This window comes from Cyanobium sp. ATX-6F1 (genome assembly GCF_047395825.1).
Lineage (GTDB): Bacteria > Cyanobacteriota > Cyanobacteriia > PCC-6307 > Cyanobiaceae > ATX-6F1.
In genome coordinates this window covers 768,714-822,086 of sequence record NZ_JBCEBF010000003.1, presented here as the reverse complement: position 1 = coordinate 822,086, position 53,373 = coordinate 768,714, and the positions used below count along the sequence as shown (strand labels likewise).

Genomic DNA, 53,373 nt, shown 5'->3' with positions numbered 1-53,373 from the left:
CCCGTCCACCTTCTGCTCCGGGCCGTAGCTCCGGCAGGGCAGCCGCGGGCAGGGGGTCGCCGCCGCTTCGATCGCCACCACCCGCTCCCCAGCCACGAACAGCATGTCGAGCGGCTCGGGGGTGCGGTGCATCCAGAAGCTCACGGGCTGGGCGGGCTGGAAGCGGAACCACATGCCGCGCAGGGGCGCCAGGGGTGGCCGCTGCATCAGCCCCCAGGCGTACTGACGGGGGGCACGGGGCACCTCGAGCTGAAGGCAGCGGGGGGCGCCAGGACGCCCGTGGCGCTGGCGAGCGGCGGCAGGCACCATTCGGCCTCGATGGGCAGGTACTGGGGCGGGCCCAGCGGTTCAACCGCTTTGGACTGGGCGGCTTTCGGGGCCGAGGGGGTGGCGGCGATCAGGGCCGCGAGGACGAGGCTGAGGCTCATGCTTCGGGGGGCTCCTGGTGGGGGATCCCCTGGTCGGGGAGCCCGTCACTGAGGCTGTACCCGCGCCCCCGCAACGTGTGCAGCAAACGCCGCTCGCCTCCTTCTTCGAGCTTCTGGCGCAGGTAACGCACGTAGACCTCCACCACATTGCTGGCCACTCCCTGTTGCCCCTTCCACGCCGCCGCCAGGATCTGCTCGCGGCTCAGAATCTGACCGGAGTGCTCCAGCAGGTGCACCAGCAGGCCGTACTCCCGGGCGGTGAGGGCCACCAGGCGCTGCCCGCGCCGCACCGTGCGGTTGCCGGGGTCGAGGCTCAGGTCCGCCAGCTGCAGCAGCGGTGAGCGGCCGCTGCTGCGGTCCATCACCCGAGCATGCAGCCGCAGCCGCAGCAGCAGATCGCTGGGGGGGAACCCGAGAGCCAGAAATCATCGGCCCCGGCGCTGAGGCAGCTGGAGCGGGCGTCGACGCCGTCGCTGCCGATGTCCAGCAGCAGCGGCACCCCGGGCAGGTCCTGGCGCAGCAGGGCGATGGCCGACTGGGTCTCCGCCGCCAGCACCACCACGGCCGGGGGCGGATCCACCAGCAGGGCGCGTTGCTGGGGCAGGGCCAGGTCCTCCAGGCTCAGGCAGAGGGGCTCATAGCCCGAGGCGCTCAGGCGCGAGGCCAGGGGATGGGAGGTGCGTCCCAGCAGGAGCACCCGGGTCATGGGGCCTGCTGGTGGGCGCCCGGTTTGGCCACGTGGGGCAGCCCCCAGCCCAGCTTGTTGCGCAGCACCTGGAAGAACTCATGGTCCTGCAGGCGGATGAAACGGGCGGAATGGTCGCTGCGGCGGATCAGCACGCGATCCTCCGGCCAGACGTAGCAACCGGCGCTGCCGTCCACCACCATCATCAGCCGCTCGGGAGTGGCCGGAAACACCGTCACCGGCTCCCGATCGCTGAACACCAGGGCGCGGGAGGCCAGGGAGTGGGGGGCGATCGGTGTGAGCTGCAGCACGGGGCAGTCGGGGGTGATCACCGGTCCGCCGGCGCTGAGGGCGTAGGCGGTGGAGCCGGTGGGGGTGGAGAGGATCACCCCGTCGGCGGCGATGTCCACCGGAGCGTGGCGGCCGATGGCGATCTCGAAGTGGCACATGCTCGTGAGCGGCTCGCGGTGCAGGGCCATCTCGTTGAGGCAGAGCACTTCCCAGCGACGCTGCTCGCCCCGCATCACGCTCACCACCAGCATGCTGCGCTCCTCAACCGTCCAGCGGCCGGCGATCAGCTGCTCGAGCACCGTGTCGAGTTCGTTGAGGTAGGCCTCCGCCAGAAAGCCCAGGTGGCCCGTGTTGATGGTCAGGATCGGCAGGCCGATCGGGGCGGTCTGGCGGGCGGCCGAGAGCACGGTGCCGTCCCCCCAGCACCACCGCCAGGGCCATCTCGGCGTGGAAATCGCTGGGCACGCAGGCGCTGTAGCCCAGGTTGCGCAGGTGCTGGTCGGGGTTGGCGAAGCCCACCATGCCGCCGGAGCTGCTGGCCCGCAGCACCCCATAGCCGGCCCCCACCAGCCGGCGCTCGATCGCATCGGCGGTGTTGACGGCCAGATCCTTGCCGTCGTTCACGATCAGTCCGACGCAGGGCACCGATCGGGAGCGTGGGTGAGCTGAGTTTATGGAATCACCTGGGCAGGAGACCTTCAGAACTGTTCGAGGAAGCGCAGGTCGCTGCTGAACAACCGGCGGATGTCGTCGATGCCGTGGCGCACCATGGCGAACCGCTCCACCCCCAGGCCGGCGGCGAAGCCGCTCCAGCGCTCCGGATCGAGCCCCAGGCCTTCGAGCACCGCCGGATCGACCATGCCGCAGCCCATCACCTCCAGCCAGCGGCCCCGCCACTGCACATCCACCTCGGCCGACGGCTCGGTGAAGGGGAAATAGCTGGCCCGGAAGCGCACCGGCAGGTCGCCGAAGAAGGCCTGCAGGAAGGCGGTCACCGTGCCGCGCAGGTGGCTGAAATCCAGCCCCTCGTCGATTGCCAGCAGCTCCACCTGGTGGAACACCGGCGAATGGGTGGCATCGACCGCATCACGGCGGTAGACGCGCCCGGGCGCCACGATCCGCACCGGGGGTGGGTTCTTCTCCAGGTGGCGGATCTGCACCGGCGAGGTGTGGGTGCGCAGCAGTTCGTGCTCCGAGAGGTAAAAGGTGTCCTGCATGTCCCGCGCCGGGTGGTGGGGCGGGATGTTGAGGGCGGTGAAGTTGTAGTGGTCGGTTTCGATCTCCGGGCCCTCCTCCACCCGGTAGCCCAGGCCGCAAAAGATGTCGACGATCTCCTCGGTGGTGGTGATCAGGGGGTGGCGGTGGCCCACCGGGGTGTAGGTGCTCGGGGCGGTCACATCCAGCCGCTCGCGCTCCAGCTTCTCGGCCAGGGCCGTTGCCTTCATCCCCGCCAGGCGCTCCCCCAGCTGCGCCTGCACCAGTTCCTTGAGCACGTTGGCCCGTTGGCCCACCAGCGGGCGCTCGTCGGCGGGCAGCCGCCCCATGGCGCCAAGCACCCCGGAGAGGCGGCCTTTCTTGCCCAGCAGGGACACCCGTAGGGCTTCAAGCGCGGCCGGACTGTCCGCGGCGGCGATCTCAGCGCTGGCCTGGGCTTCAAGCTGCTCCAACTGGTCGGTGAGCGCCTGCAGGCTCAATGGGGCGCTCACGGCGTGGCAACGGGGGCCATTAACTGTAGGTAGCGACGTCTGGCGCACCCGGACGCGCCCAAGGGGCGACCTAGTTTGCGCTTCTCACGGACGCGCCCATGGGCCCCCTGCGGATCCTGATCAGCAACGACGACGGGGTCTTCGCCGATGGCCTCCGTGTCCTGGCGGCCGAGGCGGCGTCCCGGGGGCATCAGGTCACGGTGGTCTGCCCCGACCAGGAACGCTCCGCCACCGGCCATGGGCTCACCCTGCAGACGCCCTTGCGGGCGGAGCGGGCCGATGAGCTGTTCGCCGCTGGGGTGCGGGCCTGGGCCTGCAGCGGCACTCCTCCGACTGCGTCAAGCTCGCCCTCTCCAGCCTGCTGGAGGAACCCCCGGAGCTGGTGCTCTCGGGCATCAACCACGGCCCCAACCTGGGCACCGACGTGTTTTATTCCGGCACGGTCTCGGCGGCCATGGAGGGCACCCTCGACGGGCTGCCCGCCCTGGCGGTGAGCAGCGCCTGTTTCCAGTGGCGCCAGTTCGAGCCCGCCGCACGCCTGGCCCTCGACGTGGCCGAGCAGGTGTTGGCGGCGGGCTGGCCCGAGGGTTTGCTGCTCAACCTCAACGTTCCCGCCCTGCCCGACGGCTCGATCGCGCCGCTGCGCTGGTGCCGGCCGGGGGTGCGCCGTTACGTCGACCAGTTCGACCGCCGCAGTGACCCGCGGGGCCGCACCTATTACTGGCTGGCGGGGGAGGTGGTGAATGATCTGGAGTCGGCCGGCGCCGGCCCCAGGACTGGCCCACGGATGTGGCCCAGGTCCATGCCGGTGGTGCCGCCCTCACGCCCCTGCAGCCGGAACTGTTCTGGAGAGGAGGCCTGGAGGCCCTGGGCGGACTGCTCCGGGTCGATCTTCAGCGCGGTCGGTAGATCCGCTGCAGCAGCCACAGGCTGATGATCAGCCCGAGCAGGTGGGCGAACAGCACCTGGGTGTTGCTGAGCACCGCGAGCATTTCGATCGAGGTGATCGGCAGCCCCACCACGCGGCCGCCGGCGCCAGGCACCCCCTGCATCTGGGCGCCGAAGAAGCCCGGCACCTGCTGGGAGGCCTGCACGAACAGGCTGCCGGCCAGGGCCTGGTAGCCCACCGCCGCCAGGGTGAGGCCGACCAGATCCGCCAGCAGCCCGCGCTTGACCAACCGCGCCGTTTCGCCTTTCGAGGGGTGGGCGGGGCTGGCCAGGGCGCGGCCGCAGAGCACCACCAGCCAGCCCTGCCAGAGGCTCCAGAGCAGCACGAAGAACGAGAGCGTGGTGAGCGAGAGGCCCGGGCCCAGCCCCAGGGCCCGGGAGGAATTGGCCGCCATCTGGCCGCCGATGTTGTTGAAGATCAGCACCCCCACCACCACGATCCCCAGGGCCAGCTGAAACCAGAAGCGCACCCAGCCCACGCGCCGCAGGGCGGCGGAGATCTGAAGCAGATCGAGGCGATCGGCCATGGGGAAGGGGCGGGGGCGGAAGGGAGTGTGCGCCTCAAACTTGCCATGGGAGGATCGATCGGGCGAGGCACACTCCCCTGATTTGATTCCGCTGCGATCGCCCCAGGAGGCCCGTCGGCCCACGGCGGTGGCCCTCGGCAGCTTCGACGGACTGCACCGGGGCCACCGGCGGGTGATCGAGGCGGTCACGGGTTGGCGGCCGGCCGCGCTTGGCACCGCTCCTGGGCCAGCTCCCGTGCCAACGGTGTTGAGCTTTTGGCCCCACCCCCGGGAAGTGCTCTTTGGCGACACCCGCCTGCGGCTGGACCTGCCGGTGGAGAAGCTCAGCCTGTTGGAACCGCTGGGCATCGAGCAGCTGGTGCTGGTGCCGTTTGATCGCGCCCTGGCGGCCCTGAGTCCGGCCGCCTTCGTGGAGCAGGTGCTGGTGGGCCAGCTGCAGGCCCGGGTGGTGGCCGTGGGGGAGAACTTCCGCTTCGGTGTCGGCCGCTGCGGCGATACCGCTGAGCTGGTGGCCCTCGGTGCCCGCCATGGGATTGACGTGCAGGTGCTGCCGATGCTCCAGGACAACGGTGAACGTTTCAGCAGCAGCCGCATCCGCAAGGCCCTGGCCATGGGTGATCTGGAGGAGGCCGCGCGGCTGCTGGAGCGGCCCTACCGCTTCAGTGGCCGGGTGGTGCGGGGCCGCGGCCTGGGTCGGGAGATCGGTTGGCCCACGGCCAACCTGCAGGTGGACGGCCGCAAGTTTCTGCCCCTGGAAGGGGTCTATGCCGCCTTCGCGCAGCTTGATGGCGGGCCGCCGCTGGCGGCGGTGATGAACCTCGGTCCCCAGCCCACGGTGGACCCCATGGCCCCCTCGGCGGTGGAGGTGCACCTGCTGGACCGGCAGCTGGAGCTGGAGGGCCGTGAGCTGGTGGTTGAACCGGTGGCGTTGCTGCGCCGTCAGCAGCGCTTTTCCGACCTGGAGGAGCTCAGTGCCCAGATCGCCCGTGACGCCCAGCAGGCCCGTGAGCTCACCGGCGCCCGTGGCGCCCCAGCGGCCATGGCTGGCCTGGGCTCAGGCGGCGGGGTAGGCGTTGGTGAGGCCCCAGACGATGAAGGCACCGATGCCCCCCAGCAGCAGAATCCCTGAAATCAGCACCAGCATCGGGTTTTCCGCTTCTCCCTGCGCCATGGCTGCTGGACCGCTCACACTCCCGCCACCCTAGGCAGCCCCTTTCGCCCGCTTCGCCATCTCCAACACCAAGTCGATGGAGTCTTCGCCCCAGGATCCCCCCAACACCGGCCAGCCGGTCGATCGGCCAGCGGAGGCGGGCCGAGAGGCAATCGCCCGGCTGCTGGATGCCAATTTGGACCGGGCCCGCGAGGGCCTGCGGGTGATCGAAGACTGGTGCCGCTTCGGCCTGGACCGCGATGATCTGGTGGCCCGCACCAAGGACCTGCGCCAGCGGCTTGGGTTGCTGCACGAGGACCGCTTCAAGCAGGCGCGCCACACCGCCTCCGACCCGGCCGCCGGCCTGGGCCATCCCGCCCAGGAGTCGCGGCGGACCCCTTCCCAGGTGGTGGCGGCCAACTGTGCCCGGGTGCAGGAGGCCCTGCGGGTGCTGGAGGAATTCGCCCGCAGCGAGGCTCCGGAGCTGGCCCGCCAGGCCGCCGCCGGGCGCTATGCCCTCTACGACCTGGAGCTGGCCGTGCTCAGGGCCCGCCAGGGCGGCCATGAACGCCGCGCCCAACTGGCCCAGTGCCGGCTCTACCTGATCACCAGCCCCTCGCCCCAGCTGGAGGCCGCCGTGGCCGCCGCCTTGGAGGCGGGGGTGCGCCTGGTGCAGTACCGCAGCAAGGACGCGGCCGATGGCGAGCGTTGGCGGGAGGCGCGCGCCCTGCGCCAGCTCTGCGCCCGCCACGGGGCCCTGTTCATCGTCAATGACCGCCTTGATCTGGCCCTGGCGCTCGACGCCGATGGGGTGCATCTGGGCCAGGGGGACCTCCCCCGCCGTGGCCCGCCGCCTGCTCGGGCCGGAGCGCCTGATCGGCCGCAGCACCGGCGAGCTGGCTCAGCTGCACCAGGCGGTGGCCGACGGCTGCGACTACGTGGGGGTGGGGCCCGTGAACGCCACCCCCACCAAGCCGGGCCGGGCGCCCATCGGGCTCGCCTACGTGCGCCAGGCGGCGAGCGAATCGCCGATTCCCTTCTTCGCCATCGGTGGCATCGAGCTCGCCACCCTGGCGGCGGTGCGGGCGGCGGGGGCCAGCGGGTGGCGGTGGTGCGGGCGATCACCGGGGCCGCTGACCCCGGCCAGGCCAGCCGAGACCTGCTGGCGGCCCTGGCATGAGCGCAGCGGAGATGATCGCGGTGCTGCTCAATGGTGAACAGCGTTCCTGCCCCGCGGGCCTGGATCTGGAGGCGGCCCTGCGCCACTTCGGCTACGAGCCGCGCCTGGTGGTGGTCGAGTTCAACGGAGCGATCCTCCCGCGCGCCCACTGGCCGGATCAGCTGGTACGGGAAGCCGATGGGCTCGAGGTGGTCACCATCGTGGGAGGGGGTTTCTAGAGTCATAAGCATCTATCAGGTGACAGCGTTGTCCCCTTCACGGCGTTTCCTGATCCTCCGTCGACTCTGCGGCACCCTCCTCGTGCCGGTGTTTCTGGTCGGCCTGCTGTTGGCGGCACCGGCGCCCTCCCAGGCGGCCAGCGGTGGCCGCATCGGCGGCGGCAGCTTCCGCTCGGCCCCCTCGATGCCCCGCAGCTACGGCGGTGGCGGCGGTGGTTACCGCGGTGGCTACGGCGGCGGTTACGGCGGGGGTATGGGGGTGGCATCGGCTTTCCCTTCCTGATCCCGATCTTCGGCTTCGGCGGTGGCGGCCTGTTCGGATTTCTGATCCTGATGGCGATCGTGGGTGTGATCGCCAACGCCCTGCGCGGTGGCTCCGGCGCCCTGATGGGAGGCGAGGGCGGTGCGATCGAAGCCCCGCGCCGCGATGGTCCGGTGGCGATCGCCCAGCTGCAGGTAGGCCTGCTGGCCTCGGCCCGGGAGCTTCAGGAGGATCTGCGCCGCCTCGCGGGCAGCTCCGACACCAGCTCCAACACTGGTCTCCAGAGGGTGCTTCAGGACACCACCCTGGCCATGCTGCGCCAGCCCGATCTCTGGGTCTACGCCAATGGCGAACTGGGCCAGGTGGCCTTCGCCGCGGCCGAGTCCACCTTCAACCGCCTCTCGATGACCGAGCGCAGCAAGCTGCGCAGCGAGGTCACCTCTAACGTGGCCGGCCAGCGGCAGAACTCACCCACCACGGCCGTCGGCAATGCCGATGCCACCAGTGATTTCATCGCCATCACGCTGCTGGTGGCCAGCCGCGGGCGCATTCCGCTCAAGGCGGTGACCACGGCCGATGAGCTGCGCGAGGCCCTGCGGGTGCTCGGTTCGGTGCCCTCTGCCGAATTGCTGGCACTGGAAGTGATCTGGCAGCCGGAGGGCGCCGGTGAGGTGCTCAGCACCGAGGAACTGCTCACCGCCTACCCCCAGCTCCAGCACCTCTGAGCCCCTTGCGGAAGGGTGCGGCGGGCTGCACACTGCGATCCAGTTCCAGCCCCCACGGATGGCACCAAGGCCGGTTGAATGGGTGAACACACCGGTGCTGGTTGAGGCTCTGCAGCGCTACGAACTGGGCCTGCTGCCCCTGTCGATGCGCCGCTGGGTGGAGACGCTGCTGGAGCTTCCCCCAGCCGATCGGTCTCCTCAGAGCGCCTGCTCTGAAGCCCCCTGAGGCGACCCCCTGAGCATGCGCAGGGCCGCCATGGCGGCCCCATAGCCGTTGTCGATGTTCACCACCAGGAGCCCCGGGGCGCAGCTGGCCAGCATCCCCTGCAGGGCCGCGTGGCCCCCTTCACTCACCCCATAGCCCACCGACACCGGCACGGCGATCACCGGCTGGGGCACCAGCCCCGCCAGCACCGTGGGCAAGGCTCCCTCCATGCCGGCGCAGGCGATCAGCACCCGGGAGTGCCGCAACTGCTCCAAGCGGCCCAGCAGCCGGTGCAACCCGGCCACGCCCACATCCACCAGCAGCGTGCTGGCCACCCCGGAGCAGCTCAGGGCCAGGGCGGCCTCCTGGGCCACCACCAGGTCGCTGGTGCCGCCGGTCAGGATCGTGACGGCAGCAGGCCCCGCCGGTTCTTCCAGGGGCCCCTGGGTGAGGCAGCGGCTCTGGGGGTGGTGGCGGCTGGCGGGGGCCAGCTCCAGCACCGCGGCCGCCTTGGCCGGATCCACCCGGGTCACCAGGGCCGGCTGACCCAGCTGGGCCAGGCGCTCGAGGATGGCGGCGATCTGTTCGGCGCTCTTGTGGGCGCCCCAGATCGCCTCGGCCATGCCCAGCCGCTGACGGCGCTCCAGATCCAGGTGCACCAGGCCCTCGATCATGCCGTCGAGGCCCTCAGGGGCCCTGGGTCCTTCTTGGCGCTGTCCTTTATGGCCGTGCCCTGGGGCGAGCGTCATGGCAACTCGCTGGTGGCTGGCTCCGGGGGGCGCTCGGGCACCAACTCAGCGGTCTCAACGATCGGGAAGGGGTTCACCGGCCGCTCACCGCTGGCGGCCTTACCGGTGCCGGGATCGTTTGCGGCCAGGCAACGGCGAGCGGCGGCTTCGAAGCGCTCCTGCACCTGGTCGAGTGTGGCGGCGGGGATCGATTTCCAGTCGCTGCGGCTGGCCCAGCCGATCAGGATCAGCCCCTCCTGCCGCGCCGCATCCCAGAGCAGCTGGCGGCCGCGGTAGCCACGCTGCTGGTCCAGCCAGGGTCCCCAGCTGGAGGCTTCCGCCTGGAGCCAGCAGGCCCGCGCCGAGGCGGGCACGCTCAGGCGCAGCAGTTCCACCACCTCGGCCTGATCGGCCAGCGGCGTCGGAGCTGCGCCGCTGGCGGCCGCTGATTGGGGTTGAAGAAGCGCCAAGAGAGCGATCACAAGCCAACCAAGAACCATAGACAGCCACTGCCCCCGGCGGGATGGCGATGACGGTCGGGGCCGGGCGCTCGCCATGGGGATCAGGGTTTGTGCAAGAGCGCCACGGCGTGGCAGGCGATGCCCTCTTCGCGGCCCGTGGGACCGAGCCCTTCGTTGGTGGTGGCTTTGACCCCCACCTGCTCGGGCTCCAGCCCAAGGCGGGCGGCGATGGCGCTGCGCATGGCCGTGATGTGGGGCTTGAGCTTGGGGCGCTCCGCCACGACCACCGTATCGAGATTCAGCACCTGCCAGCCGCGCTCCCGCACCAGGGCCATCACCTGCTCCAGCAGCACCAGGCTGTCGGCCCCCTTCCAGCGCGGGTCGTCGGGGGAAGTGCAGGCCGATGTCCCCCAGGCTGAGGGCCCCCAGCAGGGCATCGATCAGGGCGTGCACCAGCACATCGGCGTCGCTGTGGCCATCGAGCCCGAGGCCATCGGGGTGCTCCAGCCGCACCCCCAGGATCAGCGGCCGACCCGGCACCAACCGGTGGATGTCGTAGCCGTTGCCGATGCGCAGTTGCATGGGGCTGCTCGCGGTTCGCTCCAGCTCAGTCTTTCAGCCCCTGTTGCTCCAGCCAGCGGGCATGGAGATCGGGCCGCCGCTCGGCGGTGCGTTGCTGTTGCTGCTCGAAGCGCCAGCGGGCGATGGCGCCGTGGTCGCCGCTGCGCAGCACTTCGGGCACCTCCTGGCCCCGGAAGTTGGCGGGGCGCGTGTAGTGGGGGTGCTCCAGGAGCAGGGTGCTGTGGCTTTCCGACTCGAGGGACTCTGCCGTGCCCACGGTGCCCGGCAGCAGCCGCACCACCCCGTTGATCACCACCATCGCCGGCAGCTCGCCGCCGGTGAGCACGAAATCCCCGATCGAGACCTCCTCATCGGCCAGGGAGCGGATGCGCTCATCGAAGCCCTCGTAGTGGCCACAGAGCAGCACCAGCTGGTCGTGGCCCGTGGCCCAGCGTTGTAGGTCGGCCTGCCGCAGGGGCCGGCCCTGGGGGCTCATCAGCAGGATGCGCCGCCGGGCTAGCTGCGGAATCGACTCCACCGCCGCGAACACGGGTTCGGGCTTGAGCACCATGCCGGCGCCGCCGCCATAGGGTTCATCGTCCACCTTGCGGTAGCGGTCGTTCGCGAAATCACGGGGGTTGTGGGTGTGCAGCTCGGCGATGCCGGCGGCAAAGGCCCGGCCGATCACACCGAGGCCCCGCAGGGGGGCGAAGGCCTCGGGGGCCAGGCTGACCACATCGAGCCTGAGGCCGCTCATGCCTCCTGGGCGGGGGGACGAGCGACACGGCGGATTTCGGAGCTGAAGCTGGCGTCGCTCGGGCGGCCATCGGCGAACCGCTCCACGGTGCTGCGCAGGCGCAGGTTGGGCTTGGTGAACCAGATGCGCTCGCGCCGCTCCCGTTCGCCCTGCTGCACCACCAGCTCAAGGCTGCCGTCGGGCCACAATTCCCAGGTGCCGCGCAATGGGGCGTTGTCGTCGGCGCTGCTCCCGGCCTGGAAGCCACCGTCGACCCCGAAGCGCAGATGGCGCGACGGCTGGCCCTTGGGGGTGAACGTCAGAGCGCCGAGATCGCCTTCGCCGCCAGTGGCCTGCCATTCCACCCGCAGCTCGCCGCGCTCGCTGGCATGCCAGCTGTCATCGCCGCCGCTGGTCAGGGCGAAGCGGCTGCGCAGGCTCATCCATTCGCCGGCGCAGAACGCCAGAAAGCCCGCCAGATCCTTGGGCGGAAACGGAGCGCTGCTGTCGGTCAAGGGGAAAGGACGGGGCGGTGCGGTGGTTCCATCCTCTCAGCCGCTGGCCGGGCTGGCCTGGAGCGCTTAACCGTCTCCCCGATAGCCAAGTTCCGCCAGCTTGGAGGGATTGCGGCGCCAGTTCGGCACCACCTTCACGAACAGCTCCAGATAGACCGGCCCGTCAAACACCTTCTGCATCTGCAGCCGGGCGCCGCTGCCGATGGTCTTGAGCATGGTGCCGCCCTTGCCGATCAGGATCCCCTTCTGGCTGGAGCGCTCCACCAGCACCGTGGCCAGCACGGCGGTCCGAGGGCCGTCGTCGACGATGCGATCGATGCTCACCGCCACCGAGTGGGGCACCTCCTCGCGGGTGTGGTGCAGCACCTGCTCGCGGATCAGCTCCGAGAGCAGCAACTGCTCCGGCTGATCGCTGACCGCGCCGGCGGGGTAGAGGTGGGGGCCCAGGGGCAGCCGGGCGGCGAGGGCCTCCACGAGCTCCCCGGTGCCGGCGCCGGTGGTGGCGCTGCAGGCCAGCAGGGGCCAGTCCAGGGGCGCAGGCCGCTCGCCCCAGGGGGACGTGTCCGGGTCAATGCCCAGCAGGGCGCGGTAGCTGGCGGCGAGCTCCTCGGCGCGGGCGGGATCGACCAGGTCGCTCTTGTTGAGGGCCACCAGCACCGGGGCGCGGCTGTGGCGCAGCAGCTCGACGATGAAGCCGTCGCCCCGGCCCGCCGGCTCGCTGCCATCCACCAGCAGCAGCACCACATCCACTTCGCCAATGGCGCCCCGGGCGCTCTGCACCAGGCGCTCGCCCAGCAGGTGGTGGGGTTTGTGGATTCCCGGGGTGTCCAGCAGCACCAGCTGGGCGCTGGGGGTGGTGAGGATGGCCCGGAGGCGGTTGCGGGTGGTCTGAGCCACGGGGAGGTGATCGCCACCTTCTCGCCCACCAGCTGGTTGAGCAGGGTGGATTTGCCCACGTTCGGTCGGCCGATCAGGGCCACGAAGCCGGAGCGGAAGCCCTCTGGGCTGCTGGGGAAGGCTTCCGCCGCGAGCTCAGCGGGCGGTGGATCATGGATCTCCATAGCCTTCACACTGCCAGCCCACCGGCCCGATGCCCGATACCAACGCCGCCGATACTCAAGCCGCCGACACAACAGCCCCCGCCTCCGGCTCCCCCGCCACGCCCAGCTTTCCCCAGGCGATGGAGATCGCCGGCCAGTGGTTGGCGCTCTGGGAGGCGGGGAGCTCAGCGATGAGGTGCTCGCCGATCGGGTGGGGGAGCTGGTGGCCAGCCTCGATGGGGCCCGGGGCTTCTTCGTGGTCGCCCTGGCCGGGGACAGTCCGCTGATGGACCGGCTGCCGGAAACCCTGGTGCTGAGCCTGCGAGGCGCCGGAGACCTGGTGGTGGACCTCACCGCCCGCAACCTGGCGATGAGCACGGCGATGGCGGTGCACCACGGGCGCACGGATGACGGGGACCAGCAGGCGGGATCGAAGCGGGTGCAGATTCGCTGCACGGAGCTGCTGCGGCTGCTGGAGCCTGGGGCGGTGAAGGAGCGACTGGAGCGCCTGCTGGCGGCCACCGCGGGCAGCGGCGACGATGTGGCGTTCCTGGAGCGCTGGGGCTACGACGGCGATCAGAAGGCCGCCATCGCGGCGGCGATCGAAGCGGTGGCCGAGTGATTCCGCGCAGCTTCCAGCCGCCCCCGGCGCCAGCCCATGAAAAAGCGCCCCTGGGGGGCGCCTGGCTTGAGAGCATCTGTGCCTCAGTCGCGGCGGCCGCCGCCGTTGAGGGCGATGATCAGCCGCAGGATGAAGATGAACAGGTTGATGTAGGTCAGGTACATGCCCAGGGCGCCGGCCAGGTACTGGTCGTCGCTGTAGGTGCGGGGCATCGTGTAGAAGTCGACGAAGGCCGCTCCCACAAACAGCACCGTGCCGAAGCCGGCGATCAGCAGCTCCATGCCGCCGCCGCCGAAGCCGGGCACGAAGATGCCGCCCACCACCTGCACCACCATGGCGATCAGCAGGCCGAGAATCCCCAGACCCACCACGGCGCTGAGCGATTGCCCGACGCTGTCGCTCATGCGCCGCCCCAGGAAGGAGGCGATCACGAAGGTGATGCCGGTGGCCAGGGCCGCCACGCCGATGGCGCCGATGCCGGCTGTGCCGATGGCCAGGGCGACGATGCCGCTGAGGGTGAAGCCCGTCAGCAGGCTGTAGAGGGTGAGCAGGGGCAGGGCGGTGGCGCTGTTCCCCTTCATCGCCACGTTCTGGGCCACGAAGAAGAGGATGAAGTTGCCGATCAACGCCACCCAGAACAGGGGCTGAAACAGGGCTGGGCTGGTGGCCAGCAGGGTCAGGCCGCCGGCCACACCGCCGGCGGTGAGCACCATGCCGCCACCCACGTAGGGCAGGGCCTTGTTGACCACATTGGGTCCCACGAGCGCGCTGCTCTGGGCTTCGCGGATCGCTTGCTGAAAATTGCTGCTGGCCGGCATGGCTCACCAGAGGGTTCGAACCTGTCCATCCTGCCAGCGCAGGCCAGGGGGTGGGGTGTGGTTCTCCCTATAGAGCCCGGCTGTGGCGACGGTCCCGTTCGGCGTAGGCCTGCACCAGGCGTTGAACGAGGGGATGGCGCACCACGTCGGCGGCGCTGAGTCGGCAGATCGCCACCCCCTCCACCCCCTTGAGCACCTCGGCCGCCTCGATCAGACCGCAGGGCTGCTGGGGCGGCAGGTCGCTCTGGGTGGGATCGCCGGTGACCACCATGCGCGAGTTCTCCCCCAGGCGGGTGAGCACCATGCGCATCTGGGCCGGCGTGGTGTTCTGGGCCTCATCGAGGATCACGAAGGCATCGGCCAGGGTGCGGCCGCGCATGTAGGCCAGGGGCGCCACCTCGATCACCCCTTTCTCCAGCAGGGCGGCCGTGCGCTCAGTGCCCAGCAGGGTATGGAGGGCGTCATAGAGGGGCCTCAGGTAGGGATCCACTTTCTGCTGCAGATCGCCGGGCAGAAAACCGAGCCGCTCGCCCGCCTCCACCGCCGGCCGGGTGAGCACCAGACGCTCCACCTTGCGCTCCGTGAGCAGCCGCACCGCCTGAACGGTGGCCAGGAAGGTCTTGCCGGTGCCGGCGGGTCCGATCGCCAAGGTGAGGTCGTGGCGTTCCATCGCCTCGACGTAGGCCTTCTGGTTGAGGGTGCGGGGGCGCAGCAGCCGGCCGCTCTGGCTGCGGGCCAGGACCTGTTGGCCCAGCTGTTGGTGCTCCTCGCCGCGGCCGGTGTCCAGGGCGGCGAGGGCGGTCTGCAGGTCGACGGCGCTGACCGCCTGGCCTTCCTGCCAGAGGGGTCGCAGCAACTCCACCAGGGCCGCGGCCCGCTCCAGCTGGGAGGGACGCCCCTGGATCACCAGGTTGAGCCCCCTCAGCACCAGGGTGGCGCCAGTGAGTTCGGCGATGCGGTGCAGGGTGGCGTCCGCCTCACCGGCCAGGGCCAGGGCCGTGCCCCCATCGGGCAGCTCAAGGCAGAAGGAGGAGAGGCCGTCGACCCCAGCCATGGGGGGCTGATCAGGCTTCCGTGGCGGCCGGTTCGGCTTCGCTTGCGGCGGCGGCAGCGGCTTCAGCGGCTTCAGCGGCTTTGGCTTCGGCAGCTTTGGCTTCAGCCGCAGCAACGGCTTCAGCGGCTTTGGCTGCCGCGGCTTCCTTGACGGCGGCCTTGGCGGCGGCGTCGCGGGCTTCAGCCTGCTTCAGCTTTCCGACCGTTTCGCCATGACGGATGGTTTTCTCCACCAGCCCGGCCTTCTCCAGCAGGGTGCGCACGGTGTCGGTGGGTTGGGCGCCCTGGCCCAGACGCACACGGATCGCCTCGGTATCCAGCCGGGTCTCGTCGGTGCGGGGGTTGTAGTAGCCCAGCTCCTCGAGGGGGCGGCCGTCGCGGCGGGAGGTGCTGTTGGTGGCCACCAGGCGGAAGCTCGCTTCCCGCTTCTTGCCAAACCGCTTCAGGCGGAGCTTGATCATCGTGGCCTTGCCTTGTTTGCTGGAGGAGGAAACGGCGGTGAAATCACGCGCCAATCGTCAACGATACCCTGCGGCCTGACCACCTCAGAGCTGCCCGAAACCCTTGCGTTTCTTGGTCGGTTTGGGGGCCGCGGCGCGGCGCCGCCCCGGGCCGCGGCCCCCGGCTGGCCTGGGAATCCCCCATTCCGGGCAGGCCGCCCCCCATGCCGGGGAACCCTCCTGCCATCCCCGGGAAGCCACCGCCCATCCCCGGCAGGCCCCCACCGAGACCGCCACGGCTCATCTGCTGCATGAAGCCGCGCATTTTCTGAAAATCGGCCAGTACCTTGTCCACATCGGCGGGGGTGTGGCCGCTGCCGGCGGCGATGCGGCGCCGCCTGGAGGGCTGGGCCGCCAGCAACTCCGGCTGCTGACGTTCGGCGGCGGTCATCGAGCCGATCATCGCCTCAATCTTCTTGAGCTGGGCCTCCCCCTGCTTGAGCATGCCGTCGTCGATCTTGTTCATGCCGGGGATCATCTTCATCAGGCCCCCGAGTGAGCCCATGCGCTTGATCAGGCGCATCTGTTGAACGAAATCGGAGAAGTCGAAGGTGGCCTCCTGCAGCTTCTGCTGCATCCGCGCCACATCCGCCAGCTCCACCTCCTTGGTGGCCTTCTCCACCAGGGTGAGCACATCGCCCATGCCGAGGATGCGACTGGCCATCCGCTCGGGGTGGAACGGCTGCAGCGCTTCCACCTTCTCGCCGGTGCCGATGAATTTGATCGGCGCGCCGCTCACCTTGCGGATCGAGAGGGCGGCGCCGCCGCGGGAGTCGCCGTCGAGCTTGGTGAGCACCGCCCCGGTGAGCCCCACCTGCTCGTGGAAGGCGCGGGTGAGCTCAGCCGCCTCCTGGCCGATCATCGAATCCACCACCAGCAGCACCTCGTCGGGGGCCACGGCGGTGCGGATCCGCACCATCTCCTCCATCATCGCGGTGTCGATCTGGAGCCGACCGGCGGTGTCCACGATCACCGTGTCGAAGCCCTCCTCGCGGCCCTTGGCCACACCGGCGGCGGCAATCTCCTCGGGCTTGGCGCCCGCGCCGAGGCTGAACACCTCCACGCCGATCTGGCGGCCGAGGCTCTGCAGTTGATCGATGGCGGCGGGCCGGTAGACGTCGGCGGCCACCAGCAGGGCGCGGCGACCCTGTTCCTTGAGGTGAAGGCCCAGTTTGGCGGTGGCGGTGGTCTTGCCAGCCCCCTGGAGGCCCGCCATCAGCACCACCGTGGGGGCCGTCTCAACCTGGGCCAGGGGGCGTTGGCGCCGCCCATCACCTCCACCAGGGCCCCATGGACGAGCTGGATGAATTTCTGGTCGGGGTTGATGCCGCGCACCACTTCGGCCCCCAGGGCCCGGGCGCGCACGTCGGCGATGAAGTCCTTGACCACCGCGAGGCTGACGTCGGCCTCCAGCAGCGCCCGGCGCACCTCCTTGAGGGCCCCATCCACGTTCGATTCGGTGATCGTGGCCTGGCCCCTGAGGCCTTTGACCGCATCCTCGAAACGTTGGGAGAGCTCATCAAACATGGTCGAAGCGTGGCTACGGGCAGGGGGGATGGGAGTCGGATCAGGCCAGGGGGCGGAAGAAGACCAGCTTCCAGGTCTTGCCGTCGCGGCCGAACACATACCTATTCGATCGGCTGCCCTCGGGGGTCCGCTCCAGCACCTTGCCCTGGCTGTTGCGCAGCTCATCGCTGTAGCGCAGTTCCACCTCCGCTTCGATGCGGTTGGCGGAGCGGCTGGTGATCGTGAAGCGACGCACGCTGGAGTCGATCGCCTGGCTGAGACCGGCCGCTTCATCCTCGCGGCGCTGGCGGTTGAGCCGATCCACCTGGGGAGCGCGCGCGAGCTCATCGAGGGGCAGCTCGGCGCGGCCCCCGGCGAGCACGGCGGCCTTGGCCTTCAGCCAGGCCTCCAGCAGTGCTTGCAATTCCTCAGGGGTGGGCTCCTCGCTCACCAGGGGCAGGGCGGCGGGCAAGGGGGGCGGGTTTCGCGCTCGGGGGTGTGGCCAGGGGGGCGGGCTGGCTCAGCGGCGCTGGGCTTGAGCTGGAGGGACTCCTGGTCTCGGGCGTTCCGGCTGCCAGCCGGTGGCGCACCAGGGCCAGGCCACCGGCGGCCACGCCGAGGGCCAGCAGGATCTGGGCGGCGGGGCGGCCCCAGGGGGAAGCTCTGGCCGGCTGAAGGTCGGCCGCTTGAAGGCGGGCCGGGTGAGGGCCGGCCGCTTCAACGCCGGCAGGCGCAGATCTGGCGGGAACCAGGCGCTGATCGCCTGGAGCGGCCTGCCCCACTGGGGCCACTGCCACTGGGGTAGCTGCCACTGGGGCCATGACGGCCAGTCCAGTTCGTCTTCGACCTCGTCCTCCTCGGCCCCTTGCTCCAGACCATGGGGCACCACGGGAACACCGGTGCCGCTGCCGAGCCCTGAGATGGCGGGCGACCAATCCGCCAGGAGGTTGGGGGCCTCAGCGAAGCTGCCTGCGGCTCCGGCCTCTCCGCTGCGTAGGTGTTTGCGGTCCTCACGCTCGACATAGAGCTGCACGTCTCGATCCGCGAACCAGGCCTCCAGATCCACGTCCACTTCGATGTCGCGGTAGCCCGGCAACACCTCGCGATCGAGCCAGTCGATGCAGTAGGCGCAGAGGCCAGCCAGGGGTTCCTCCCCTGTTCGGCCGCCCAGCGGCGCAGCTCCTCGTTGGCCCCCTGGGCAAACAGGGTCTGAGCGGTCTCCACCTGGCCCAGCAGCAGCGACAGGCAAGCCAGATAGGGCTCCATGCCGCTCTGGCCACCGGCGGCCAGGCGCTCGCGGGCGGAGGCGATCCGCTCCGGTTTGCGCTGGCTGAAACCGGAGGCGGTGAGGGCGTAGCTGGCCAGGAAACCGGCGGTGGGAGAGGACGGCACCGCCCAGTGGCTGAACAGATCGACCTGCTCCTGCACCGTCAGGAACTGGCGAATCTGCTTGAAGAAAGCCTGGAACTCCCCGGCGTTGAAGTCGGGGTCCCCCTGGCCGTCCAGTCCACCCCGTTGCTGCACCAGCTGTTCCAGGAGTTGCAGGCCTTCCTGGCGCTCGGCCACGGCGGCCAGATCGCGGCTGAGCAGATCGAGGATCCGGTAGGGCAGCAGGGCTGCCAGGCTGCGTTCGATCGCCTGGCGGGAGGCCGGCAACTGGCCCATGCGCTGCAGCAGCTGCAGCCCCAGCTGCAGGGTCTGGGCGGCGGCCTCGTAGCGGCGCTCCTTGCGGTAATCCTCGGCGCTGGCCTGGCAGGCAAGGGCCGCCAGCAGGGTCAGGTCAGCTTCCCGGCTGCTGCCCAGGGCCGGAGCCTGGGGTGGGTTGAGACCGCGGCGGGCGGCTTCGAAGCTTTCCGCCCCCTGGCCCGCCTCCAGCAGCAACAGCAGGCCCGCCACCTCCCTGGAGGGGGCACCTCCAGTCCCGGCACCAGCGAGGTCTCCGCGACCGACAGGTTGGTGAGTTCGGCCTCGTAGCGGGCGCGTCGCTCCCCATCGCTGAGCAGATCGGCGCTGTTGCGCAGCAGCTCAGCCCTGGCCAGGAGGGTCTCCTGGGTGAAGCCCTGGTCGGGGGGCGATCGAGCCGCAGCTTCAGGGTGTGCAGCACGGTCTGGGCGTCGGCGGCCGGGCTGACACCGAGAAGGCGGAAATGGTCGATCGGCAGTTCCAACCGCGGGACACCGGTGGCACGCGACTGTAGGCAGCGTCAGTGGTTTTGACTGCCGAATGCGGACGGACCCCGTACAGTCAGCCTCACCCGATCAGCCTCCTCCGCCATGACCCAGGAGATCGTTGCCCCGGTTCAGGTCGGCGGAGTCAGCGCTGCGGAGGGTTCCACCGGGGGCCCTGGCAGCCATGCGGAGCGTCTGGCGGCGCTCTATCCCGCCGGTCCCACCACGGTCAGCCGCGACGACGGGCTGATGCTTTACAGCGACATGACCCTGGGTCGGCGCTTTGAGGACAAGTGCGCCGAGATGTATTACCGGGGCAAGATGTTCGGCTTCGTGCACCTCTACAACGGCCAGGAGGCCGTCAGCACGGGCGTGATCAAGGCGATGAAGGCCCAGCACGACTGGTTCTGCAGCACCTACCGCGACCACGTGCACGCCCTCAGCGCCGGCGTGCCCGCCCGGGAGGTGATGAGTGAGCTGTTCGGCAAGGCAACCGGCTGCAGCAAGGGGCGTGGTGGCTCCATGCACCTGTTCTCCAAAGAGCACCATCTGTTGGGGGGCTATGCCTTCATCGGCGAGGGCATTCCGGTGGCCCTCGGGGCGGCCTTCACCAGCCGCTACAAGCGCGACGCCCTCGGGGATGCCTCCAGCGATGCGGTGACGGCCGCTTTCTTCGGTGATGGCACCTGCAACAACGGTCAGTTCTTCGAGTGCCTGAACATGGCGGCCCTCTGGAAACTGCCGATCCTGTTCGTGGTCGAGAACAACAAGTGGGCGATCGGCATGGCCCACGACCGGGCCACCAGCGATCCGGAGATCTGGCGCAAGGCGGCGGCCTTCGGCATGGCCGGTGAGGAGGTGGATGGGATGGACGTGTTGGCGGTGCGGGCCGCGGCCCAGCGGGCGATCGAGCGGGCCCGCGCCGGTGAGGGCCCCACCGTGCTGGAGTGCCTCACCTATCGCTTCCGCGGCCACTCCCTGGCCGACCCCGATGAACTGCGCAGCGAGGCCGAGAAGGCCTTCTGGGCGGAGCGCGATCCGATCAAGGCACTGGCTGCCCACCTCAAGGAGCACGGCCTGGCCAGCGCCGAGGAGCTCAAGGCGATCGAAAAGGAGATCGATGCCGAAGTGGCCGATGCGGTCAGCTTTGCTTTGGCGGCCCCTGAGCCCGATCCCTCCGAGCTCACCCGCTACATCTGGGCGGAAGACTGACCCACCCCAATCGAAGGGCGATCTAGAGATCGACCCAGCTGGCGATCAAAGATCGACGCTCTGACGGCGGGTGAGGTTGCGCAGTTTGCGCAGGGCCTTGAGCTCCACCTGCCTCACCCGCTCGCGGGACACCTCCAACAGCCGGCCGATCTCGGCCAGGGTGTGGCGCTCCTGGCTTTCGAGCCCGAAACGCAACTCCAGCACCTGCCGCTCCTGGTCGGTCAAAGCAGTGAGCCAGCGCCCCAGTTGCTCATGGTGCATGCCGCGCTCCACCAGATCAAGCGGTTCGCCTTGGCTGTTGTCGGCGATCAGATCCCCGAGAAAACTGCGTCCCTCCTCACCGTTGACCGGGGCATCCAGGCTGGAGGTGGTCAGGGATTGGCGCAGCAGGGAATCGAGTTCCTCGATGGGGATCGCCATCGCTTCGGCGATTTCCTGGCGGCTCGGCATCGCCCCCAACTTGTGGGCCAGATCGAGGCTCACCTTGCGGATGGCGCTGAGCCGTTCGCTCAGGTGCACCGGCAGGCGAATCGTGCGCGACTGACAGGCAATCGCCCGGGTCATGCTCTGGCGGATCCACCAGAAGGCATAGGTGGAGAACTTGTAGCCCCGGGTGGGATCGAACTTTTCGACCGCCCGCTCGAGCCCCAGAGATCCCTCCTGGATGAGATCAAGAAGTTCAAGGCCTTTGCCCTGATACTTCTTCGCCACGCTCACCACCAGACGAAGGTTGGCCTTCATCATTCGATCCTTGGAGCGCCGCCCCACCTTGATCGTCTTTTTCTGTTGATCACTGAGCAGCTCGAGGTTCCCCTCTTCGATCAGGCGCATCATCGTTTGCACCTGATTGCCGAGTTCGATTTCTTCGGCCGGGGTCAACAGCGGTACACGGCCGATCGTCGCCAGATACCAGCTGATCGGGTCACTGCCTCTCCGGCGGCTGCCACTGGCCTGGAGGCTGGAGGTTGTCATGAACCCTGGGCCTTTCGATGCAATGAATCTCGTATGAACTTGCGGTTCGCGGCTGTCATGTCAATAACCCTTCAGCTTTATACGTGTAAAACCACACATTTTTTGTGCGGGGCGCCGCGGGCGGCGGCCATGGTGAGACGCCCGTCAGCCGTGGGAGCTTGCCTCGGCACCGATGCGCCCCAGCGCCGCGGCAACGGCCATCGGCGTCGCCGCCCCTGCTCCCCCTCCCGGGCGCTCTGGAGCCCGGCCTGGGCATGGTCGAGGGCCATCGCCGCCAGCAGGGCGCTCAAGGTTTCCACGGCTGTCTGGCCACCGGTGGCTCCGTCGCCTGCGATCGCCATGGCCCCGCGTCCGGCCGCGTAGCCAGCGAGCACATCCCCCAGGCCGGCGCGGGCGCAGGCGGGCTCAGCCTCGATCAACTGCCAGCGCTGCCCCTGGGGGCTGGCCACCACCGTGCGTGCCCCCTTGAGCAACACCGTGGCGCCACTGGCGGCGGCGGCGGCGGCGGCGGCCTCCAGGGGCGGCAGCCCGGCCAGCCCGGGAAACAGCCTGGCGAATTCGCCCCCGTGGGGGTGAGCCAGGTGGGGCCTGAGCGGCCCTGGAGCCAGAGCAGGGCAACCTCGCTGGGCCGGCGGGCCAGCCGATTGAGGCCATCGGCATCGAGTACCAGCAGGCCGGTGAAGCCCTGAAGCGCCCGCCAGGCCCCCTGCTCCGATTCCGCCTCTTCCCCGGGCCTTCCCTCGCCTGCAGCGATCGCTCCGATCCCCGGCCCGAGCAGCACCGCATCGAGCCGCTCCAGAGCACCGGGCTCCCCCAGGGCCCCGATGTGCAGGCTGCCGTCGCGATCGCAGGTCAGGGCGCGTTCCACCACCACATGGGGCTGCACGGCCCAGAGCCCCCTGGCTATCACCTCGGGCAAGGCGGCCCGGAGGCTGCCGCAACCGCTGGCACTGGCCCCCAGCAGGGCCAGTTGGACGGCGCCGCGGTAGCGCTCGCTGCCGCACACCAGCAGCAGTCGTCCGCGGCCGTACTTGGCCCGCTCCGGCCCCAGCTGGGGGGCCGGGGCCCCGTGCCGGTCGGCGGCAGCCAGGCCCAGGGGCTGTTGGGGCGGCAGCGCTTCCAACAGCCTTTGGGGAGCCCCAGATCGAGGCGCCGCAGCTCCCCCACCCAGGCCAGGGCGGTGTCCTGCACCAACCCCTGCTTGATCAGTCCGAGGGTGTAGGTGGTCTGGGCGCAGGCGGCGACGCGGCCCAGGAGCTGGCCGCTGTCGGCGCAGAGGCCACTGGGCCCATCGATCGCCACCAGGCGGCCGGGCCGCCGGCGCTGACGCTGCTCCAGCAGCACCTCGATTGACGGGTCCAACGGCCGGCTCTGGCCGATGCCGAACAGGCCATCAATCCAAAGGTTGTCCTCGGCCGGATCGGGGGCGGCGCTGAGCCGCTCAATCCCCAGCCACAGGGCGTACTCCAGGTGGCGGGCGGTGAGCGGCTTGTGGCGCTCGAACGGGCTCCAGAACCGCACCGGAATACCTGCCTGGTGCAACTCCCGGGCCACCACCAGGGCGTCGCCGCCGTTGTGGCCGGGGCCCACCAGCACCGTCACCCCCTGCTTCAGCCGCGAGGGCGCACTCAACAGCGCCGCCGTGATCGCCAGGGCCGCCTTCTCCATCAGCGCCTCCACCGGCAGCCCATGGGCGAACAGGTCCGCTTCGATCGCCGCCATCTGGGCCGAGCTCGCCAGCAGATGGGCGGCATCCCGCCGGGGCCAGGGGGGTGGGGCGCACGCATGGTGGGGAGACCTTCAGACAGGGGACCAGTCCCGGTTCCATGATGGGAACTCCCAGGCGCTTCGATTTGACCACCGCTTCCCTGCCCTCGGTGTTTTCGAGCCCCGCCGCCACACGGGCCGGGGCGGAGGCCCTGGCGCGCCTGGCCGCCTGGCCCGGGGAGCAGCGGGTGGCGGTGGGCCTCTCCGGCGGTGTGGACAGCTCCCTCACCGCCGCCCTGCTGGTGCAGGCGGGCTGGCAGGTGGAGGGCCTCACCCTCTGGCTGATGAGCGGCAAGGGGGCCTGCTGCGCCGAAGGGCTGGTGGATGCCGCCGGCATCTGTGAGCAGCTGGGGGTGCCCCACCACGTGGTCGATTCCCGCGAGCGCTTCCGCGAGCAGATCGTTGATTTCCTCGTGGCGGGCTACGGCGAAGGGGTGACCCCCTGCCCTGCTCCCGCTGCAACCGGGAGGTGAAATTCGCCCCGATGCTGGGGTGGGCCAGGGCCGAGCTGGGCATCGGTCGCCTCGCCACCGGTCACTACGCCCGCACGCGCCCGGCCGAGCAGGCCGCCAACGGCCGCACCCAGCTGCTGCGCGGCCTCGACGCCCACAAGGACCAGAGCTATTTCCTCTACGGCCTCTCCCAGGAGGTGCTCGCCGCTCTGGTGTTTCCGCTTGGCGAACTCACCAAGGCCGACACCCGCGCCGAGGCGGAGCGCTACGGCCTGCGCACCGCCGCCAAGCCCGAAAGCCAGGACCTCTGCCTGGCGGACCACCACGGCTCGATGAAGGCGTTCCTGGATGCCTACCTGCCGCCGCGCCCAGGGAGATCGTGCTCGCTGACGGCACCGTGCTGGGCAGCCACGACGGCATCGAGCACTTCACCATCGGCCAGCGCAAGGGTCTGGGGGTGGCCTGGAGCCAGCCCCTGCACGTGGTGCGCCTCGACGGGGCCCTCAACCGGGTGGTGGTCGCCCCCGGGCCGAGGCGGCCCGCTCCTCCTGCCAGCTCGACGAACTCAACTGGGTGTCGATCGAGGCTCCGGGCAAGCCCCTGGAGGTGGAGGTGCAGGTGCGCTACCGCAGCGCTCCGGAGCCCGCCCGACTGACCCCCGGCGGAGAGGGCCGCTGGACGCTGGAGTTCAGCGAGCCCCAGTTCTCGATCACCCCGGGCCAGGCGGCGGTGTTCTACGAAGGTGAGTGCCTGCTGGGGGGCGGACTGATCCAGCGCTGAGCCGCTGGCTCCTGGTGCCTCACCAGTGGGGATCGGCGGCCAGCGCCACCTGCAGCCGGCCGCTGCGGGCTGAGGGCACCGTGGCGATGCAGGCCCGCACGACGCGGCCATTGACCTCGATCTCGCAGGCACCGCAGCTGCCCGCCAGGCAACCGGTGGGAATGTTCAGGCCCGCCTCGGCCGCCGCCGGCAGCCAGTCCCGGCCCACCTGCACCGGGCCCCGGACTCCCCCAGGCCAGGTCACCTCGATGGTGGCCTTCTCCCCCATGGCGGTTGGTGCTGCGCAACACAGCTGCATCATCGGCGCTGCTCAGCCTGGGGGCTCAGGGGGACCCAGCAGGGGCCCCAGGTCCACGTGTGCTTCGAAGGCATCCGCCAGTCGATCCAGCAGGGCCTCCAGCTGGCGGCCGTGGTGGGGCTGCCGCTCGCTCAGGGGGAGCCCTCGTCGCTCGCGCAGCCGGTTGAGCCAGCGCCGCCGCCAGGCCCCCGCTTCGAAAAGCCCGTGCAGGTAGGCGCCGGCCACCAGCCCGCCCCGATCGCCGACGGGCAGCCACCAGCCAAGGCCTGTGCTTGCGGCCAGGGGCCTCGGCTGATCCGGGGCACCATCGAGCGGCTCGGTTTGCCCCCGGTGCAGCTCGAACCCCTCCAGCTCCAGGGGCGCCCCCGGCGGCCAGAGGGCCGCTCCGCGCTGCTGACGCAGGGTCTTGGTGGCGCCGAAACGCGTGCGCAGCGGCAGCAGATCCAGGCCCGCCACCGCCCCTGGGCCCGCCGCTCCCCCTCGAGGTCATCGGGGTCGAGCAGTTCACTGCCGAGCATCTGCATCCCGCCGCAGAGGCCGAACACGTGGCCCCCTTCGGCCAGGTAAGCCTTCAGCTGAGCGCCCAGGCCCGCAGCCTTGAGTGCTTCGAGATCCCGCAGGGTCTGCTTGCTGCCGATCAGCAGCACCGCGTCGGGGCGGCCCAGGGGATCGCCAGGGCGGATCCAGCGCAACCGCAGCGACGGCTCGGCCTCGAGGGGATCGAGATCGGAGAAGTTGCTGATCGAGGGCAGCCTCAGCACGGCGATCTCCAGCTCCGCCTCCGGTTTGCGCGCCCGCCGCTCCAGCAGATCGAGGGAGTCTTCTGGTGGGAACAGTTCGTCGAGCCAGGGCATCACCCCCAGCACCGGCAGGCCCGTTTCCCGCTCCAGCCAGCGGCGGCCGTCTTCGAACAGGCTGCTGCGGCCCCGGAAGCGGTTGATCAGCAGGCCCTTGATCAAGGGGCGCTCCACCGGGCGCAGCAGGGCCAGGGTGCCGACGATCTGAGCGAACACCCCGCCGCGTTCGATGTCGGCCACCAGCAGGCAACGCGCCCGCAGGAACTGGGCCAGGCGCAGGTTGGTGAGATCCCTGGGCTGCAGGTTCACCTCCACCGGGCTGCCGGCCCCCTCCAGCACCAGCCGGCCGCCGGGGTGGGCGGCGCGCAGCTGATCGAGGCCCGCTCGGATGGCGTCCCAGCCGGGCCTGAACCAGTCGCGGTAGTAGTCCTCGGCGCGGGTCACCCCCACGGAGCGCCCCAGGTGGATCACCTCGCTGGTGCTGTCGCCCTGGGGCTTGAGCAGCACCGGGTTCATCGCCACCTGGGGCTCCAGCCCGGCGGCCCAGGCCTGCAGGGCCTGGGAGTAGGCCATCTCGCCGCCGCCCTGATCCACCCAGGCGTTGAGGCTCATGTTCTGTCCCTTGAAGGGCAGGGGGTTTCGCCCCGACGCCGCAGCACCCGGCAGAGGGCCGCGGTCATCAGCGATTTGCCGGCGCCGCTGCTGGTGCCCAGCACCATCAGTGGTGTGGTACCGATGGCGGGGGAGTTCGTCGTGGCAGGACTCACAGGGGCCAGTGGCGCCTCAGGGCGTCGCGCAGCCGGGCCAGGGGTCCGGCGCTGGGGATTTCTCCGGGCCATTGACGCAGCAACTGCCGGCCCATGGGGGTGAGCCGCACCCGGTCGGTGAGGCCCTGGCCATCCACCTCCCAGCGGATCAGCCCCAGGCGGATCAGCCAGGCCAGATGCTGCTCCGCCTGGCGACGGCTCAGAGGCCGCTGGAGCCAGTGCGGCACCGCCTCCTGGGCGCTGAGATCCTCGGCGCTTACGCCCCCTTCCGCCAGCCGCTCATAGAGGGCCCGCCGGAAGGGCAGGCAGCCCATGGCCCGCCAGGCCCGTGCCCGGGAGCGCCCATCGCCATCGATCAACTCAGGGAGGGGGCCGCCGTGGGCGGATCGGCTGGCGTGGGGATCTGGCTCAAGCGCGGGAACCGGGAGGGGCCGGCCAACTGCTGCCATTCTCAGGTCCACCCCTGCCCCACCGCTGGCGATGTTGCTGCTGGCCTCCGCCTCCCCCGCCCGCCGCCGCCTGCTGGAGCAGGCCGCCATCCCCCACCGTGTGCGGGTGAGCGGTATCGATGAGGAGGCCATCCAAGCGGCCGAACCGGCCCAACTCGTGCAGTTGTTGGCGCGGGCCAAGGCGGAAGCGGTGGCGGCGCTGGAGGTGGGGTTGGCTGGGGAGGCAGGGCGGCTTCCGGTGCTGGGCTGCGATTCGGTGCTGGAGTTCGAGGGTGAGGTGTTCGGCAAGCCCCGCGACGCCGCCGACGCGGAAGCCCGCTGGAGCCGTATGGCCGGCCACTGGGGGAGCTGCACACGGGGCACTGCCTGCTCCGGCCTGACCTGCTGCGACCTGAGCTGCTGCGTCCCGGCCCGGCCCCGCTGCTGGCCACGGTGACCACCCGGGTGCTGTTCGCCCCGCTGGGGGCAGACGAGATCAGCGCCTACGTGGCCACGGGCGAACCGCTGAACTGCGCCGGTGGCTTTGCGCTCGAGGGCCGCGGTGGACTGCACGTGGAGCGGATCGAGGGCTGCTTCAGCAACGTGATCGGCCTGAGCCTGCCGCTGCTGCGGCGCTGGCTTCTGGCCGAGGGGTCTTGACCCGCGCCGCCCGAGGCGCCTGCTGGGGCCACAACCGTGATCTTCGGAACTCGACGTTTCGCCATAAAAAACCCCCGACAAGGCGGGGGTGAAGGGGCTTCATGGAGCCTGGGTGCCGAACCTAGTCGAGGTCGGGCATAGCAAGAGTGGGCTCGGCCTGACGGTCGATGCCTTTTTCGAAACCGGCAGCGGCGGCGCGGGCGCGGCCGGCATGCCAGAGGTGACCCACAAGGAAGAAGAAGGCAAGGATGAACTGCGTGGCAGCCAGCCATTGGCGGATGTTCACGAAGTTCACTGAGTTGGGCTCAGTGATCACCCCACCCACGGAGTTGATCGAGGCGTTGGGCGCGTGGGTCATGTATTCAGCGGCCCGGCGCACTTGCCAGGGCTGAATGTCGTTCTGGAGCTTGTCGAGGCTCAGACCGTTGGGACCGCGCAGGGGCTCCAGCCAGGGGCCTCGGAAATCCCAGAAGCGCATGGTTTCACCACCGAAGATGATCTCACCGGTGGGAGAGCGCATCAGGTACTTGCCCAGACCCGTGGGGCCCATGGCGGAACCGATGTTGGCCCCCAGGCGCTGGTCACGCACAAGGAAGGTGAAGCTCTGGGCCTGGGAGGACTCGGCATTGGTGGGGCCGTAGAACTCCGAGGGGTAAGCGGTGTTGTTGAACCAGATGTAGGAGCTTGCGATGAAGCTCATGAAGCTCAGGGCTCCAAGGCTGTAGCTCAGATAGGCCTCACCATTCCAGATGAAGGCACGACGCACCCAGCCGAAAGGCTTGGTGATCACGTGCCAGATGCCACCGAAGATGCAGATCAGACCAATCCAGATGTGGCCGCCGATGATGTCTTCCATCGAGTTCACCCCGATGATCCAACCCTCGCCGCCGAAGGGGGCGCGGGTGAGGTAACCGAAGATCACGCCGGGGCTGAGGGTGGGGTTGGTGATCAGACGCACATCACCGCCACCGGGTGCCCATGTGTCGTAGACGCCGCCGAAGAACATCGCCTTGAACACCAGCAGCAGCGCACCGACTCCGAGCAGGATGAGGTGGTAGCCGATGATGTTGGTCATCTGGTTCTTATCGCGCCAGTCCTGGGAGAAGAACGCGGAGTAGTTCTCCAGGATCTCGGGGCCGCGCAGAGCGTGATACAAGCCTCCGACGCCGAGGACGGCGGAGCTGATCAGGTGGAGCACCCCGACGACGAAGAAGGGGAAGAGATCGGTGACCTCGCCGCCTGGGCCAACGCCGTAGCCGAGGGTGGCCACGTGGGGCATGCAGATGAAGCCCTGTTCGTACATGGGCTTGTCAAAAGTGAAGTGACTCACTTCGAAGAGCATCATCGCTCCTGCCCAGAAGACCATCAGGCCAGCGTGGGCCACATGGGCTCCGAGCAGGCGACCGGAGAGGTTGATCAGACGGGCGTTGCCCGCCCACCAGGCATATCCGGTGGAGTCGAGGTCCATGCCCCCGACTGACACCAGATTGGGATTAGAGAGCGTTACCACGGGGCAGAACCTCTTCGGGGAAGATGAAGTTTTCGTGAGGCTGGTCAGCTGGTGCCATCCAGGCACGCAGACCTTCGTTCAGAAGAATGTTCTTCGTGTAGAAGGTTTCGAATTCGGGGTCTTCAGCGGCGCGGATCTCCTGGGACACGAAGTCGTAGGCCCGCAGGTTCAGCGCCAGGCCGATGATGCCGATGCTGCTGGTCCACAGACCCATCACCGGCACGAACAGCATGAAGAAGTGCAGCCAGCGCTTGTTGGAGAAGGCGATCCCGAAGATCTGGCTCCAGAAGCGGTTGGCGGTGACCATTGAATAGGTCTCCTCTTCCTGGGTGGGCTCGAACGCCTTGAAGGTGTTCGCCTGCTCGGAATCCTCAAACAGGGTGTTCTCCACCGTGGCCCCGTGGATGGCGCACAGCAGCGCACCGCCCAGGATGCCGGCCACGCCCATCATGTGGAACGGGTTCAGCGTCCAGTTGTGGAAGCCCTGCAGGAACAGCAGGAAGCGGAAGATCGCCGCCACACCGAAGCTGGGGGCGAAGAACCAGCTGTTCTGACCCAGGGGGTAGATCAGGAACACGCTCACAAACACCGCGATCGGCCCGGAGAAGGCGATCGCGTTGTAGGGCGGATGCCCACCAGTCGGGCGATCTCGAATTGGCGCAGCATGAAGCCGATCAGGGCGAAGGCGCCGTGCAGGGCCACGAAGGGCCAGAGGCCGCCGAGCTGGATCCAGCGCACGAAATCACCCTGGGCCTCGGGGCCCCAGAGCAGGATCAGGCTGTGGCCGAGGGCATCGGCCGGGGAGCTCACCGCAGCGGTAAGGAAGTTGCAGCCCTCCAAGTAGCTGCTGGCAATGCCGTGGGTGTACCAGGAGGTGGCGAAGGTGGTGCCGGTCAGCCAGCCACCCAGGGCCAGATAGGCCGTGGGGAACAGCAGCAGACCCGACCAGCCCACAAAAACGAAGCGGTCGCGCTTGAGCCAGTCATCGAGGACGTCGAACCATCCCCGGGCTGAAGGCGCGCCCCCTAGAGCGATCGTCATGGGTGCGAAGGAGCCGTGCGGGAGAAAACACCCGCGAGCTTTGGGTTACAGGGGGATGGTAACAACCCCATTGGCGATCGCGAGGCAGGTTGCAATGGGCTGACACCGCCCGTCGCGCAGGGTGTTTTAGGTATTTCTTCTGATGTCCATCGGCCCCACAGCGGACGGCGTGCCCCCCGCGGCGCGAAGATGGCCATCTCCAGCCGCCGCACGCCCCACGTCATGCCTTCGGTTTCCCCCTCCGCCTCCCCCGGGGCTCCGGCCTCGGCTCCGCAACTGCTGGAGCAGTCGGTGCTCGGCTCCCGCCGGCTCTCCAACGTGCTGGTGGCGGTCCTGGTCAGCACCGGTGGAGTCGGCTTCCTGCTCACCAGCCTCTCCAGCTACCTGGGTGTGGATCTGCTGCCGGTGGGGCACCCCGCCGAGCTGCTCTGGGTTCCCCAGGGCCTGGTGATGGGGGCCTACAGCCTGGCGGCCGTGCTGCTCGCCACCTATCTCTGGGTTGTGATTGCTCTCGATGTGGGCTCCGGCGTCAACCGCTTTGATCGGGCCGCCGGCCAGTGCACGATCACCCGTCGGGGCTTCCGCCAGTGGATTCAACTGGACATCCCCCTGCGTGAGATCCAGGCCGTGAAGGTGGAGGTGCGCGAGGGTCTCAGCCCACGCCGGCGCCTGTCCCTGCGCGTTCAAGGGCGCCGCGACCTGCCCCTGACCCGGGTGGGTGAGCCCATCGGCCTCAGCGACCTGGAGCAGGGCGGCGCCGAATTGGCCCGCTTCCTCAAGGTGCCTCTGGAGGGGGTTTGAGATGGGCCCCCTGCGTGTTCTGCTGGCCCTGGTGCTGGCGTTTTCTCCCCTGACCCTCTCGGCCTGCGGGGCTGAGCAACGTCACAGTGAACTGGGCTGCGCCACCGGGGCGGTGCCCTGCCTGAGCGGCACCGCCGTGGTGGCCCTCGAGACCAGCAAAGGGGAGGTGCAGGTGCAGCTCGATGGCAAGGCCGCCCCGCTCACGGCTGGCAACTTCGTCGATTTGGTGGGCCGTGGGGCCTACAACAACACCGTGTTCCACCGGGTGGTGCGCGAGCCCGTGCCCTTCGTGGTCCAGGGGGTGATCCCCAGAGCGCCGATCCCAAGGTGAATCCCAGCCAGTACGGCCTGGGCAGCTTCATCGATCCGGCCCAGGGGCAGCCTCGGCTGATCCCCCTGGAGCTCTCCCTCGAGGGGGAAGGGGAGCCCCGCTACGGCCAGGAGGCGGCCGGTCCGGGTGAGAGCAGCAAACTGAAGCTCGTGCACGAGCGCGGTGCCCTGGCCATGGCCCGCTCCCAGGACCCCAACTCCGCCAGCGCGCAGTTCTACATCGCCCTGCGGGGTCTGCCGGAGTTGGATGGCCGCTACGCCGTCTTCGGCCGGGTGATCAAGGGGATGGATGTGGTGGACCGCATCCAGCAGGGGGACAAGATCACCAGGGCACGGCTGCTGGAGGGGGCACTCTGGTCAAGGGCAAGCCCTGAGACCCCTGAGGCTCTCTGTGGATCGCCGGTTCAGGTGGGCACGCGCTTGTCTGAGGCGATCACCTTGAGATAGGCCGTGTTCACGCCGGAGGCCCGCTCCAGGGCCACCTTGCCAGTGCGGGCGATCTCGAGGATGCCGAAGCTTTCGAGCACCTGCTCGAGGGCCACCAGCTTGCCGGGGTCCCCCACCACTTCGAGGGTGAGGGCGTTTTCGGCCACATCGACCACGTTGGCGCGAAAGACCTGCACCAGATCGAGGATCGCGGCCCGGTTCTCCGGCGGGGCGGAGACCTTGAGCAGCATCAGTTCCCTTTCCACGACTGGGATGCGGGAGAGATCCAGCACGCTCAGCACATTGACAAGCTTGTTGAGCTGCTTGGTCATCTGCTCGAGGGTGCGGTCGTCCCCTCGACCACCATGGTCAGCCGGGATTTGCCGGACTGCTCCGCGGGGCCCACGGCCAGGCTCTCGATGTTGAAGCCGCGGCGGGCGAACAGGCCGGAGATGCGGCTGAGGGCTCCGGACTCGTCCTCCACCAGCACCGAAAGGGTGTGCTTCATGCCCAGAGCGGATCGAGCCCCAAACTACGTGCTGACCGGCGAGCTCAGGTTCTCCAGCCAGCCCAGCAGCCTTGGGTTGAAGTGCTGCGGAGCTTCGTCGTGGGGGCAGTGCCCGAGTCCATCGAGCAGCTGCAACTCCAGATCGGGTTTGTGGCGCACCAGCCGATCGGCCATGGCCACGGGCACCAGCTGATCCTTGCGGCCCCAGAGCACCAGCAGCGGCTGGGCCATGCGCTCCAGCAGCGCGGCGGCGGTGGCCCCCCGGGGGCGCAGGGCCATGGCGATGCTCATGCCCCGCAGGGCCCAGGCGGCGGTGGGCCGCAGGGCCGGCCGGGCAATCAGGCGGCGCAGCTCGCCGTCGATGGCGCCGCGGTTGGGGTAGGCGGCCGAGAGGGCCAGATCCAGCAGCGGGGTGCGGGCGATCAGGGGCAGCAGCAGCTCCAGAGGCAGGGCGGTGCAGAGCAGGACCGCCAGGGAACTCCGCAGCCGGCGCCGCCAGGGGGCCGCCGCCTGGGAATCGGCATCAGCAGGGTGGGATCCGGCAGCGGGGCCACCGCCACCGCCCGCACCCAGACCGGAGCGAGCACGGCGGTGGTGACCGCCACAAGGCCGCCGAGGGAATTGCCCACCAGCACCGCCGGCCGGCCCACCACCTGGGCGAGGAAGGCCGCGCATTGGCGCGCCCAGAGGCGGTTGTCGAGGCGCAGGCCGGGCTGATCGGAGGCGCCGAAGCCGATCAGATCAATGGCATAGACGCACCAGCCGGCCGCCACCAGGGGGCCGCCGTGTGGCGCCAGTGGCCGCTGGCGGCCCCGAAGCCGTGGATCAACAGCACCGCAGGGTGACTCTCTTCCCCCAGCACCCGCCAGTGGCAGGCCTGGTCGCGCCAGCGCCAGGTGCCGTGGCGGCCCCAGCCACTTCCCGCGGTGGCGACAGGCTGAGCCAGGCTCGTGGTCACTTGGTCGGCCATCGCGATCGGAAGCTCTCACTATTGCGAAGCCGCCGTGCGGGTGCGTACCGGAGGCGGCTTCTTCCGGCCCGAGTCGCGTCCGTCGCGGGATCTGGGCGTGCTCCTGGCCCGGCAACTGCGGGCCGAGCGGGGGCGCCTCCGGGTGCTCGATCTGATGGCGGGCTGCGGCATTCGCGCCCTGCGCTACGGGATCGAAGCCGGGGCAGAGGTGGTCTGGGCCAACGACGCCGACGGCGATCGCCTGCCGCTGCTGGAGGCCAACCTGGCCCCGTTGGGCAGCGGTGAAGGCGCCGGTGAAGGAGCCGGCGCCACGGCCGATCGGGAGCCGGTCCGCTGCTCGGCCCTCACCGCCCAGCAGCTGCTGGCGGGTTGCCTGCTGGAGCGGCGCCGCTTCGAGCTGGTGGATCTCGATGGGTTCGGCTGCCCCACGGTCCTGTTGCCCCTGGCCCTGGAGGCGGTGGCCTTCGATGGGGCGCTGTATGTGGCCAGCACCGATGGCCGCTCCCCCACCGGCCACGACCGGCCGGCGGCGATCCGTTCGCTCGGGGCGGCGGCCCGGGCCCATCCCGCCAGCTGGGAGCTGGCCCTGCGCCTGCAGCTGGGGGTGATCGCCCGCACCGCCTGGGCCATGGGCCGGGGGTGCGGCCGTTGTTCTCGTTCAGTGAGGGCCGCACCTTTCGCACCGCCGTGCAGCTCAGGCGACGGCCAGCGCCGGGAGAGGAGGCGAACCTGGGCCTGGTGGCCCACTGCCATGGCTGCGGCGATCAACAGGTGCAGAGCCTGCTGAGCCTGCGGGGCTGGGGGGCCTGCGACTGCGGGAGCGCGCAGGCGACCCAGACCCCTTTGGAGCAGACCCGCTGGGCCATCAGTGGACCGCTCTGGATCGGCCCCCTGCAGGATCTCCCCACCCTGGGGGCGATGGAGGCGGGCGAACAGGCGGTGATCGCCGCTGGAGGGGAGGCCAGCCTGGGGAGCGAGGGCGCCCGGTTGCTGCGCGCCCTGAGCGCCGACCCTGGCCTGCCGGCCCGCTGCTGGCCCCTGGCGCTGATCGCCCGGCGGCTGGGCAGCGGCCCCCCGCGGCTGGCGGAGCTGGTGGCGGCCCTCCGGGGCGACGGCTGGGAGGCCCGGGCCAGCGCCGTGATGGCGGCCCAGATCCGCAGCGACGCCCCCTGGCCACGGCTGTTGGAGCTGGCTCGCTCGTTGGAGCTGGCTCGCTCGTTGGAGCTGGCTCGCAAGCCCGTGACAAAGCCCCTTACGGGCGATTCAGGGGCGCCTGGCGAGCCGTCGGGACGCTAGATAGGTAATCCTCACCGGTTCCTTGGCCATGGCCTCTGAAATCTTCGGCATCGTGGCGGTCTTCTTCGTGCTGATTCCCGTTGGGCTGGCGGGCGGCGCCCTGCTGCTCAAGCTCCAGAAGGACTGAGCGCCGGGGTGCCCGGGGCTTCGAACGCGCCCCGGACCCTTGAGCCCTAGGCTCGGCCCCCGTGCGGCGGATCGCCTTCATGAAGGTTCTGGTAGTCGGTGGAACGGGCACCCTCGGCCGCCAGATCGCCCGCCATGCCATTGATCAGGGCCACCAGGTGCGCTGCGTTGTGCGCGCGCCCCGCAAGGCTCACTTCCTGCAGGAGTGGGGCTGCGAACTGACCCGCGGCGACCTGCTCGAACCCGCCAGCCTCGACTACGCCCTCGAGGGCCAGGAGGCGGTGATCGACGCCGCCACGGCCCGCCCCACCGACACCGCCTCGAACCAGACGATCGACTGGGAGGGCAAGCTCAACCTGCTGCGCGCCTGCGACCGGGCCGGCGTCAAGCGCTTTGTGTTCCTTTCGCTGCTGGGGGCCGCGCAGCACCCGGCCGTGCCGCTGATGGAGATCAAGGCCTGCACCGAGCAGCTCCTGGAGCAGTCCGATTTCGACTACACGATCCTGCGCGGCGCCGCCTTCATGCAGGGGGTGATCGGCCAGTTCGCGATCCCGGTGCTCGAAAGCCAGACCGTCTGGGTGAGCGGCACGCCCACACCGATCGCCTACATGAACACCCAGGACGTGGCCCGCTTCGCCGTGGCCGCCCTGGGGCGCAGCGAAACCGTGCGTCGCGCGTTCCCGGTGGTGGGGCCGAAGGCCTGGAACACCGGTGAGATCGTGCAGCTCTGCGAGCAGCTCAGTGGTCGCTCGGCGCGGGTGTTCCGGGTGCGGCCGGTCCTGATCCAGCTGATGCAGGCCCTGGCGTCGTTCTTCGAGCCGGGGGTGAACGTGGCCGAGCGGCTGGCGTTTGCGGAGGTCACCGGCGGCGGGGAGCCCCTCGATGCGCCGATGGAGGAGAGCTATGCCGCCTTCGGCCTCGATGCGGCTGAAACCACCCGGCTGGAGGACTACCTCAAGGAATACTTCGATCGCATCCTCAAACGGCTGAAGGAAATGGACGCCGACCTGGACAAGTCCGCCAAGAAGAAGCTTCCCTTCTGAGCGGCGCGGGCCGCCCATGGCCGCCAGTACATCTGTACGATGGCCGCGGTTGTCCGCCCCGCCGATGTCGATCTCCCAGGTGAAGAATCTGCAGCGCCGTTTGCTCAACCTGGAGCAGGAGGCGATCGATGAGATCAACCGCGCCTGCGGCCATGAGCTCTGGGTGAGCCTGGGCTTCGATGCCCTCGACAGCCTGGAGGATCCGGACCGCCGGGCCCGGGCGAATTACTACTACGGCCAGCTGCAGACCGCCCGCGAGCTGCAGCAGGTGCTGGTCTAGGGCTGCCGCTTCTTTACGGCGCCCGGGAAAGGCGCTCCGCCGCACAGGCGATCCAGCCGCTCGGCCTCTTCCGCCGTCACGTTCCGCCACTGGCCGGGGCCGAGGCCGGTGAGATCCAGCACGGGGCCGCCATCCATCAGATCGAGGCCCACCCGGATCAACCGCAGGGTGGGCAGGCCCACGGCGGCGGTCATGCGCCTCACCTGGCGATTGCGCCCCTCCCGCAGCTCGATCTGCAGCCAGCTCGTGGGCACCTGCAGGCGATGGCGAATCGCTGGGGTGCGTGCTGGCCACTGGGGCTCCTCCAGCCGCTCGGCCCGGGCCGGCAGGGTCCGGCGGCCCTGCACCAGCAGCCCCTGCCGCAGCTGCTCCAGCGCATCGTGATCGGGTGTGCCCTCCACCTGTACCCAGTAGCGGCGCCAGTGGCCCCAGCGGGGGTCGGTGAGCCGCTGCTGTAGCCGCCCCCGGAGGTGAGCAGCAGCAGCCCCTCACTGTCGGCATCGAGGCGGCCGGCGGCATAGACCCCGGCCACTGGGATGTGCTCCGCCAGGGCACCCCAGGCGCTGCCGGGCTCGGGGGTGAACTGGCTGAGCACCCCGTAGGGCTTGTGGAACAGCAGGGTGCTGGCCCGCTGGGCCGAGAAGGCAGGCCGGCAGACGCGGGACATGGAACCAAAGCAGGGTTCAGCCCCGCTTGACCGTGCCGCCCCGTGCCTTCCAGAGGTTCACAGCCCCGATCGAAATCAGCAGCAGGCCCAGATCCATGCTCAGGGGCGGAACGATCACGGGCGTGGAGGTGCGGGTGGCCGGACCCTAGGCCCGCAGGGGCGACAACTAAGCTGAAACCACTCACGAACTTTCCGTCGCACCACCGCATGATCGAGACTTCCGGCGTGATCGAGAAGGAACAGGGGAACGGGTTCTACCTGGTCACGTTGGAGCAGCCGGCAGGTCACCAGTGCCTGTGCCGCGCTGCCGGCAAGCTCACCAAGTTCCGCATCAAGCTGCTGGCCGGCGACAAGGTGCTGGTGGAGATCAGCCCCTACGACCTCACCCGCGGCCGCATCACCTACCGGGAGCGCAATGTCGGCGCCGGTGGGCCCCGTCCGGGCGGTAACCGCCCCGGTGGACCCAGGCGCCGCTGAGCAAGCTCAGGCCGAGCTGAACTTCCGAGCGCTCAGGCCAGGCAGGCCTCGATGGCGCTGCGGAATTCGCTGCGCTGCTTGACCCCTTTCCACTGCTGCTTGAGTTCCTTGCCGGCAAACAGCTGCACCGTGGGGGTGCCGCTGACCCCGGCCTGCTGGGCGATGGCCGGTTCTGCTTCGATGTCGATCTCCACCCCCTGGGCGGCATCGCCCAGCTCTTCGAGCACCCGCTTGAGCTGGGGCTTGAGCACGTGGCAGGGGCCACAGCTCGGGGAGGTGTAGACCACCAGAAGCGGCCTGGCGCTGTCGTGGTAGAGCTTGCGCAGGGCGAAGCTGCCTTTCTGCCAGCGGGCGGCTGGATCGAAGTTCTCGGTGTCGCTGGTGGCGGTGGGTGCCGGCTGATCGGCGGGGGCGGGGTCCACCGCCGCCCGACTCACGGTGACGGCCAGCTCGTGGTGGCTGAGCCAGCGCTCGGCCGCCAGGGCCGCCTGGCAGCCGCTGCCGGCGGCGGTGACGCCCTGGCGCCACTCGGCATCGGCCACGTCTCCGGCGGCATAGACGCCTTCGACACTGGTGGTGGGTTGTCCGGGCTGGACCACCACATAGCCCCGCTCGTCCAGCTCCAGCTGGTCTTGAACCAGGGCGGTGTTGGGGGTGTGGCCGATGGCGTAGAAGAGGCCGCGCACGGCCAGGACGCGGGTTTCGCCGCTCAGGCGGTCCCGCAGGCTGAGACCGGTGAGCCATTGCTCCCCGAGGGCATCCACCGGTTCGCTGTGCCAGTGCACGGTGATCGCCGGGTTGGCCAGCACCCGATCGGCCATGGCGGCGCTGGCCCGCAGCCGATCGGAGCGCACGATCAGATGCACGTGGCTGCCGTATTTGGTGAGGTAGACGGCCTCCTCGCAGGCGGAATCACCGCCCCCACAACCGCCAGTTCAGCGTCGCGGAACTGGGGGTGGCCCCGTCACAGATGGCGCAGGCGCTGATGCCGGCGCTCCAGAGGCGGGCTTCGCTGGGCAGGTGCAGGCGGTTGGCGCTGGCGCCTGTGGCGAGAATCAGGGACTGGGTGCGGATCTCCTGGCCGTCCACCAGCAGGCGGAAGGGGCGCTCGGAGAGGTCGATGGCGTCGGCGTCCGCCTCGATGAGGCGCGAGCCCCAGCGCACGGCCTGGGCCTTGATCCGGTCCATCAGATCGGGCCCAAGGATGCCGTCGGGGAAGCCGGGGAAGTTCTCCACATGGGTGGTGGTCATCAGCTGGCCACCGGCGATGCCGCCGGCCTGGAAGCCGGTGATCACGATCGGGGAAAGGTTGGCCCGGGCGGCATAGATGGCGGCGGTGTAGCCGGCGGGGCCGGAGCCGACGATCACGAGGTTCTCGGTCCCGTTGCTGATCGCGTCGGGGGCCATGGGCTTATGTGAACTGACTATGAGTTGAGCTTAGGGGATCCGTTCGGAGCGCTGTCCTGCTCGCCGCCCCCATGGCCCGATGTCGGGGGTCCCGAGCCACCCATGGCAGCGATCAGATCTCCAGCAGGCCGTCCTGCTGACGCGGGTCGGTTGGGGAAGGGCCGAATTTTCCAGGGTTGCGGGGCACCATCTGCACCGTAGAGGCCAGGTGCTCCGGTTGCTCCTCCAGGCACAGCAGCCATTCGGCGAACTCTTGGGTGATGGCGTAGCTGTCCTCGAACCGCTCGCTGGCGTCGAGGGTGCCGATTCGGGCCATCGCCCAGTTCACCGCCACGGTGAGCCGTCGGTAGGCGGAGCCGTTCATGGATCCCTCTGAGCTGGCACCACGCTGGTCGTCCATGGGGCGATTGAGGCGTTGCTACGCAGAACGTCGCATTTTTTCGCTATTGGAATGTAATCAGGACTGCAGGAACGCCGGTAAGTGGGGCCCCCCAGCCGCAATTCCGCCCCTGCCCGGTCCGCCAGGGCCTGCAGCGGCAGGCCCTGGGCCGAGCTGCCTCCGGCGCAGGGCTCCTCCGGCAGCGGACGGCTGCGCACCAGGTAGGGCTCCACCAGTGACCAGCTGCGGGCGTAGCCGATCAGCAGCGGATCGGCCGGGGCATAAACGAACGAAGGCTGACGCGGAATCGGCTCGAGCGACGAGCGGCTGCCGTCCATGCGCACCGCCCGGGTGATCGCCTGCACGAAGCGGCTGCGGGTCACCACGGTGGTCAGGTAGGCCACCACCCGCAGCCGCGGGGCATCGAAGCCCTCGGCGCACATGTCGATGCTCACCAGCCAATGAGCCTCCCCGCCTGGAAGGCCGCCAGTCGCTGGGGGGCCTCCGGGTCCTGGGAGTGCACCAGCAGCACCCGGTCCCCTTCCTCCTCCAGCAGTCCTGTGATGCGGCGGGCGTGGGCAATGTCGCGGGCGATCACCAGTCCGCCGGCCTGGGGGTGCTCCCGGCGCACGCGTTCCAGACGGCGCCTGGCATTGAGCAGAAGCCGCAGGGCGATGCTGCTGGCGTCTCCAAGGCGGATCGCCCGGCGCAGGTTGCGGGCGCGCCAGCTCTCGCGGGTTTCAACCGAGAGCGGAGAGCCTTCCAGTTCGCCGCTGGCCGCCCCCGCCCGTCCGTGGTCCACCCAGCCGTCCTGGAAGCGGAATTCGAGCGGACGCACGTCGCCGGCCACGATCAGCTGCCGCGGCTCGACGCTCAGGTCGGGCTCGATGCGCCAGGCGGTCTGGCCCTGCTCCAGCACCGGCACCCGGCGGGCGGCGCAGAAGGCCAGGTTGTCGGCGCGAAACGGTGTGCCGGTGAGCCCCAGGCGCAGGGCGGCAGGCTCGCTGAGGCTGGTGAAGGCATGGCCCCAGGCGGCGGCGTCCGGTTCCTCGGGATCGACCCCCAGGTGGTGCACCTCATCGGCGATCGCCAGCAGCCGCCCGATCCCGGCCCCGGCGAGGGCCTGCTTCAGGGCCAGCCGGTGGCGGCCCGCCCCCTGGTAGGTGAGCAGCAGCCCCTGCCAGGGTTCGCGCTCCTCCCTGGGTGCCAGATCCTGGGGTTGGTCGGGATCCCAGTCCCGCAGCCGCAGGCCGAGGCGCTCGGCGGCGCCGCGCCACTGGGAGGCGATCGAGCTGCGGTGGCAGAACACCAGGAAATGGCTCAGGCGCCCCTCGTGGTGCAGGCGCTGGAAACCCAGCAGGGCGCCCAGGGTCTTGCCGGCGCCGGGGCCGGCGTGGATCAGCACATCGTGGCCGCTGGGCTCGGGGCGCTCCAGGCGCCGGCGCAGGAGCCCGATCAGCTGGCTCTGCCACTGGCGGGGCCGCAGGGAAGGCGGGGCCCCGGGGGCGGGCCGCGCCGCGCCCAAGTCAAAGGAGGGGGCCGACATGGCGCCATTGTGTCGGCAGCGCCAACCTCCCTAGAACGGGTGCCGTAAGCCAGGCGTTGCGATGGGTTTGTTGGCGGTGAGCGGGGCTTCCGGCAAGACCGGCTGGCGGGTGGTGCAGGAGGCCCTGGGGCGCGGCTGGAGCGTTCGGGCGATCGTGCGCCCCGACTCCGAGCTGCCCGAGGGTCTCGAGGGGGCCGAGGTGGTGCGGCTGGAGCTGGGCGATGGCCCGGCCCTGCGCGCGGCCCTTGAGGGGGTCGACGCCCTGGTGATCGCCACCGGCGCCCGCCCTTCGATCGACCTCACGGGCCCGCTGCGGGTGGATGCCCTGCTGGTGCGGGCCCAGGCCGAGGCCTGCCAGGCGGCGGGGGTGCGCCGGCTGGTGCTGGTGAGCTCGCTCTGCAGCGGCAGGTGGCTGCACCCGCTGAATCTGTTTGGCCTGATCCTGCTCTGGAAGGGGCTGGGGGAGCGCTGGTTGGCAGGCAGCGGCCTGGATTGGACGGTGATTCGTCCCGGTGGCCTCAACGAGAACGAGGAGAACCTGGAGGCCCAGGGCATCCGCTTCTCCGGTCCGGACCAGCAGGAGAGCAACAGCATCCCCCGGCGCCTGGTGGCCCGGGTGACGCTTGATGCCCTGGACGATCCGGCGGCGATCGGGCGGATCATCGAGATCACCAGCGGTGAGGCGGTGCCGCGGCAGGAGCTGAGCCGCTGGCTCCAGGCCGCCTGAGGCCGCCCGGGCCCAATGGAGGCCGGATTGTGTGCCGGACTGCGCACAAAGCCGACCGGGTCGTGGCACGGGGCGCTGGGATTGTCGATCACTGAGGCAAGACCCATCAGCGAAGCCGCCTTGACGACTGTGTTGGTTCCGCGGGAGCGGCGCTCCGGGGAGACCCGGGTGGCGGCCACCCCTGAGACCGTGAAGCGCCTGCTGGCCCGGGGGGCACGGGTCTGGATCGAAGCCGAAGCCGGCCGGGCGGCCGGCTACAGCGATGCGGCCTTCAACGAAGCGGGGGCGGAGGTGTTCCCCACCTCCGAGAGCCTCGAGCGCTGGCGCCAGGCCGATGTGGTTCTGTCGGTGCAGGCACCGCTGCTGAGCTCGGAGGGGGTGATGGTCGGCTGGAGGCCCTGCCGGCGGGCAGCCTGGTGCTGGGCCTGTTGGATCCCTACCGCAACCAGGCCCTGATCGACCAGCTGGAACTGGGCCGGGTGTCGTCCCTGGCGCTGGAGCTGCTGCCGCGGATCAGCCGGGCCCAGGCGATGGATGTGCTCTCGTCCCAGGCCAACATCGCCGGCTACAAGGCCGTGCTGCTGGCCGCCGCAGCCCTGGATCGCTTCTTCCCGATGCTGATGACAGCGGCAGGCACGGTGCAGCCCGCCAAGGTGGTGGTGCTGGGCGCCGGCGTGGCGGGCCTGCAGGCGGTGGCCACGGCCCGCCGGCTCGGAGCGGTGGTCCGGGTGAGTGATGTGCGCCCCGCCGCCCGCGAACAGGTGGAATCGCTTGGGGCCCGGTTCATCGAGCCACCCCAGCTGGAGGAGGCTCCTGGTGAGGCGGGGGGCTATGCCCGTGAGGCCGGAGCCGTGTTCCAGGAGGCCCAGCGCCAGATCCTCGCCAAGCAGCTCGAGGACGCCGATGTGGTGATCTGCACGGCCCAGGTGCCCGGTCGGCCGGCACCGTTGCTGATCACCGAGGAGATGCTGGCGGGGATGCGCCCGGGGTCGGTGGTGGTCGACCTGGCGGTGGCCCAGGGGGCAACTGCGCCTCCAGCCGGGCCGACGCCGAGGAGTGGGTGGGCGGAGTGCTGGTGATCGGGGCGGGCAATCTGGCGGCCACGGTGCCCCAGCACGCCAGCGCGCTCTACGCCCGCAACCTGGCCGCCCTGCTGGAGGTGGTGCTCAAGGAGGGCACGATCCACATCGATCCGGAGGATCCCTTGCTGGACCCCTGCCTGCTCACCCATGGGGGCCTGCCGGCGCCCCGATCTACGTCCCGCCCGCACGGAGGCCACAGCATGAGCGAAACGTTTTCCCTTTCCGAGGCCCTCTGGGTGCTGCTGCTGGGCAGCCTCCTGGGCTTCGAGCTGATCGGCAAGGTGCCGCCCACCCTGCACACGCCCTTGATGTCGGGGGCCAACGCGATCAGCGGCATCACTCTTTTGGCGGCCCTGGCCCTGATCGGTCAGGCCACGACCCCGGCCCTGCGCCTGGTGGGGGCGGTGGCGCTGGGCTTTGCCCTGTTCAACGTGGTGGGAGGTTTCCTGGTGACCGATCGGATGCTGGCGATGTTCCGCCGTCGGGGGCCGGCCTCATGAGCCACCTCGCGATCGATCTGGGGGCGGTGCTGCTGCTGGCCCTGGGGCTCAAGGGACTCTCGCGGATCCGCACGGCCCGCTGGGCCAATGGCCTGGCGGCGGCGGCGATGGGCCTGGCGGTGGTGGGTCTGTTGCTCGACCAGGGCCTGGCCGGCTGGCCGTGGATGCTGTTGGGGCTGGTGCTGGGCAGCAGCGTGGGTGCCGTGGTGGCCTACAAGGTGCCGATGACCTCGATGCCGGAGGTGGTGGCCCTGTTCAACGGCTGTGGCGGTGTGGCCTCGCTGCTGGTGGCGCTCGGCGCTTCGGCCCTGCCCACGCCCCTGGGCCTGCTGGCGGTGTTGTCGGTGCTGGTGTCGGTTCTGGTGGGCTCGATCACCTTCAGCGGTTCGATCGTGGCGATGGGCAAGTTGCAGGGATGGCTGCCGACCCCCGGCTGGATGCTCCTGCCCCAGCGCCATGGGGTCAACATCACCCTGGCCCTGCTCGCTCTGGCCAGTTCCGTTCTGGTGCTCAACGGTCTGCCGGCTGGTCTGCCGGCGCTCACGGTCTTCTCCCTGCTGCTCGGGGTCGGGCTCACCCTGCCCGTGGGCGGCGCCGACATGCCTGTGGTGATCTCGCTGCTCAACTCCTATTCCGGCGTGGCGGCGGCGGCGGCGGGCTTCGTGGTCGGCAGCCAGCTGCTGATCGTCGCCGGCGCCATGGTCGGGGCGGCCGGGCTGATCCTGACCCAGGTGATGTGCACGGGCATGAACCGCTCGCTCACCTCGGTGCTGTTCGGCGGTGCCCTCGGCGGCGGCGCCACGGCCAGCGGCGACGACGGCCAGGGCTACACCTCGGTCACCTCCTGCAGCGCCGAGGAGTGTGCCCTGACCCTGGAGCAGGCGGAGCGGGTGGTGTTCGTGCCGGGCTACGGCCTGGCGGTGGCCCAGGCCCAGCACGGGCTCAAGGAACTGGCCCGGCTGCTGGAGCAGCACGGGATCGAGGTGAGCTACGCGATCCACCCGGTGGCGGGGCGCATGCCCGGCCACATGAATGTGCTGCTGGCGGAGGCGGATGTGCCCTACGAGCAGCTGATCGAGATGGATGTGATCAACCCCGATTTCCCGCGCACGGATGTGGTGATCGTGCTGGGGGCCAATGACGTGGTGAACCCCCAGGCCAAGAACGATCCCAGCAGCCCCCTTTACGGGATGCCCGTGCTGGAGGTGGATCAGGCCCGTTCGGTGTTCGTCGTCAAGCGCAGCCTGGGCTCGGGCTATTCCGGGATCCGCAATTCTCTGTTCGAGCTGCCCCAGACCTCGATGGTGTTTGGCGATGCCAAGCAGGTTCTGCTAGCTCTGACCCAGGAGCTGCGGGCGTTGGGTGTCGGCAAACAGGCGGTGGGAGCCTCCTCCTGAGGGGATTGCGGCCCGTCTGGGCCTGGGGGAGTTCCGCCAGCGGGCCCCCTGGTGGGGCGCCGATCTGCAGACCCTGCGCGACAGCCTGCGTCAGCCGACCCTGCAGCCCGAGCATGGTGAACCCTTTGAGCTGCCGATCGGCGGCGGCGACCGCCTGCTGGCCCTGCTCGATCGGCCCGCCACGGCACCGCGGGCGCTGGTGCTGCTCACCCCGGGCCTGGGCGGCTGCAGCGAAGGGCAGGGGGTGGGACGGCTGGCCCTGAGCCTGCAGGGGGCGGGTCTGGCGGTGGTGCGGCTCAACCTGCGGGGGGCCGGGCGAGGGCGGCCCCTGGCCCGGGGAACCTACGCCGCCCAGGTCAACCGCGACCTGGCGCCGGTGCTGGTCTGGGCCCGCCAGCTCGCCAGCCGGCTGGGCCCCTCCCCTCCCGTCCGTTGCCGCTGCTGGGGGCGGGTATCTCCATGGGCGGAACCCTGCTGCTCAATGCCGTGCTGGATCCGGAGTTGCGGCCCCAATCCCTTGCCACCGCCCAGCCTGTGCTCGATGGCCTGGTGACGATCAGCAGCCCCCTGGATCTGATCGCCTGCTCCCGGTTCATCGATCGCCCGCGCAACCGCCTCTACATCAACTGGCTGTTGCGCGGCCTGCGCCGCCAGACCCTGGCTGATCCCCATGGGGTGACCGAGCAGGAGCGCTCGGCCCTGGCCCATGTGCGCACGATTCGCCAGTTCGATGCGGCGATCACCGCCCCCGCTGGGGCTACGACTCGGTGGAGCACTACTACGCCGAGGCCAGCCCGTTGCGGCGCCTCACCGAAGAGCTTGAGGCGACCGCAGCGATGGGCTCGGAGGCCGGCGCCGACGCCGGGCGGCTCCCCCGACCCTGGTGATCCACGCCGACGACGACCCCTGGGTGCCGGCGGCCCCAGCCCGGGCCCTGGAGCAGGCGGCCACCGCCCGCCCGGAGGGACCGCTTCAGGTGGTACTCACCCGGGGCGGGGGCACAACGGTTTTCACGCCCCGGGCGGCTGCTGGAGCGACCGGCTGGCGACCCGCTGGTTGGAGCACCTGGCCCTTGGGGACGCCTGAGCTTCCCCTGATGAACGCTCAGTCGCTGGGGGGCTCGAGGCGCCCATCGGCCTCCACCAGCCGCCCGATCAGCAGAGCCCTGGTTTCGGGATGCCCCGACACCGTGAGCTGGCCATTGCTGGCCCACCAGTTGAGCCGCTCGCCGCTGTCGAAGACGAATTCTTCGAAGGGACCCTCGTGCAGCCAGTGGCCCGGTTCCCCGAGCACGGCCACCAGTTCCTTGAGCTCCTGCAGGGTTCCCGGGAAGTTCACGCGCGGAGCTGGATCGAGGCCATGTCGGAGCCTACGGCGATTCGACGGCAGGGAAGGCGGCGAAGGGGTGCGGCGCAGCACCCATTCCTCCACCACCCGGCCGCCGATCAGGTGCTCGCGCACGATGCGCTCCAGCCGCTGGGCGGTCGCTTCGCCGTACCAGATGCCCTCGGGCCAGACCAGCAGGATCGGCCCGCCGCTGCAATGGCGAAGACAATCTGCCTTGGTGCGCAGCACGATCCCCCGGCGCGCGCGGGATTCTCCAGATCCAGCTCGCGCACCAGGGCCTTGAGCCGCTCCCAGCTGGCGGCCCCCACGGCGGGGTCGCAGCAGGTGGGGCGGCTGGGGGTGGCGCAGAGCAGCAGGTGGTGCTGGATGACCATGGGGCCCTTGGCCGTTTCACCGGGCAAGGCCATCAGGCGGTGATCAGCTTGGCGGGGGCAGTTCCGGCGGTCTCGCGCACGGCGGCGCGGGCCCAGGCGTCAACGGCGAGCACCTCCTCCAGGCTGGGGTCGCTGCGCAGATCGGGGCCGTGGCGTTCGCAGGTGTGCTCGATCAGTCGCGGGATGTCGAGGAAATGGATCTGCTCCTCGAGGAACAGGGCCACGGCCTGTTCGTTGGCGGCGTTGAGCACCGCCGGCATCGTGCCGCCGGCGCGGCCGGCGGCGTAGGCGAGCTGCATGCAGGGGTACTTGGCCCGGTCGGGGGCGCGGAAGCTCAGGGTGCCCACTTCCGTGAGGTCAAGGCGACGCCAGGGGGTTTCCAGGCGCTCGGGCCAGCTGAGGCAGTAGAGGAGCGGCAGCTTCATGTCGGGCCAGCCCAGCTGCGCCAGCACCGAGGAATCGCTCAGCTCCACCATCGAGTGAATGATGCTCTGGGGGTGGACCACGATCTCGATCTGGTCGTAGCCGAGGCCGAAGAGGTAATGGGCCTCGATCACCTCCAGCCCCTTGTTCATCAAGGTGGCGGAATCCACGGTGATCTTGCGCCCCATCGACCAGTTGGGGTGGCTGGTGGCGTCGGCCACGGTGGCCTTGGCCAGATCGGCGGCGGGCCAGTCGCGGAAGGCACCGCCGGAGGCGGTGAGCTGGATGCGGCGCAGGCCCGGGGTGGGCACACCCGTGGAGAGGCGGGCCGTGTCGGCCCAGGGGGTGCCCTGCAGGCACTGGAAGATGGCGGAGTGCTCGGAATCGGCCGGTAGTAGGCGGCTGCCGCTCTTTTTGAGTTCGGGCAGCACCACCGGGCCGGCGGCGATCAGGGTTTCCTTGTTGGCCAGGGCCAGATCCTTGCCGGCGCGGATCGCCCCAAGGGTGGGCAGCAGGCCGGCGCAGCCGACGATGCCGGTCACCACCAGATCGGCCGAAGGCCAGGCGGCCGCGGCGCACAGGCCCTCGGGCCCCCGAGCAGCTCCGGCAGCGGCTCGGGGCGCTGGCCGGGCTCGAGATCCTGCAGCCGCTGGCGCAGGGCCGCCACCAGCTCGGCGTCGGCCAGGGCCACCACCTCGGGGCGGTGCTGGAGGATCTGCTCGATCAGGAGATCGAGGTTGCGGCCGGCCGTGAGCGCCACCACCTTGAAGCGCTCGGGAAACTCCGAGGCCAGCTCCAGGGTCTGGGTGCCGATCGAACCGGTGGAGCCCAGCACGCTGATGGCTTTCACGGGATCGAGCGCGCGGTTGGCGCCTAGTGTCCCACCGTTGATGGTGCCCTGGACCATGCTCTGGCTGAAGCGCTGGAACTTCATCGAACGGGCCAAGCTGGAACGGGAGCTCTGGGAGGCCTTTGAGCGGGGGAGTCGATCGAGGCGCTGCTGGAGGCCTGCCCCGCCGACGATCTGTTCCGCCGAGAGGTCTGGAGCACCACGGTGGTGCGCATCCGCCGGATCGAGGCGCTGATGGCTGGGAAAGGGCCCACCTCTGCCGGAGCCGCCGCCGAGGACCCGAACGTTTCTCGATGAGCGATCAGGAGCAGCGACCGTTGCCGGCGGTGTTGTTGCTGGCCTATCGGCGCCCTGACACCACGGCCCTGGTGCTTGAGGCCCTGCGTCAGGTGCGCCCCCGCGCCTTTTCGTGGCCTGCGATGGGCCTCGCCCCGGGGATCCGGCCGAAGCCCAGGCCTGCGCCGCCACCCGAGCTCTGATTGAAAGCGAGGTGGACTGGCCCTGCGCGTGTCATTGGCATCTGCGCAACGAGCACTTGGGCTGCCGCCGCGGGGTGAGCGAAGCGATCAGCTGGTTCTTCGAGCAGGTAGAGGAGGGCATCATCCTGGAGGACGACATCGTGGCTTCACCGCGCTTTTTTCGTTCTGCTCGGAGCTGCTGGAGCACTACCGGAACGACACGCGGATTGGGGTGATCAGCGGCAGCAATTTCCAACCCCAGCGCCCCCGCGACGGGGCCAGTTACTACTTCTCCCTCTACAACCACGGCTGGGGCTGGGCCAGTTGGCGACGGGCCTGGGCGACCTATGACGCCGAGCTGGAGGGCTGGCCTGCCTTCCGCGATCAGGGTTGGCTGGAGGACTTGGGTGGGAAGCGTTTCGCCCGGTACTGGAGCCGCTGCCTGGAGCGGGTGCATGGCGGAGAGTGCGATACCTGGGACTACATCTGGACCTACAGCTGCTGGCGCCAGGGCCTGCTCACCTGTCTGCCGGCCGTGAACCTGGTGACCAATGTGGGCTTCGGCCACCCCCAGGCGACCCACACCAACACGGGATCCACGCCCCATGGGTCGATCGGCGATCTGGAGGCGCCCCTGCGCCATCCCGCCCAGTGCTTGCCAGATGGACGGGCTGATCGTCATACCTTCCTCACCCAATTCCAGCCGCCCCTGGCGCTGCGGGCGCTCGGTCGATTGCGTCGGCTGCTGGCCTGACCTCACCTCAAGGAGCGGTAGAAGCTGCGGTAATCCGCCACCATTCGCTCCAGGCTGAAATGGTGACTTAGCTCAGCGGCCTGGGTGCGGGACAGGCGCTCACTCGGCCGGGGGAGTGGGCCCGCAGAGGAAAGGGCTGATCTCCACTGGTCGGGGTTCTGGGGGTCCAGCAGCTCCACGAAGGACCCGCCGATTTCCCGGTGAACGGCCAGATCCGAGGCCAGCACGGGGGCATCGCAGGCCAGGGCTTCGATCAAAGGCAGGGAGAATCCCTCCGCCAGGCTGGGCACCAGCACCGCCCTGCAGTGGCGGTAGAGCCAGGCCAGCTGGGCATCGTCGGGGTTGAGGGTGCGCACGCGCCCCTGGAGGCCCCGCTGGCGCATCTGGTGCCGCTCCCGCCGGCTCAAGGGGCCGCCGCCCACCAGCACCAGGTGCTGGGGCAATGCGGCCAACACCTCGAACAGCGCCGTGGTGTTCTTGAAGCCGCCCCGACGACCGACGAAAAGGTGGAACGGCTGAGCGGGGACCCCGGGGCAGGGTCGTGGGGTGAGATCGAAAAAGCGGGTCCCGTGGTGGATCACCCGGGTTCTGCCGGCCAGGGCTGGGGCGAGGGTGGCCAGGTCGGCGGCGCTGCTGGCGCTGACGGCAACGATCGCATCGCTGGCTTCGAGCCAGGCCCGCTTCTGCACCCGGTGGCCCCCGCGCCCCAGGGGGGCCAGCTGCGGCAGGCGTTCGGGGGTCATGTCGTGGAGGGTCGACACCAGGGGAAGGGAGCCCCCGCGGAGGGGCCGCACCCAGGTAATAGGTGGCATGGAGCAGGTCCAAGCCGCCCAGGGCCACCGTTGGCGCCCAGGCTTCGCTTGGCGCTGGGTCGAGCCCTAGACGGCCCAGCAGCTGAAAGACCTGGATCGGCAGCCGGAGCAGGCCTGGAGCCCGAAGGTGCTGGTTACCGTGGAGACGAAACGTCAGTCGGACGTCAAGTTCAGCGTTGGGGAGGCCGGCGATCAGATCGGCGAAACAGCGGCTGATCCCTCCCTGCCTCAGGAGTCGGAAGATCTGATGATCGAATCCGATCCGCATCACAATTTCTGTTGGATCAGACCCTTTCTTACTGGTGCTCAATGTCAAATCTATGTTAAGTCCAGCGGGGGTGCTGGAGGGGGCAATGACCTTGAAGCCACAGGTCTTGATGAGTGTTTTGACGATCTGTCGTGACAACTCTGAAGCCTTGAGCGAAACGCTGGATTCGATAGCGAGCCAGCGGTTTCCAGAGTGGAGAGCTTGGGTTGGAGGTGATCGTGGTTGACGGCTCCGAGTCCCTTGGCTGTTTCCATGAGACAGAGCGGCACCGGCCGCAGCTGGCCCAACAGGGGTGGCAGATGCGCTGGATGGAGCGGCCCGCCCGCGGCATTTATGACGCCCTCAATGCGGCTTTAACCCTTGCCAGGGGCCGATGGTTGCAGGTGCTGCCTGCGGGTGATCTTTACGCCGATGATCGGAGTCTTGAACGACTGCTGGCCCATGGCCGGCGGCGGTTGGATGCCGGACGCCCCCCGGCGGCGGTGTTCGGTCAGGCTTGGGTGGAGGTGCCGGGCCGCCCCCTGCGCTGGCTGACGCCCGATTCACGCGTTCGTTCGATGACCGCCTGGTTGGGGCGGATGGTGCCCTGCCATCAAGCTTTTTGTTCGATGGCGACTGGGCCCGGGCCCATCCCTACCCCGCCGACAGTTCGATCTATGGCGATCGGCCGGTGATGCGGGCCGCCCTGGCCGCCAGCGGCTCTGAGGCCTACCTGGCGGAGCCCGTCTGCCGCTTCAGGCTTGGGGGGTCTCCAGTGGACTGCCCGGTGGCCGCGAACTCCTGCGCCGCTGGCGGGATCCAGCTCTGGGGCGTAGCGGCCGTGTCAATGAGGCCATCAAGGCCTTGGTGCGCCCCCTCGCTGGGGGGTATCCCCACCTGATGCGCGCCAGGGCCGCCTGGATGGGGTGGCGCTACTGATGCCACGCCTCTCGATCGTCACCCCGTTCCGCAACGCCGAGGTGTTCCTTCCGGACCTGGTGCGCACCCTTCAGCAGCAGACCTTTCGCGACTGGGAGTGCCTGTTGGTCGATGACGATTCCGAGGACCGCAGCGCCGAGGTGTTGACCCGCTGCATTGCTGGCGATCGCCGCTTTCGGCAACTGCCCATGCCTGCAGACGCTTCCAGGAGAGTTGGCCAACGCTTGCCTGCCCGGCCCCGCAACCATGGGCTGGCGCATGTGGGCAGTCCACTGGTGGCCTTCCTCGACTGTGACGACCTCTGGCACCCCCGCAAGCTGGAGCATCAGTTGGCCTTCCACCAGGCCGGGGGGCTAGATCTTTCTGTGACCGCCTACGGGCGCTTCCGGACTTTGGGACAGCCCCTGCTGGCGGTGCGCTGTCCACCGGAGCGGTTGGTCTTGGAGCAGATGCGCCAGTCCAATCCGATTCCCATGCTCACGGTCCTGGTCCGCGCTGAGCTGCTGGAGGGGGGTTCCCACTGGTCCCCCATGAGGACTACCTGCTCTGGCTGAACCTCCGGCGCGACCATCCGGATCTGCGCTATGGGGTCTTGCCGTCGTTGCTGGCTTTTTACAGGCTCCACGACGCCAACCATTCTCGCCATCTTTTTCAGGTCACCGCCTGGACCTATGGGGTCTTCCGCCACCACGGGCTGGACCACGCCGCCGCCTTGCGTCAGTTGATGCTCTGGGGATCCAGGCATGCCCTGCAGGTGGTGTCTGAGCGCCGTCTGGTGCCTCCCCCTGTCTCGATCACCTCGCCCCTCAATGCCTTGCTGGGGGGCACCCCTGGTGGCCTCTCTGTTTGCCCAGGTCTGATGGGGCTCCCAGACCGCTCCGCAGGCCCGCTCTGGGGGCGGCTCTGGCGTCAGCTGGGCCGCCGCCGCCGGAGGCAGCTGGCCCTGGCCTCCGGCCTGATGCTGTTGAGCGGCGCCCTGGAGATGGTCTCGGTGGCAGCGGTGGCGCCGTTGCTGGTGGGGCTGATGCAGTGGGGCCAGGGGGCGCGGATCTGGGTGGCCTGGCTGTTCTGTGGGGCGGTGGTGGCTGCGGCCCTGGTGCGCCTAGCCAACCTTCAGGTGACGGCCCAGCTGGCGGCAGCCATTGGCGCTGACCTGGGGGAGGCGGCTTTCCGCCGCACCCTCGGGCGGCCCTACGGCGAGCATCTGCTGCTGGATGGAAGCCGGGTGGTGGCGATCCTGGCGCCGCAGCAGCGGCAGCTGATCACCCAGGTGCTCCAGCAGGGCCTGCAGCTGGTGAGCGCCACCCTGTTGGCGGTCGCGATTGTGGGGGTGCTGGCAGCCCTGGCCTGGCAGGTGTTGCTGCCGGTGGCGCTGGTCGTGGCCGTCAGTTACAGCCTTCTCACCCTCGCCAGCCGGGCCCGCTTGCGCCGCCAGGGGCGTGAGGCCGTGGGCTTGCAGCGGCAGCTGATCCGATTGATTCAGGACAACCTGGCGGCGATTCGTTCGCTGCTGCTGCGGGGCGGTGCCGAGACGGTGGCGGCGGGGTATGGGGCGATCGAGCGACGCATGCGCCGTCTTGAGGCTGCCAATTCCGTTCTTACCGCCCTGCCGCGCTACCTGCTGGAGCCTCTGGGGATGGTGGGCATCGCCTTCACCGGTCTGGTGCTGCTGGCGCGGGGCCAGACACCGCTCCAGGTTTTGCCCACCCTGGGGCTACTGGCGTTTGCGGCCCAGCGATTGCTGCCCCTGAGCCAGCAGATCTGGGTGGGCTGGGCCTCGCTCACCTCCGGCACGGCCCTGCTGGAGGATCTCCTGGGCCTGTTGGAACGGCCGGAGATCCTGCCGCGGCCGCCGCTGACAGCGCTGGAGGACTGGCGGCGCGTGGCCCTGGAGGGCGTGAGCTTCGCCTATGCCCCCGAGGCTGGTCCAGTGCTCCTTGGTTTCGAGCTCCAGTTGGATCGTGGGGAGTGGCTGGGGCTGTGGGGTCCGTCGGGGGCGGGCAAGAGCACGGTGCTGGATCTGCTCCTGGGACTGTTGCCCGCTGATCGGGGGCACCTGCGCCTGGATGGGGCGATCCTCGAGCCCGAGTCGCTGCCCCTGCGGCGTTGGCAGGCGGGCCTGGCCCATGTGGGTCAGGCGGTGCCCCTGGTGGCTGGAACGGTGGCGGCCAATGTGGCCCTCGGCGCCGGTGAATCAGGGCTGGAGCTCGCTCAGCTGGCGGCGCTGGCCGAGCTCACGGGTCTGACGGAGCTGCTGGGGCGGGAGGTGGGTGGAAGCGGGGCGGAGCTTGAGCGGGGGCCAGCGCCAGCGGGTGGGTCTGGCCCGAGCCCTGGCGGCACCGTTGTCGCTTCTGGTGCTGGATGAGGCCACCAGCGCCCTCGACCTGGAGGCGGAACGGCAGCTCTTGACCCGCCTGCGGGTGGCGCGCCCCACCTGACACTGTTGCTGGTCAGCCACCGCCGCGCCAGCCTTGAACTCTGCGACAGGGTCCTGGACCTGAGGGCAAGCCATGGCTGAACTGGAGCCGCCCTCCCGGGTTCAGCTGGCGCTGCGGGCAGCCTCGCTGTTGCTTCTGTTCCTGGTGTCGGCGTTCGCAGGAGGTTGGTTCCTCTACGGGATGGTCCAGGTGTTTTCGGGCTCGTTCACGCTCATGCCGTCCCCGCCTTCGCCGGAACGACAGCCGCGTCTCGGGGAGACCCTACGGGCCCCTGAGCGTGGGCGGGCTGACCCCAATCGCTAGCGTTAGGCCTCAGCGGAAGTTAACGCCGGTGTGGATCGAGGTCACGGCCCGCGCCCAGCTCCCGGTCTACGGCTGCTCCACCCCGGTGAGGTTCCGGTTCACCGACGGCCAGATCGATGAGCAGCGGCTGGCCATCTGCGACGTGGTGGCCACCGAGCGTTTCTTCTGGAAACTGGAGGCCAGCCCGAGCGTGATCGAGGCGCCCGAGGCGGCCTCGCCGATGGAGCTGACGTTCCGGGAGGTGGGGGAGCGCACGGCCCGGCTGGGGATGGTGCGCCAGCTCAGCGCCGACGACCCCTTCACCCTCTACGACGATCCGCTGGTGCTGCAGCGTGAGCTGGAGCAAAGCGGCGTGGAGGCCACCGAGCGGATCTGGAACCGCTATCGCCGTTTCCTGCAGGATCGCGAGCGGCCCCTGTTCGCCGCCCATCCGCTCAGCAGCCGCCACTACCCCCAGGGGGTGCGGCCGGAAGGCGAGGCGCTGGAGATGATCCGCTGGTTGGCGCCATTGGCGAACCAAGGGGCCGTGGCCGAGGTGCCTCTGGTGAGCGTGATCGTGCCCTGCTACGGCAAGTTGCCGGTCACCCTGCGCTGCCTGGAGAGCCTGCTGGCGGAGCGCACGTATCAGCGCCACTCGCTCTGCCGGGTGGAGCTGGTGGTGCTCGATGACGCCTCCCCCGACGGCTCAGGTGCCCAGCTGGCCGCCCTCGATGGCCTCGGCCCGATTCGGGTGCTGCGCAATGCCGAAA

55 protein-coding genes and 19 pseudogenes (2 of these 74 running past the window's edge) are annotated in these 53,373 nt (G+C 69.8%); 34 read left to right on the top strand and 40 right to left on the bottom strand.

Annotation, left to right across the window (positions count from 1 at the left end; translation table 11 throughout):
• From AAF143_RS16410 to pheS, 6 genes and pseudogenes are all read right to left on the bottom strand, one after another.
• Positions 1–243: the 5' portion of a DUF192 domain-containing protein gene (locus tag AAF143_RS16410; RefSeq protein ID WP_414027398.1), read on the bottom strand. The gene continues 123 nt to the left of window position 1, outside the view; only the first 243 of its 366 coding nucleotides appear in the window; it begins with the start codon at positions 241–243; its stop codon lies beyond the left edge, outside the window.
• Positions 207–428 (bottom strand): hypothetical protein, encoded by a 222-nt coding sequence (locus tag AAF143_RS16405; protein WP_414027397.1) that lies wholly within the window; start codon positions 426–428, stop codon positions 207–209. Before AAF143_RS16405 ends, AAF143_RS16410 begins: the two co-directional genes overlap by 37 nt.
• The gene (locus tag AAF143_RS16400; protein WP_414027396.1) at positions 425–790 is read right to left on the bottom strand and encodes a winged helix-turn-helix domain-containing protein; all 366 of its coding nucleotides are present in this window, start codon (positions 788–790) and stop codon (positions 425–427) included. Before AAF143_RS16400 ends, AAF143_RS16405 begins: the two co-directional genes overlap by 4 nt.
• Positions 790–1,134, bottom strand: coding sequence for a hypothetical protein (locus AAF143_RS16395; protein ID WP_414027395.1), 345 nt, complete (start codon positions 1,132–1,134; stop codon positions 790–792). The genes AAF143_RS16400 and AAF143_RS16395 overlap by 1 nt, the downstream gene beginning before the upstream one ends.
• Positions 1,131–2,049, bottom strand: a pseudogene (locus AAF143_RS16390) (NAD(+) kinase). Before AAF143_RS16390 ends, AAF143_RS16395 begins: the two are co-directional and overlap by 4 nt.
• Positions 2,050–2,102: 53 nt before the next feature.
• Positions 2,103–3,110, bottom strand: coding sequence for a phenylalanine--tRNA ligase subunit alpha (gene pheS, locus AAF143_RS16385; protein WP_255009053.1), 1,008 nt, complete (start codon positions 3,108–3,110; stop codon positions 2,103–2,105).
• Positions 3,111–3,208: 98 nt separating this feature from the next.
• Here pheS and surE point away from each other — a divergent pair.
• Positions 3,209–4,019: pseudogene (gene surE, locus AAF143_RS16380) on the top strand (5'/3'-nucleotidase SurE).
• Here the strand turns inward: surE and AAF143_RS16375 are convergent.
• Entirely contained in the window at positions 4,004–4,585 is a 582-nt protein-coding gene (locus AAF143_RS16375) for a DUF3611 family protein (protein ID WP_255009057.1), read from the bottom strand. The pseudogene surE and the gene AAF143_RS16375 overlap by 16 nt on opposite strands.
• Positions 4,586–4,667: 82 nt before the next feature.
• On the opposite strand from AAF143_RS16375, the gene AAF143_RS16370 reads away from it, so the two are divergent.
• From AAF143_RS16370 to AAF143_RS16350, 5 genes and pseudogenes are all read left to right on the top strand, one after another.
• Entirely contained in the window at positions 4,668–5,714 is a 1,047-nt protein-coding gene (locus AAF143_RS16370; RefSeq protein WP_315859623.1) for a bifunctional riboflavin kinase/FAD synthetase, read from the top strand.
• Between the two features lie 118 nt (positions 5,715–5,832).
• A pseudogene (locus AAF143_RS16365) lies at positions 5,833–6,915 on the top strand (thiamine phosphate synthase).
• A complete protein-coding gene (thiS, locus tag AAF143_RS16360; RefSeq protein ID WP_414027394.1) occupies positions 6,912–7,133 on the top strand; it encodes a sulfur carrier protein ThiS in 222 nt (73 codons plus the stop codon). Before AAF143_RS16365 ends, thiS begins: the two are co-directional and overlap by 4 nt.
• A 19-nt stretch (positions 7,134–7,152) precedes the next feature.
• Positions 7,153–8,120, top strand: a pseudogene (locus tag AAF143_RS16355) (DUF1517 domain-containing protein).
• An 82-nt stretch (positions 8,121–8,202) separates the two neighbouring features.
• Positions 8,203–8,346, top strand: coding sequence for a hypothetical protein (locus AAF143_RS16350; protein ID WP_414027393.1), 144 nt, complete (start codon positions 8,203–8,205; stop codon positions 8,344–8,346).
• Here the strand turns inward: AAF143_RS16350 and larB are convergent.
• The 6 genes and pseudogenes from larB to era all read right to left on the bottom strand — a co-directional run bounded on the left by larB (position 8,319) and on the right by era (position 12,387).
• On the bottom strand, positions 8,319–8,999 hold the full coding sequence (gene larB, locus AAF143_RS16345) for a nickel pincer cofactor biosynthesis protein LarB (protein WP_255009075.1): 681 nt from the start codon (positions 8,997–8,999) through the stop codon (positions 8,319–8,321). The two genes, AAF143_RS16350 and larB, sit on opposite strands and share 28 nt — an antisense overlap.
• Before the next feature lie 71 nt (positions 9,000–9,070).
• A complete protein-coding gene (locus AAF143_RS16340) occupies positions 9,071–9,523 on the bottom strand; it encodes a TIGR03792 family protein (RefSeq protein ID WP_255009076.1) in 453 nt (150 codons plus the stop codon).
• Positions 9,524–9,615: 92 nt separating this feature from the next.
• Positions 9,616–10,096 (bottom strand): annotated as a pseudogene (gene ispF, locus AAF143_RS16335) (2-C-methyl-D-erythritol 2,4-cyclodiphosphate synthase).
• Between the two features lie 25 nt (positions 10,097–10,121).
• The gene (trmD, locus tag AAF143_RS16330; RefSeq protein WP_255009078.1) at positions 10,122–10,832 is read right to left on the bottom strand and encodes a tRNA (guanosine(37)-N1)-methyltransferase TrmD; all 711 of its coding nucleotides are present in this window, start codon (positions 10,830–10,832) and stop codon (positions 10,122–10,124) included.
• Complete coding sequence (locus AAF143_RS16325; RefSeq protein WP_255009080.1) at positions 10,829–11,326, bottom strand: phycobiliprotein lyase; 498 nt, start codon at positions 11,324–11,326, stop codon at positions 10,829–10,831. Before AAF143_RS16325 ends, trmD begins: the two co-directional genes overlap by 4 nt.
• A 66-nt stretch (positions 11,327–11,392) precedes the next feature.
• Positions 11,393–12,387 (bottom strand): annotated as a pseudogene (gene era, locus AAF143_RS16320) (GTPase Era).
• 119 nt (positions 12,388–12,506) lie between these two features.
• On the opposite strand from era, the pseudogene AAF143_RS16315 reads away from it, so the two are divergent.
• Positions 12,507–12,988, top strand: a pseudogene (locus AAF143_RS16315) (hypothetical protein).
• A gap of 83 nt (positions 12,989–13,071) precedes the next feature.
• Here the strand turns inward: AAF143_RS16315 and AAF143_RS16310 are convergent.
• From AAF143_RS16310 to AAF143_RS16280, 7 genes are all read right to left on the bottom strand, one after another.
• Entirely contained in the window at positions 13,072–13,806 is a 735-nt protein-coding gene (locus AAF143_RS16310) for a Bax inhibitor-1 family protein (protein ID WP_255009084.1), read from the bottom strand.
• A gap of 67 nt (positions 13,807–13,873) precedes the next feature.
• A complete protein-coding gene (locus tag AAF143_RS16305) occupies positions 13,874–14,860 on the bottom strand; it encodes a PhoH family protein (protein ID WP_255009085.1) in 987 nt (328 codons plus the stop codon).
• Positions 14,861–14,870: 10 nt separating this feature from the next.
• A complete protein-coding gene (gene rpsP, locus AAF143_RS16300; RefSeq protein ID WP_255009130.1) occupies positions 14,871–15,320 on the bottom strand; it encodes a 30S ribosomal protein S16 in 450 nt (149 codons plus the stop codon).
• A gap of 43 nt (positions 15,321–15,363) precedes the next feature.
• On the bottom strand, positions 15,364–16,575 hold the full coding sequence (locus tag AAF143_RS16295) for a signal recognition particle protein (RefSeq protein WP_414027392.1): 1,212 nt from the start codon (positions 16,573–16,575) through the stop codon (positions 15,364–15,366).
• The gene (locus tag AAF143_RS16290; protein WP_414027391.1) at positions 16,575–16,886 is read right to left on the bottom strand and encodes a signal recognition particle receptor subunit alpha; all 312 of its coding nucleotides are present in this window, start codon (positions 16,884–16,886) and stop codon (positions 16,575–16,577) included. Before AAF143_RS16290 ends, AAF143_RS16295 begins: the two co-directional genes overlap by 1 nt.
• A 40-nt stretch (positions 16,887–16,926) precedes the next feature.
• Positions 16,927–17,337, bottom strand: coding sequence for an IMS domain-containing protein (locus AAF143_RS16285; RefSeq protein WP_414027390.1), 411 nt, complete (start codon positions 17,335–17,337; stop codon positions 16,927–16,929).
• A 245-nt stretch (positions 17,338–17,582) separates the two neighbouring features.
• Positions 17,583–18,761: a hypothetical protein gene (locus tag AAF143_RS16280; protein WP_414027389.1), complete on the bottom strand. Its 1,179-nt coding sequence runs from the start codon at positions 18,759–18,761 to the stop codon at positions 17,583–17,585.
• Between the two features lie 377 nt (positions 18,762–19,138).
• On the opposite strand from AAF143_RS16280, the gene pdhA reads away from it, so the two are divergent.
• Entirely contained in the window at positions 19,139–20,245 is a 1,107-nt protein-coding gene (gene pdhA / locus AAF143_RS16275) for a pyruvate dehydrogenase (acetyl-transferring) E1 component subunit alpha (RefSeq protein ID WP_255009090.1), read from the top strand.
• Between the two features lie 45 nt (positions 20,246–20,290).
• Here the strand turns inward: pdhA and AAF143_RS16270 are convergent, their stop codons facing one another.
• The 3 genes and pseudogenes from AAF143_RS16270 to AAF143_RS16260 all read right to left on the bottom strand — a co-directional run bounded on the left by AAF143_RS16270 (position 20,291) and on the right by AAF143_RS16260 (position 22,939).
• Positions 20,291–21,217 (bottom strand): sigma-70 family RNA polymerase sigma factor, encoded by a 927-nt coding sequence (locus AAF143_RS16270; RefSeq protein WP_255009092.1) that lies wholly within the window; start codon positions 21,215–21,217, stop codon positions 20,291–20,293.
• A 77-nt stretch (positions 21,218–21,294) separates the two neighbouring features.
• Positions 21,295–22,223 (bottom strand): annotated as a pseudogene (locus AAF143_RS16265) (ATP-dependent (S)-NAD(P)H-hydrate dehydratase).
• Positions 22,124–22,939: an NAD(P)H-hydrate epimerase gene (locus AAF143_RS16260; protein ID WP_414027388.1), complete on the bottom strand. Its 816-nt coding sequence runs from the start codon at positions 22,937–22,939 to the stop codon at positions 22,124–22,126. The pseudogene AAF143_RS16265 and the gene AAF143_RS16260 overlap by 100 nt, the downstream one beginning before the upstream one ends.
• 104 nt (positions 22,940–23,043) lie before the next feature.
• Here AAF143_RS16260 and mnmA point away from each other — a divergent pair.
• Positions 23,044–24,216: pseudogene (mnmA, locus tag AAF143_RS16255) on the top strand (tRNA 2-thiouridine(34) synthase MnmA).
• 19 nt (positions 24,217–24,235) lie between these two features.
• On the opposite strand, the gene AAF143_RS16250 reads toward mnmA, so the two are convergent.
• The 3 genes and pseudogenes from AAF143_RS16250 to AAF143_RS16240 form a co-directional block, all read right to left on the bottom strand.
• Positions 24,236–24,514, bottom strand: a complete 279-nt coding sequence (locus tag AAF143_RS16250; protein ID WP_414027387.1) for a 2Fe-2S iron-sulfur cluster-binding protein — start codon at positions 24,512–24,514, stop codon at positions 24,236–24,238.
• Between the two features lie 12 nt (positions 24,515–24,526).
• Positions 24,527–26,030 (bottom strand): annotated as a pseudogene (locus AAF143_RS16245) (cobyric acid synthase).
• Between the two features lie 44 nt (positions 26,031–26,074).
• Positions 26,075–26,437: an Npun_F0494 family protein gene (locus tag AAF143_RS16240; protein ID WP_414027386.1), complete on the bottom strand. Its 363-nt coding sequence runs from the start codon at positions 26,435–26,437 to the stop codon at positions 26,075–26,077.
• Here AAF143_RS16240 and AAF143_RS16235 point away from each other — a divergent pair.
• A pseudogene (locus AAF143_RS16235) lies at positions 26,391–27,166 on the top strand (Maf family protein). The gene AAF143_RS16240 and the pseudogene AAF143_RS16235 sit on opposite strands and share 47 nt — an antisense overlap.
• Positions 27,167–27,287: 121 nt before the next feature.
• Here the strand turns inward: AAF143_RS16235 and psbC are convergent.
• Positions 27,288–28,676 carry a photosystem II reaction center protein CP43 gene (gene psbC, locus AAF143_RS16230; protein WP_255009096.1) on the bottom strand — a complete coding sequence of 463 codons (1,389 nt, stop codon included), beginning with the start codon at positions 28,674–28,676 and terminating at the stop codon, positions 27,288–27,290.
• Positions 28,660–29,717: pseudogene (psbD, locus tag AAF143_RS16225) on the bottom strand (photosystem II D2 protein (photosystem q(a) protein)). Before psbD ends, psbC begins: the two are co-directional and overlap by 17 nt.
• A gap of 222 nt (positions 29,718–29,939) precedes the next feature.
• Between psbD and AAF143_RS16220 the strand changes: the two are divergent.
• The 3 genes from AAF143_RS16220 to AAF143_RS16210 are packed head-to-tail and all read left to right on the top strand — an operon-like array spanning position 29,940 to position 31,295.
• A complete protein-coding gene (locus AAF143_RS16220; protein ID WP_255010086.1) occupies positions 29,940–30,518 on the top strand; it encodes a photosystem I assembly protein Ycf4 in 579 nt (192 codons plus the stop codon).
• Position 30,519: 1 nt separating this feature from the next.
• Complete coding sequence (locus AAF143_RS16215) at positions 30,520–30,849, top strand: peptidylprolyl isomerase (protein ID WP_414027385.1); 330 nt, start codon at positions 30,520–30,522, stop codon at positions 30,847–30,849.
• Positions 30,846–31,295: a peptidylprolyl isomerase gene (locus tag AAF143_RS16210; RefSeq protein WP_414027384.1), complete on the top strand. Its 450-nt coding sequence runs from the start codon at positions 30,846–30,848 to the stop codon at positions 31,293–31,295. Before AAF143_RS16215 ends, AAF143_RS16210 begins: the two co-directional genes overlap by 4 nt.
• Here AAF143_RS16210 and ilvN read toward each other — a convergent pair.
• The 4 genes and pseudogenes from ilvN to AAF143_RS16190 all read right to left on the bottom strand — a co-directional run bounded on the left by ilvN (position 31,253) and on the right by AAF143_RS16190 (position 32,740).
• Positions 31,253–31,782 (bottom strand): annotated as a pseudogene (gene ilvN, locus AAF143_RS16205) (acetolactate synthase small subunit). The gene AAF143_RS16210 and the pseudogene ilvN sit on opposite strands and share 43 nt — an antisense overlap.
• A 24-nt stretch (positions 31,783–31,806) precedes the next feature.
• Positions 31,807–32,073, bottom strand: coding sequence for an alpha/beta fold hydrolase (locus tag AAF143_RS16200; RefSeq protein ID WP_414027383.1), 267 nt, complete (start codon positions 32,071–32,073; stop codon positions 31,807–31,809).
• Positions 32,074–32,204: 131 nt separating this feature from the next.
• Entirely contained in the window at positions 32,205–32,555 is a 351-nt protein-coding gene (locus tag AAF143_RS16195) for an alpha/beta fold hydrolase (RefSeq protein WP_414027382.1), read from the bottom strand.
• A complete protein-coding gene (locus AAF143_RS16190; protein WP_414027381.1) occupies positions 32,519–32,740 on the bottom strand; it encodes a hypothetical protein in 222 nt (73 codons plus the stop codon). The genes AAF143_RS16195 and AAF143_RS16190 overlap by 37 nt, the downstream gene beginning before the upstream one ends.
• Positions 32,741–32,786: 46 nt before the next feature.
• Between AAF143_RS16190 and AAF143_RS16185 the strand changes: the two genes are divergently transcribed.
• The 5 genes from AAF143_RS16185 (at position 32,787) to AAF143_RS16165 (ending at position 35,497) form a co-directional block, all read left to right on the top strand.
• On the top strand, positions 32,787–33,539 hold the full coding sequence (locus AAF143_RS16185) for a hypothetical protein (RefSeq protein WP_414027380.1): 753 nt from the start codon (positions 32,787–32,789) through the stop codon (positions 33,537–33,539).
• The gene (locus AAF143_RS16180) at positions 33,440–34,048 is read left to right on the top strand and encodes a hypothetical protein (RefSeq protein ID WP_414027379.1); all 609 of its coding nucleotides are present in this window, start codon (positions 33,440–33,442) and stop codon (positions 34,046–34,048) included. Before AAF143_RS16185 ends, AAF143_RS16180 begins: the two co-directional genes overlap by 100 nt.
• A gap of 28 nt (positions 34,049–34,076) precedes the next feature.
• Positions 34,077–34,175, top strand: a complete 99-nt coding sequence (petM, locus tag AAF143_RS16175) for a cytochrome b6-f complex subunit PetM (RefSeq protein ID WP_255009903.1) — start codon at positions 34,077–34,079, stop codon at positions 34,173–34,175.
• Positions 34,176–34,254: 79 nt separating this feature from the next.
• Positions 34,255–35,217 carry an NAD(P)H-binding protein gene (locus AAF143_RS16170; protein WP_255009905.1) on the top strand — a complete coding sequence of 321 codons (963 nt, stop codon included), beginning with the start codon at positions 34,255–34,257 and terminating at the stop codon, positions 35,215–35,217.
• A gap of 64 nt (positions 35,218–35,281) precedes the next feature.
• The gene (locus AAF143_RS16165; protein ID WP_255009907.1) at positions 35,282–35,497 is read left to right on the top strand and encodes a hypothetical protein; all 216 of its coding nucleotides are present in this window, start codon (positions 35,282–35,284) and stop codon (positions 35,495–35,497) included.
• Here the strand turns inward: AAF143_RS16165 and AAF143_RS16160 are convergent.
• Positions 35,494–36,164: pseudogene (locus AAF143_RS16160) on the bottom strand (pseudouridine synthase). The gene AAF143_RS16165 and the pseudogene AAF143_RS16160 sit on opposite strands and share 4 nt — an antisense overlap.
• A 207-nt stretch (positions 36,165–36,371) precedes the next feature.
• Here AAF143_RS16160 and infA point away from each other — a divergent pair.
• On the top strand, positions 36,372–36,641 hold the full coding sequence (gene infA / locus AAF143_RS16155; protein WP_254939401.1) for a translation initiation factor IF-1: 270 nt from the start codon (positions 36,372–36,374) through the stop codon (positions 36,639–36,641).
• Between the two features lie 32 nt (positions 36,642–36,673).
• Here infA and trxB read toward each other — a convergent pair.
• The 4 genes and pseudogenes from trxB to AAF143_RS16135 form a co-directional block, all read right to left on the bottom strand.
• Positions 36,674–38,048 (bottom strand): annotated as a pseudogene (gene trxB / locus AAF143_RS16150) (thioredoxin-disulfide reductase).
• Between the two features lie 112 nt (positions 38,049–38,160).
• On the bottom strand, positions 38,161–38,412 hold the full coding sequence (locus AAF143_RS16145) for a hypothetical protein (RefSeq protein ID WP_255009913.1): 252 nt from the start codon (positions 38,410–38,412) through the stop codon (positions 38,161–38,163).
• Complete coding sequence (locus AAF143_RS16140) at positions 38,409–38,882, bottom strand: hypothetical protein (protein WP_414027378.1); 474 nt, start codon at positions 38,880–38,882, stop codon at positions 38,409–38,411. The genes AAF143_RS16145 and AAF143_RS16140 overlap by 4 nt, the downstream gene beginning before the upstream one ends.
• The gene (locus AAF143_RS16135; RefSeq protein ID WP_414027377.1) at positions 38,879–39,973 is read right to left on the bottom strand and encodes a DEAD/DEAH box helicase; all 1,095 of its coding nucleotides are present in this window, start codon (positions 39,971–39,973) and stop codon (positions 38,879–38,881) included. Before AAF143_RS16135 ends, AAF143_RS16140 begins: the two co-directional genes overlap by 4 nt.
• Positions 39,974–40,034: 61 nt before the next feature.
• Between AAF143_RS16135 and AAF143_RS16130 the strand changes: the two genes are divergently transcribed.
• The 6 genes and pseudogenes from AAF143_RS16130 (at position 40,035) to AAF143_RS16105 (ending at position 44,765) form a co-directional block, all read left to right on the top strand.
• Positions 40,035–40,700, top strand: coding sequence for an SDR family oxidoreductase (locus tag AAF143_RS16130; protein WP_255009917.1), 666 nt, complete (start codon positions 40,035–40,037; stop codon positions 40,698–40,700).
• Positions 40,701–40,820: 120 nt separating this feature from the next.
• A pseudogene (locus tag AAF143_RS16125) lies at positions 40,821–41,986 on the top strand (NAD(P) transhydrogenase subunit alpha).
• Complete coding sequence (locus AAF143_RS16120) at positions 41,983–42,282, top strand: NAD(P) transhydrogenase subunit alpha (RefSeq protein ID WP_255009921.1); 300 nt, start codon at positions 41,983–41,985, stop codon at positions 42,280–42,282. The pseudogene AAF143_RS16125 and the gene AAF143_RS16120 overlap by 4 nt, the downstream one beginning before the upstream one ends.
• Positions 42,279–43,679: an NAD(P)(+) transhydrogenase (Re/Si-specific) subunit beta gene (locus AAF143_RS16115; protein WP_255009923.1), complete on the top strand. Its 1,401-nt coding sequence runs from the start codon at positions 42,279–42,281 to the stop codon at positions 43,677–43,679. The genes AAF143_RS16120 and AAF143_RS16115 overlap by 4 nt, the downstream gene beginning before the upstream one ends.
• Positions 43,645–44,232: a hypothetical protein gene (locus AAF143_RS16110; RefSeq protein WP_414027376.1), complete on the top strand. Its 588-nt coding sequence runs from the start codon at positions 43,645–43,647 to the stop codon at positions 44,230–44,232. Before AAF143_RS16115 ends, AAF143_RS16110 begins: the two co-directional genes overlap by 35 nt.
• Positions 44,139–44,765, top strand: a complete 627-nt coding sequence (locus tag AAF143_RS16105) for a hypothetical protein (RefSeq protein WP_414027375.1) — start codon at positions 44,139–44,141, stop codon at positions 44,763–44,765. The genes AAF143_RS16110 and AAF143_RS16105 overlap by 94 nt, the downstream gene beginning before the upstream one ends.
• Positions 44,766–45,080: 315 nt before the next feature.
• On the opposite strand, the pseudogene AAF143_RS16100 reads toward AAF143_RS16105, so the two are convergent.
• Together AAF143_RS16100 and AAF143_RS16095 are read right to left on the bottom strand one after the other, a co-directional pair.
• A pseudogene (locus tag AAF143_RS16100) lies at positions 45,081–45,400 on the bottom strand ((2Fe-2S) ferredoxin domain-containing protein); the annotation flags it as partial.
• A 32-nt stretch (positions 45,401–45,432) separates the two neighbouring features.
• Positions 45,433–46,673, bottom strand: a pseudogene (locus AAF143_RS16095) (1-deoxy-D-xylulose-5-phosphate reductoisomerase).
• A gap of 55 nt (positions 46,674–46,728) precedes the next feature.
• On the opposite strand from AAF143_RS16095, the pseudogene AAF143_RS16090 reads away from it, so the two are divergent.
• The 3 genes and pseudogenes from AAF143_RS16090 (at position 46,729) to AAF143_RS16080 (ending at position 47,885) form a co-directional block, all read left to right on the top strand.
• Positions 46,729–46,970, top strand: a pseudogene (locus AAF143_RS16090) (hypothetical protein).
• Positions 46,967–47,152 carry a hypothetical protein gene (locus tag AAF143_RS16085; RefSeq protein WP_414027374.1) on the top strand — a complete coding sequence of 62 codons (186 nt, stop codon included), beginning with the start codon at positions 46,967–46,969 and terminating at the stop codon, positions 47,150–47,152. Before AAF143_RS16090 ends, AAF143_RS16085 begins: the two are co-directional and overlap by 4 nt.
• A 211-nt stretch (positions 47,153–47,363) precedes the next feature.
• Positions 47,364–47,885 carry a hypothetical protein gene (locus tag AAF143_RS16080; protein WP_414027373.1) on the top strand — a complete coding sequence of 174 codons (522 nt, stop codon included), beginning with the start codon at positions 47,364–47,366 and terminating at the stop codon, positions 47,883–47,885.
• Positions 47,886–47,887: 2 nt separating this feature from the next.
• On the opposite strand, the gene AAF143_RS16075 is transcribed toward AAF143_RS16080, so the two are convergent.
• Positions 47,888–48,679 carry a glycosyltransferase family 4 protein gene (locus AAF143_RS16075; protein WP_414027372.1) on the bottom strand — a complete coding sequence of 264 codons (792 nt, stop codon included), beginning with the start codon at positions 48,677–48,679 and terminating at the stop codon, positions 47,888–47,890.
• Between the two features lie 145 nt (positions 48,680–48,824).
• Here AAF143_RS16075 and AAF143_RS16070 point away from each other — a divergent pair, with 145 nt between their 5' ends.
• The 6 genes from AAF143_RS16070 to AAF143_RS16045 form a co-directional block, all read left to right on the top strand.
• The gene (locus AAF143_RS16070; protein ID WP_255010101.1) at positions 48,825–49,100 is read left to right on the top strand and encodes a hypothetical protein; all 276 of its coding nucleotides are present in this window, start codon (positions 48,825–48,827) and stop codon (positions 49,098–49,100) included.
• 466 nt (positions 49,101–49,566) lie between these two features.
• On the top strand, positions 49,567–49,845 hold the full coding sequence (locus AAF143_RS16065) for a hypothetical protein (RefSeq protein WP_414027371.1): 279 nt from the start codon (positions 49,567–49,569) through the stop codon (positions 49,843–49,845).
• A gap of 25 nt (positions 49,846–49,870) precedes the next feature.
• Positions 49,871–50,437, top strand: coding sequence for a glycosyltransferase family 2 protein (locus AAF143_RS16060; RefSeq protein ID WP_414027370.1), 567 nt, complete (start codon positions 49,871–49,873; stop codon positions 50,435–50,437).
• Positions 50,438–50,484: 47 nt separating this feature from the next.
• Positions 50,485–52,248: an ATP-binding cassette domain-containing protein gene (locus tag AAF143_RS16055; protein WP_414027369.1), complete on the top strand. Its 1,764-nt coding sequence runs from the start codon at positions 50,485–50,487 to the stop codon at positions 52,246–52,248.
• Entirely contained in the window at positions 52,196–52,321 is a 126-nt protein-coding gene (locus tag AAF143_RS16050) for a hypothetical protein (RefSeq protein ID WP_414027368.1), read from the top strand. Before AAF143_RS16055 ends, AAF143_RS16050 begins: the two co-directional genes overlap by 53 nt.
• Before the next feature lie 331 nt (positions 52,322–52,652).
• Positions 52,653–53,373, top strand: the 5' portion of a protein-coding gene (locus AAF143_RS16045; protein ID WP_414027367.1) for a glycosyltransferase. 419 nt of this gene lie beyond the right edge of the window; only the first 721 of its 1,140 coding nucleotides appear in the window; it begins with the start codon at positions 52,653–52,655; its stop codon lies off the right edge, out of view.

Bases quoted from the DNA above. Each gene is read 5' to 3' on its own strand.
- AAF143_RS16405 (WP_414027397.1), bottom strand. From the start codon at position 428: ATGAGCCTCAGCCTCGTCCTCGCGGCCCTGATCGCCGCCACCCCCTCG.
- AAF143_RS16400 (WP_414027396.1), bottom strand. From the start codon at position 790: ATGGACCGCAGCAGCGGCCGCTCACCGCTGCTGCAGCTGGCGGACCTG.
- AAF143_RS16395 (WP_414027395.1), bottom strand. From the start codon at position 1,134: ATGACCCGGGTGCTCCTGCTGGGACGCACCTCCCATCCCCTGGCCTCG.
- AAF143_RS16375 (WP_255009057.1), bottom strand. From the start codon at position 4,585: ATGGCCGATCGCCTCGATCTGCTTCAGATCTCCGCCGCCCTGCGGCGC.
- thiS (WP_414027394.1), top strand. From the start codon at position 6,912: ATGAGCGCAGCGGAGATGATCGCGGTGCTGCTCAATGGTGAACAGCGT.
- larB (WP_255009075.1), bottom strand. From the start codon at position 8,999: ATGATCGAGGGCCTGGTGCACCTGGATCTGGAGCGCCGTCAGCGGCTG.
- trmD (WP_255009078.1), bottom strand. From the start codon at position 10,832: ATGAGCGGCCTCAGGCTCGATGTGGTCAGCCTGGCCCCCGAGGCCTTC.
- AAF143_RS16310 (WP_255009084.1), bottom strand. From the start codon at position 13,806: ATGCCGGCCAGCAGCAATTTTCAGCAAGCGATCCGCGAAGCCCAGAGC.
- AAF143_RS16305 (WP_255009085.1), bottom strand. From the start codon at position 14,860: ATGGCTGGGGTCGACGGCCTCTCCTCCTTCTGCCTTGAGCTGCCCGAT.
- rpsP (WP_255009130.1), bottom strand. From the start codon at position 15,320: ATGATCAAGCTCCGCCTGAAGCGGTTTGGCAAGAAGCGGGAAGCGAGC.
- AAF143_RS16295 (WP_414027392.1), bottom strand. From the start codon at position 16,575: ATGGCGGGCCTCCAGGGGGCTGGCAAGACCACCGCCACCGCCAAACTG.
- AAF143_RS16290 (WP_414027391.1), bottom strand. From the start codon at position 16,886: ATGTTTGATGAGCTCTCCCAACGTTTCGAGGATGCGGTCAAAGGCCTC.
- pdhA (WP_255009090.1), top strand. From the start codon at position 19,139: ATGACCCAGGAGATCGTTGCCCCGGTTCAGGTCGGCGGAGTCAGCGCT.
- AAF143_RS16270 (WP_255009092.1), bottom strand. From the start codon at position 21,217: ATGACAACCTCCAGCCTCCAGGCCAGTGGCAGCCGCCGGAGAGGCAGT.
- AAF143_RS16260 (WP_414027388.1), bottom strand. From the start codon at position 22,939: ATGGCGGCGATCGAAGCGGACCTGTTCGCCCATGGGCTGCCGGTGGAG.
- AAF143_RS16250 (WP_414027387.1), bottom strand. From the start codon at position 24,514: ATGCAGCTGTGTTGCGCAGCACCAACCGCCATGGGGGAGAAGGCCACC.
- AAF143_RS16220 (WP_255010086.1), top strand. From the start codon at position 29,940: ATGCCTTCGGTTTCCCCCTCCGCCTCCCCCGGGGCTCCGGCCTCGGCT.
- AAF143_RS16215 (WP_414027385.1), top strand. From the start codon at position 30,520: ATGGGCCCCCTGCGTGTTCTGCTGGCCCTGGTGCTGGCGTTTTCTCCC.
- AAF143_RS16200 (WP_414027383.1), bottom strand. From the start codon at position 32,073: ATGAGCATCGCCATGGCCCTGCGCCCCCGGGGGGCCACCGCCGCCGCG.
- petM (WP_255009903.1), top strand. From the start codon at position 34,077: ATGGCCTCTGAAATCTTCGGCATCGTGGCGGTCTTCTTCGTGCTGATT.
- AAF143_RS16170 (WP_255009905.1), top strand. From the start codon at position 34,255: ATGAAGGTTCTGGTAGTCGGTGGAACGGGCACCCTCGGCCGCCAGATC.
- AAF143_RS16165 (WP_255009907.1), top strand. From the start codon at position 35,282: ATGTCGATCTCCCAGGTGAAGAATCTGCAGCGCCGTTTGCTCAACCTG.
- infA (WP_254939401.1), top strand. From the start codon at position 36,372: ATGATCGAGACTTCCGGCGTGATCGAGAAGGAACAGGGGAACGGGTTC.
- AAF143_RS16145 (WP_255009913.1), bottom strand. From the start codon at position 38,412: ATGAACGGCTCCGCCTACCGACGGCTCACCGTGGCGGTGAACTGGGCG.
- AAF143_RS16135 (WP_414027377.1), bottom strand. From the start codon at position 39,973: ATGTCGGCCCCCTCCTTTGACTTGGGCGCGGCGCGGCCCGCCCCCGGG.
- AAF143_RS16130 (WP_255009917.1), top strand. From the start codon at position 40,035: ATGGGTTTGTTGGCGGTGAGCGGGGCTTCCGGCAAGACCGGCTGGCGG.
- AAF143_RS16120 (WP_255009921.1), top strand. From the start codon at position 41,983: ATGAGCGAAACGTTTTCCCTTTCCGAGGCCCTCTGGGTGCTGCTGCTG.
- AAF143_RS16115 (WP_255009923.1), top strand. From the start codon at position 42,279: ATGAGCCACCTCGCGATCGATCTGGGGGCGGTGCTGCTGCTGGCCCTG.
- AAF143_RS16105 (WP_414027375.1), top strand. From the start codon at position 44,139: ATGGGCGGAACCCTGCTGCTCAATGCCGTGCTGGATCCGGAGTTGCGG.
- AAF143_RS16085 (WP_414027374.1), top strand. From the start codon at position 46,967: ATGAGCGATCAGGAGCAGCGACCGTTGCCGGCGGTGTTGTTGCTGGCC.